Source organism: Micromonospora echinospora (assembly GCF_900091495.1).
Lineage (GTDB): Bacteria > Actinomycetota > Actinomycetes > Mycobacteriales > Micromonosporaceae > Micromonospora > Micromonospora echinospora.
The window spans coordinates 4422851-4479999 of sequence record NZ_LT607413.1 but is presented as its reverse complement, the minus strand read 5'-3'; the positions used below and the strand labels follow the sequence as shown (position 1 = coordinate 4479999).

The 57149-nt window shown below is 72.6% G+C and carries 48 protein-coding genes (2 of these 48 running past the window's edge); 21 read left to right on the top strand and 27 right to left on the bottom strand.

Annotated elements, in window-relative coordinates; translation table 11 throughout:
- The 6 genes from tpiA to rapZ all read right to left on the bottom strand — a co-directional run.
- Positions 1-263 carry the 5' portion of a triose-phosphate isomerase gene (gene tpiA, locus GA0070618_RS20185; RefSeq protein ID WP_088983033.1) on the bottom strand. The gene continues 529 nt to the left of window position 1, outside the view, so only the first 263 of its 792 coding nucleotides appear in the window; the start codon lies at positions 261-263; its stop codon lies beyond the left edge, outside the window.
- A complete protein-coding gene (locus GA0070618_RS20180; protein WP_088983032.1) occupies positions 263-1462 on the bottom strand; it encodes a phosphoglycerate kinase in 1200 nt (399 codons plus the stop codon). The genes tpiA and GA0070618_RS20180 overlap by 1 nt, the downstream gene beginning before the upstream one ends.
- A complete protein-coding gene (gap, locus tag GA0070618_RS20175) occupies positions 1459-2463 on the bottom strand; it encodes a type I glyceraldehyde-3-phosphate dehydrogenase (protein ID WP_088983031.1) in 1005 nt (334 codons plus the stop codon). Before gap ends, GA0070618_RS20180 begins: the two co-directional genes overlap by 4 nt.
- Before the next feature lie 262 nt (positions 2464-2725).
- Complete coding sequence (whiA, locus tag GA0070618_RS20170) at positions 2726-3706, bottom strand: DNA-binding protein WhiA (RefSeq protein WP_088983030.1); 981 nt, start codon at positions 3704-3706, stop codon at positions 2726-2728.
- Positions 3707-3786: 80 nt separating this feature from the next.
- On the bottom strand, positions 3787-4920 hold the full coding sequence (locus GA0070618_RS20165; protein WP_088983029.1) for a gluconeogenesis factor YvcK family protein: 1134 nt from the start codon (positions 4918-4920) through the stop codon (positions 3787-3789).
- The gene (rapZ, locus tag GA0070618_RS20160; RefSeq protein ID WP_170107846.1) at positions 4917-5819 is read right to left on the bottom strand and encodes an RNase adapter RapZ; all 903 of its coding nucleotides are present in this window, start codon (positions 5817-5819) and stop codon (positions 4917-4919) included. Before rapZ ends, GA0070618_RS20165 begins: the two co-directional genes overlap by 4 nt.
- A gap of 658 nt (positions 5820-6477) precedes the next feature.
- Here rapZ and GA0070618_RS20155 point away from each other — a divergent pair.
- The 3 genes from GA0070618_RS20155 (at position 6478) to recQ (ending at position 10219) form a co-directional block, all read left to right on the top strand.
- The gene (locus GA0070618_RS20155; protein WP_088983028.1) at positions 6478-7413 is read left to right on the top strand and encodes a trypsin-like serine peptidase; all 936 of its coding nucleotides are present in this window, start codon (positions 6478-6480) and stop codon (positions 7411-7413) included.
- A gap of 222 nt (positions 7414-7635) precedes the next feature.
- A complete protein-coding gene (locus GA0070618_RS20150; protein WP_088983027.1) occupies positions 7636-8112 on the top strand; it encodes a carboxypeptidase-like regulatory domain-containing protein in 477 nt (158 codons plus the stop codon).
- A 262-nt stretch (positions 8113-8374) separates the two neighbouring features.
- On the top strand, positions 8375-10219 hold the full coding sequence (gene recQ, locus GA0070618_RS20145; protein ID WP_088983026.1) for a DNA helicase RecQ: 1845 nt from the start codon (positions 8375-8377) through the stop codon (positions 10217-10219).
- A 15-nt stretch (positions 10220-10234) separates the two neighbouring features.
- On the opposite strand, the gene GA0070618_RS20140 is transcribed toward recQ, so the two are convergent.
- The 4 genes from GA0070618_RS20140 to GA0070618_RS20125 all read right to left on the bottom strand — a co-directional run bounded on the left by GA0070618_RS20140 (position 10235) and on the right by GA0070618_RS20125 (position 14087).
- The gene (locus GA0070618_RS20140; RefSeq protein ID WP_157748964.1) at positions 10235-10441 is read right to left on the bottom strand and encodes a hypothetical protein; all 207 of its coding nucleotides are present in this window, start codon (positions 10439-10441) and stop codon (positions 10235-10237) included.
- Between the two features lie 72 nt (positions 10442-10513).
- Entirely contained in the window at positions 10514-10987 is a 474-nt protein-coding gene (locus GA0070618_RS34755) for a hypothetical protein (RefSeq protein ID WP_088983024.1), read from the bottom strand.
- A gap of 195 nt (positions 10988-11182) precedes the next feature.
- Positions 11183-13120 (bottom strand): excinuclease ABC subunit UvrC, encoded by a 1938-nt coding sequence (uvrC, locus tag GA0070618_RS20130; protein WP_088983023.1) that lies wholly within the window; start codon positions 13118-13120, stop codon positions 11183-11185.
- Positions 13121-13172: 52 nt separating this feature from the next.
- Positions 13173-14087, bottom strand: coding sequence for an endonuclease/exonuclease/phosphatase family protein (locus GA0070618_RS20125; RefSeq protein WP_088985684.1), 915 nt, complete (start codon positions 14085-14087; stop codon positions 13173-13175).
- A gap of 221 nt (positions 14088-14308) precedes the next feature.
- Here GA0070618_RS20125 and GA0070618_RS20120 point away from each other — a divergent pair, with 221 nt between their 5' ends.
- Positions 14309-17551, top strand: coding sequence for a penicillin acylase family protein (locus tag GA0070618_RS20120; RefSeq protein ID WP_088983022.1), 3243 nt, complete (start codon positions 14309-14311; stop codon positions 17549-17551).
- Between the two features lie 69 nt (positions 17552-17620).
- Here GA0070618_RS20120 and GA0070618_RS20115 read toward each other — a convergent pair whose 3' ends face one another.
- The 3 genes from GA0070618_RS20115 to rsgA all read right to left on the bottom strand — a co-directional run bounded on the left by GA0070618_RS20115 (position 17621) and on the right by rsgA (position 22394).
- Positions 17621-18103 (bottom strand): Rieske (2Fe-2S) protein, encoded by a 483-nt coding sequence (locus tag GA0070618_RS20115; protein WP_088983021.1) that lies wholly within the window; start codon positions 18101-18103, stop codon positions 17621-17623.
- A gap of 116 nt (positions 18104-18219) precedes the next feature.
- Positions 18220-21159 (bottom strand): excinuclease ABC subunit UvrA, encoded by a 2940-nt coding sequence (gene uvrA / locus GA0070618_RS20110; RefSeq protein WP_088983020.1) that lies wholly within the window; start codon positions 21157-21159, stop codon positions 18220-18222.
- A gap of 188 nt (positions 21160-21347) precedes the next feature.
- Complete coding sequence (gene rsgA, locus GA0070618_RS20105; protein ID WP_088983019.1) at positions 21348-22394, bottom strand: ribosome small subunit-dependent GTPase A; 1047 nt, start codon at positions 22392-22394, stop codon at positions 21348-21350.
- A gap of 163 nt (positions 22395-22557) precedes the next feature.
- Between rsgA and GA0070618_RS20100 the strand changes: the two genes are divergently transcribed.
- The 3 genes from GA0070618_RS20100 (at position 22558) to GA0070618_RS33575 (ending at position 24220) form a co-directional block, all read left to right on the top strand.
- Positions 22558-23271, top strand: a complete 714-nt coding sequence (locus GA0070618_RS20100; RefSeq protein WP_088983018.1) for a maleylpyruvate isomerase family mycothiol-dependent enzyme — start codon at positions 22558-22560, stop codon at positions 23269-23271.
- Positions 23272-23278: 7 nt separating this feature from the next.
- Positions 23279-23932, top strand: a complete 654-nt coding sequence (locus GA0070618_RS20095) for an MBL fold metallo-hydrolase (protein ID WP_088983017.1) — start codon at positions 23279-23281, stop codon at positions 23930-23932.
- Positions 23933-24016: 84 nt separating this feature from the next.
- On the top strand, positions 24017-24220 hold the full coding sequence (locus GA0070618_RS33575; RefSeq protein ID WP_143740296.1) for a hypothetical protein: 204 nt from the start codon (positions 24017-24019) through the stop codon (positions 24218-24220).
- Between the two features lie 248 nt (positions 24221-24468).
- Here GA0070618_RS33575 and GA0070618_RS20090 read toward each other — a convergent pair whose 3' ends face one another.
- Both GA0070618_RS20090 and GA0070618_RS20085 read right to left on the bottom strand, forming a co-directional pair.
- Complete coding sequence (locus tag GA0070618_RS20090; protein ID WP_088983016.1) at positions 24469-25089, bottom strand: DedA family protein; 621 nt, start codon at positions 25087-25089, stop codon at positions 24469-24471.
- Positions 25090-25182: 93 nt separating this feature from the next.
- The gene (locus tag GA0070618_RS20085; RefSeq protein WP_088983015.1) at positions 25183-25890 is read right to left on the bottom strand and encodes a class I SAM-dependent methyltransferase; all 708 of its coding nucleotides are present in this window, start codon (positions 25888-25890) and stop codon (positions 25183-25185) included.
- Between the two features lie 149 nt (positions 25891-26039).
- On the opposite strand from GA0070618_RS20085, the gene GA0070618_RS20080 reads away from it, so the two are divergent.
- A complete protein-coding gene (locus tag GA0070618_RS20080; protein WP_088983014.1) occupies positions 26040-26243 on the top strand; it encodes a cold-shock protein in 204 nt (67 codons plus the stop codon).
- A gap of 48 nt (positions 26244-26291) precedes the next feature.
- Here GA0070618_RS20080 and GA0070618_RS20075 read toward each other — a convergent pair whose 3' ends face one another.
- Positions 26292-27917, bottom strand: coding sequence for a CocE/NonD family hydrolase (locus GA0070618_RS20075; RefSeq protein WP_414467527.1), 1626 nt, complete (start codon positions 27915-27917; stop codon positions 26292-26294).
- Positions 27914-28429: a MarR family winged helix-turn-helix transcriptional regulator gene (locus GA0070618_RS20070; RefSeq protein ID WP_088983012.1), complete on the bottom strand. Its 516-nt coding sequence runs from the start codon at positions 28427-28429 to the stop codon at positions 27914-27916. Before GA0070618_RS20070 ends, GA0070618_RS20075 begins: the two co-directional genes overlap by 4 nt.
- Positions 28430-28566: 137 nt before the next feature.
- Here GA0070618_RS20070 and GA0070618_RS20065 point away from each other — a divergent pair, with 137 nt between their 5' ends.
- Complete coding sequence (locus GA0070618_RS20065; protein WP_088983011.1) at positions 28567-30693, top strand: MMPL family transporter; 2127 nt, start codon at positions 28567-28569, stop codon at positions 30691-30693.
- A gap of 57 nt (positions 30694-30750) precedes the next feature.
- On the opposite strand, the gene GA0070618_RS20060 is transcribed toward GA0070618_RS20065, so the two are convergent.
- The 3 genes from GA0070618_RS20060 to GA0070618_RS20050 form a co-directional block, all read right to left on the bottom strand.
- Positions 30751-32226 (bottom strand): alkaline phosphatase PhoX, encoded by a 1476-nt coding sequence (locus GA0070618_RS20060; protein ID WP_088983010.1) that lies wholly within the window; start codon positions 32224-32226, stop codon positions 30751-30753.
- A 109-nt stretch (positions 32227-32335) separates the two neighbouring features.
- Positions 32336-33211 (bottom strand): lytic transglycosylase domain-containing protein, encoded by an 876-nt coding sequence (locus GA0070618_RS20055; protein ID WP_088983009.1) that lies wholly within the window; start codon positions 33209-33211, stop codon positions 32336-32338.
- Between the two features lie 47 nt (positions 33212-33258).
- Positions 33259-34860, bottom strand: a complete 1602-nt coding sequence (locus tag GA0070618_RS20050) for a DedA family protein (RefSeq protein WP_088983008.1) — start codon at positions 34858-34860, stop codon at positions 33259-33261.
- Positions 34861-34994: 134 nt separating this feature from the next.
- On the opposite strand from GA0070618_RS20050, the gene typA reads away from it, so the two are divergent.
- From typA to GA0070618_RS20035, 3 genes are all read left to right on the top strand, one after another.
- Positions 34995-36863, top strand: a complete 1869-nt coding sequence (typA, locus tag GA0070618_RS20045; protein ID WP_088983007.1) for a translational GTPase TypA — start codon at positions 34995-34997, stop codon at positions 36861-36863.
- Between the two features lie 64 nt (positions 36864-36927).
- Entirely contained in the window at positions 36928-37773 is an 846-nt protein-coding gene (locus GA0070618_RS20040; RefSeq protein ID WP_088983006.1) for a serine hydrolase, read from the top strand.
- Positions 37774-37838: 65 nt separating this feature from the next.
- Entirely contained in the window at positions 37839-38516 is a 678-nt protein-coding gene (locus GA0070618_RS20035; RefSeq protein WP_088983005.1) for a lysoplasmalogenase, read from the top strand.
- Here GA0070618_RS20035 and GA0070618_RS20030 read toward each other — a convergent pair.
- The gene (locus tag GA0070618_RS20030; protein ID WP_088983004.1) at positions 38485-39282 is read right to left on the bottom strand and encodes a tyrosine-protein phosphatase; all 798 of its coding nucleotides are present in this window, start codon (positions 39280-39282) and stop codon (positions 38485-38487) included. The genes GA0070618_RS20035 and GA0070618_RS20030 overlap by 32 nt on opposite strands.
- 42 nt (positions 39283-39324) lie before the next feature.
- Between GA0070618_RS20030 and GA0070618_RS20025 the strand changes: the two genes are divergently transcribed.
- Both GA0070618_RS20025 and GA0070618_RS20020 read left to right on the top strand, forming a co-directional pair.
- Positions 39325-40422 (top strand): mandelate racemase/muconate lactonizing enzyme family protein, encoded by a 1098-nt coding sequence (locus tag GA0070618_RS20025; protein ID WP_088983003.1) that lies wholly within the window; start codon positions 39325-39327, stop codon positions 40420-40422.
- Positions 40423-40482: 60 nt separating this feature from the next.
- Positions 40483-41439, top strand: coding sequence for a C40 family peptidase (locus GA0070618_RS20020; protein ID WP_088985683.1), 957 nt, complete (start codon positions 40483-40485; stop codon positions 41437-41439).
- Between the two features lie 97 nt (positions 41440-41536).
- On the opposite strand, the gene GA0070618_RS20015 is transcribed toward GA0070618_RS20020, so the two are convergent.
- On the bottom strand, positions 41537-42535 hold the full coding sequence (locus tag GA0070618_RS20015) for a TerC family protein (protein ID WP_088983002.1): 999 nt from the start codon (positions 42533-42535) through the stop codon (positions 41537-41539).
- Between the two features lie 542 nt (positions 42536-43077).
- Here GA0070618_RS20015 and GA0070618_RS20010 point away from each other — a divergent pair.
- Positions 43078-43371 (top strand): antibiotic biosynthesis monooxygenase family protein, encoded by a 294-nt coding sequence (locus GA0070618_RS20010; RefSeq protein WP_088983001.1) that lies wholly within the window; start codon positions 43078-43080, stop codon positions 43369-43371.
- A gap of 166 nt (positions 43372-43537) precedes the next feature.
- Complete coding sequence (locus GA0070618_RS20005) at positions 43538-44299, top strand: SDR family oxidoreductase (RefSeq protein ID WP_088983000.1); 762 nt, start codon at positions 43538-43540, stop codon at positions 44297-44299.
- Positions 44300-44328: 29 nt separating this feature from the next.
- Here the strand turns inward: GA0070618_RS20005 and GA0070618_RS20000 are convergent, their stop codons facing one another.
- Positions 44329-45195, bottom strand: coding sequence for a helix-turn-helix domain-containing protein (locus GA0070618_RS20000; RefSeq protein WP_088982999.1), 867 nt, complete (start codon positions 45193-45195; stop codon positions 44329-44331).
- A 216-nt stretch (positions 45196-45411) separates the two neighbouring features.
- Positions 45412-47520: an excinuclease ABC subunit UvrB gene (gene uvrB, locus GA0070618_RS19995; RefSeq protein WP_088982998.1), complete on the bottom strand. Its 2109-nt coding sequence runs from the start codon at positions 47518-47520 to the stop codon at positions 45412-45414.
- Positions 47521-47819: 299 nt separating this feature from the next.
- Between uvrB and GA0070618_RS19990 the strand changes: the two genes are divergently transcribed.
- On the top strand, positions 47820-49655 hold the full coding sequence (locus tag GA0070618_RS19990) for a hypothetical protein (RefSeq protein WP_088982997.1): 1836 nt from the start codon (positions 47820-47822) through the stop codon (positions 49653-49655).
- 38 nt (positions 49656-49693) lie between these two features.
- Here GA0070618_RS19990 and coaE read toward each other — a convergent pair whose 3' ends face one another.
- Together coaE and rpsA are read right to left on the bottom strand one after the other, a co-directional pair.
- Positions 49694-50875, bottom strand: a complete 1182-nt coding sequence (gene coaE / locus GA0070618_RS19985; RefSeq protein ID WP_088982996.1) for a dephospho-CoA kinase — start codon at positions 50873-50875, stop codon at positions 49694-49696.
- 111 nt (positions 50876-50986) lie between these two features.
- Complete coding sequence (rpsA, locus tag GA0070618_RS19980; RefSeq protein ID WP_088982995.1) at positions 50987-52477, bottom strand: 30S ribosomal protein S1; 1491 nt, start codon at positions 52475-52477, stop codon at positions 50987-50989.
- A gap of 347 nt (positions 52478-52824) precedes the next feature.
- Between rpsA and GA0070618_RS19975 the strand changes: the two genes are divergently transcribed.
- From GA0070618_RS19975 to GA0070618_RS19960, 4 genes are all read left to right on the top strand, one after another.
- Complete coding sequence (locus GA0070618_RS19975; RefSeq protein WP_088982994.1) at positions 52825-53631, top strand: class I SAM-dependent methyltransferase; 807 nt, start codon at positions 52825-52827, stop codon at positions 53629-53631.
- Between the two features lie 110 nt (positions 53632-53741).
- Positions 53742-54293, top strand: a complete 552-nt coding sequence (locus tag GA0070618_RS19970; RefSeq protein ID WP_088982993.1) for a Uma2 family endonuclease — start codon at positions 53742-53744, stop codon at positions 54291-54293.
- Between the two features lie 151 nt (positions 54294-54444).
- Positions 54445-54663 carry a hypervirulence associated TUDOR domain-containing protein gene (locus tag GA0070618_RS19965; protein WP_088982992.1) on the top strand — a complete coding sequence of 73 codons (219 nt, stop codon included), beginning with the start codon at positions 54445-54447 and terminating at the stop codon, positions 54661-54663.
- Entirely contained in the window at positions 54650-55081 is a 432-nt protein-coding gene (locus tag GA0070618_RS19960) for a DUF3140 domain-containing protein (RefSeq protein ID WP_088982991.1), read from the top strand. Before GA0070618_RS19965 ends, GA0070618_RS19960 begins: the two co-directional genes overlap by 14 nt.
- Before the next feature lie 306 nt (positions 55082-55387).
- On the opposite strand, the gene polA is transcribed toward GA0070618_RS19960, so the two are convergent.
- Positions 55388-57149 carry the 3' portion of a DNA polymerase I gene (gene polA, locus GA0070618_RS19955; RefSeq protein WP_088982990.1) on the bottom strand. Its footprint extends 938 nt past the window's final position, so 1762 of the gene's 2700 nt are visible here — the last part of the coding sequence; its start codon lies beyond the right edge, outside the window; its stop codon occupies positions 55388-55390.

Here is a 57149-nt window from a genome sequence, read left to right as displayed (position 1 = left end):
CCGGAGATCTCCCCGGTGTACGCCCCCGACTGGTGCGCGGAGAGGTCCTGGGCGCCGTAGCCGATGAGCAGCTTGTCGCCGTCGACCGCGGTCTGCACCGTCCGCAGGTCGGTGAAGGGCGGCAGCACGACGCACTCGACGTCGGTGAGCTGCTTCTCGGTGAGGCTGGCCGCCAGCTTCTGGAGCAGGAGGTTGGCCTCGAAGTGGTTCAGGTTCATCTTCCAGTTGCCGGCCATCAGGGGCCGGCGGGTGACCGCCGCCATCAGTCCTCCAGCGCCGCGATGCCGGGGAGGGTCTTGCCCTCGAGGTATTCCAGCGAGGCGCCCCCGCCGGTGGAGATGTGCCCGAACGAGGACTCGTCGAGCCCGAGCGCCCGCACCGCGGCGGCGGAGTCGCCGCCGCCGACGACGGTGAACGCGTCGGTCTTGGTGATCGCCTCGGCGACCCCCCGGGTGCCGTTGGCGAACGCCGGCATCTCGAACACGCCCATCGGGCCGTTCCAGAAGACCGTCTTCGCACCGGAGAGCGCGGCGGCGAAGCCGGCGACCGTCTCCGGGCCGATGTCCAGCCCGAGCCGGTGGCTCGGGATGCCGTCGGCACGGACGGTGTCGTGCGCGGCGTCCGGGGCGAAAGCGTCCGCCGCCACCACGTCGACCGGGAGCATGATCTTGCCCTCGGACCGCTCCAGCAGGTTGCGGCAGGTCTCGACCATCTCCTCCTCCAGCAGCGAGGTGCCCACCTCGTGGCCCTGGGCCTTGAGGAAGGTGAAGCACATCCCGCCGCCGATGAGCAGCCGGTCGACCTTCGGCAGCAGCGCCTCGATCACCGCGAGCTTGTCGGAGACCTTGGAGCCGCCGAGGACCACCACGTACGGACGCTCCGGCTCGCCGGCAAGCCGGCCGAGCACCTCGACCTCGCGGAGCACGAGGCGGCCGGCAACGTGCGGCAGCCGGGCCGGGACGTCGTACACGCTGGCGTGCTTGCGGTGCACCGCGCCGAACGCGTCGTCCACGTAGGCCTCGCCGAACGCGGCGAGCTGGTCGGCGAAAGCGCCCCGCTCGGCGTCGTCCTTGCTGGTCTCCCCCTTGTTGAAACGGAGGTTCTCCAGCAGCGCGACCTGGCCGTCGGCCAGCGCCTCCACGCATGCCCGGGCCGAGTCGCCGACGGTGTCCTCGGCGAACTGCACCGGCGCGCCGAGCAGCTCACCGAGCCGCCCGGCGACCGGGCGGAGGCTGTACTGCGGGTCCGGCGCGCCCTTCGGGCGGCCCAGGTGCGAGCAGACGACCACCTTCGCGCCGCCCTGCACCAGAGCGCCCAGCGTCGGCAGCACCGCGCGGATGCGGCCGTCGTCAGTGATCTGGCCGGTCTGCTTGTCGAGGGGCACGTTCAGGTCGGCGCGCACCAGCACGCGCCGACCTGAGACCCCCTCGGCGAGCAGGTCGTCGAGGGTACGGATGGTCACAGCGACGAACCCACCAGCTTGACCAGGTCGACCAGGCGGTTCGAGTAGCCCCACTCGTTGTCGTACCAGCCGACGACCTTGACCTGGTTGCCGATGACCTTGGTCAGCGGCGCGTCGAAGATGCAGGAGGCCGGGTCGGTGACGATGTCGGCCGACACGATCGGGTCCTCGTTGTAGACCAGGACGCCCTTGAGCGGACCCTCGGCGGCGGCCTTGATAGCGGCGTTGACCTCGTCGACGGTGGTCTCCCGGCCGACCTCGACGGTCAGGTCGGTGGCGGAGCCGGTCGGGATCGGCACCCGCAGCGCGTACCCGTCGAGCTTGCCCTTGAGGTCGGGCAGGACCAGGCCGATCGCCTTCGCGGCGCCGGTCGAGGTCGGCACGATGTTCAGTGCGGCGGCGCGGGCCCGGCGCAGGTCCGAGTGCGGCGCGTCCTGGAGGTTCTGGTCCTGGGTGTACGCGTGGATCGTGGTCATCAGGCCCTTCTGGATGCCGAAGGTGTCATGCAGGACCTTCGCCATCGGGGCCAGGCAGTTGGTGGTGCAGGAGGCGTTCGAGATGATGGTGTGCTTGGCCGGGTCGTAGTCGCCGTGGTTGACGCCCATGACGACGGTGACGTCCTCGTTCTTCGCCGGGGCGGAGATGATGACCTTCTTGGCCCCACCGTCGACGTGCGCCTTGGCCTTGGTGGCGTCGGTGAAGAAGCCGGTCGACTCGATGACCACGTCCACGCCCAGGTCGCCCCAGGGCAGCTTGCTCGGGTCGCGCTCGGCGAACGCCTTGATGGTCTTGCCGCCGACGGTGATCTCGTCGGCGGTGGCCTTGACCTCGTGCGGGAGCCGGCCGAGGATGCTGTCGTACTTGAGCAGGTGGGCGAGCGTGGCGTTGTCGGTCAGGTCGTTCACGGCGACGACCTCGACGTCCGCGCCGGACGCCAGCACTGCCCGGAAGAAGTTGCGGCCGATACGGCCGAAGCCGTTGATGCCAACCCGGATGGTCACAGGTCCCATCTCCTCGCGTTCTGGTCCGCCGGCGCCAGACTGCGGCCGGCGAGTTGATGTGCGCCGACCGTTGGAGCCGGCCGTTGACAGTTCATCTCGGCCACCCCGCCGCGGTCCTGCGGACCAGACCGCCGAGGCGGTGGGTACGGCGGGGGAAGCCGGTTGCCGGCCCCCTTGCCGTACGCTGCGACCCTATCCGAGCACGCGACGGCCCGCTGCGCCGGGGCGTGAACCCGGACGCCGCCACCGGCCCACCGTCCTATCAGACCACGAGCATGTCGGGCGTGACTGCCGCTTCGGTATCGGGGATGCCGAGGTCGCGGGCGCGTTTGTCGGCGAGCGCGAGCAGCCGGCGGATCCGACCGGCGATGGCGTCCTTCGTCAGCGGCGGGTCGGCCAGCGCGCCGAGCTCCTCCAGGGAGGCCTGCCGGTGCTCCAGGCGCAACCGGCCGGCGGAGGTGAGGTGCTCGGGAGCGTCGTCGGCGAGGATCTCCAGCGCCCGGGTCACCCGGGCGGCGGCGGCGACCGCCGCCCGCGCCGAACGGCGCAGGTTGGCGTCGTCGAAGTTCGCCAGCCGGTTGGCCGTGGCCCGGACCTCGCGCCGCACCCGGCGTTCCTCCCAGGCGAGCACACTGGAGTGGGCACCGACCCGGGTGAGCAGCGCGGCGATCGCGTCGCCGTCCTTGACCACCACCCGTTCCACCCCGCGCACCTCACGGTTCTTGGCGGTGATCCCGACCCGGCGGGCCGCGCCGACCAGGGCCATCGCCGACTCCGGACCGGGGCAGGTGATCTCCAGGGCGCTGGAGCGGCCCGGCTCGGTCAGCGAACCGTGCGCCATGAACGCGCCCCGCCACGCCGACACCGCGCAGCAGACGTTCGCGGCGACCACGTGCGGGGGCAGCCCGCGCACCGGGCGACCCCGGACGTCCAGCAGCCCGGTCTGCCGGGCCAGCGACTCGCCGTCCTTGACCACCCGGACGATGAAGTGGCTGCCCTTGCGCAGGCCACCCGAGGCGAGTACGTGGATCTCACTCGGGTAGCCGTAGACCTCGGCGATCTCGCGGCGCAGGCGACGGGCGACCGCCCCGGTGTCCAGTTCCGCCTCGACCACCACCCGACCGGAGACGATGTGCAGCCCACCGGCGAACCGCAGCAGGGCGGTCATCTCCGCCCGGCGGCAGCAGGGCTTGGGCACGTCGACCCGACTCAGCTCGTCCTTGACCGCAGCCGTCATCGCCATTGTGCGTCCCCTCACGGACCGGTTCCGGCGTTTCGCCGGTGCTTACGTAGGTGCTTAACGACCGGTGATTACGTAGGTGCTTAACGAGCGGCGCCCAGGACAGGCACCAGGGCGGCGCCCAGGGCGGCCGGATCGTGCCGGGGACTGCCGTCGGCGACGGCGACCGGGGCGAGCACGAGCCGGGCTCCCAGGGATTCTGCCGCACGGGCCAGCGACTCCGGATCGTTCACCACCCGGTCGTCGGCGAGCACGCAGTCGGCGGTGAGTTCCGGGAGGTAACGGCGCAGCGCGGCGAGGTGGCCGGCGGCGGAGAGCCCGAGGGTCTCCTTCTCGGCGGAGAGGTTCAGGGTGACCAGCCGTCGGGCCGGGCTGGCGACGACCGCGTCGGCCAGGCCGGGCACCAGCAGGTGCGGCAGGACGCTGGTGTACCAGCTTCCCGGTCCGAAGATCAGCCAGTCGGCGTCCAGGATCGCCGCCACCGCCTGCGGGCAGGCGACCGGCGCCGCCGGGGTGAGCCGCAGCGCCTCCACCCGGCCGGTGGTGACCGCCACCTGGTGCTGTCCGCGTACGGTGCGGACCTCGTCCGGTCGGGTCGGGTCCGCGCCCCGCACCTGTGCCTCGATGCCGACCGGCTCGCAGGACATCGGCAGGACCCGGCCGACCGCGCCGAGCATGGTGCCGGCGTGCTCCAACGCGACCACCGGGTCGCCGAGCAGTTCCATCAGGCCGAACAGCACCAGGTTGCCGACCGCGTGTCCGTCCAGGCCGTCCGCGCACCCGCCGTCGGGCCGGTCGCCGTTCCCGACCGGGGCGGGCCATCGGGCGGGCGGGGACGAGAACCCGCCGGCCGGAGGCCGTACCGCCGGGCCGTCGGTTGCCGACGTACCACCGGCCGCCGGGCCGCCGACACCGACCGCGACGTCGGTCGGGGTCGTGACGTCGGTGCCGGTACGGGCGAACCGGTGCTGGAACAGCCGCGCGCTGCGCCGGGTGGCCGGGTGGTCCCCGGCCAGGGCGACCAGCGCCTGACGCAGGTCGCCGGGGGGCAGTCCGCCCCGGGCGGCGCGCAGCCGACCGCTGGAACCACCGTCGTCACCCACGGTCACCACGGCGGTGATGTCGAGGTCGAGTTCGGGTGCGCACCGACGCAGCGCGCGCAGCGACGCGGAGAGACCGTGCCCGCCGCCGAAGGCCACCACCTTCGTCGCCGTCATTCGCGCCCCAGGTCCCGGTGTTGGGCGTTGGCGGCGAGACCGGACTGGCGCAGCCGCGCGGCCAGTTCCTCGGTGATCGCCACGCTGCGGTGCTTGCCCCCGGTGCAGCCCACCGCCACGGTCAGGTACCGCTTGCCCTCCCGCTCGAACCCGGCCGTGGTGGCGCTGACCAGGTCGGCGTAGGCCGACACGAACGCCTCGGCGCCCTCCTGACCGAGCACGTACTCGCTGACCGGTGTGTCCCGGCCGGTCTGCTCGCGCAGGTCCGGCACCCAGAACGGGTTCGGCAGGAACCGGGCGTCGAGCACGAAGTCGGCGTCCGGCGGGAGACCGTACTTGAAGCCGAAGGAGAGCACCGTGACCCGCAGCCGCCGGGCGTCCTCCTCGCCGAAGAGCTCCTCGATGCGCCGCCGGAGCTGGTTGACGTTGAGGTGGCTGGTGTCGACGATCACGTCGGCCTGGTCCCGGGCCTCCTCCAGCAGGCTGCGCTCGACCGCGATGCCGTCGGCCAGCCGGCCGTCGCCCTGCAACGGGTGGGAACGGCGGACGCTCTCGAACCGCCGGATGAGCACCTCGTCGTCGGCGTCGACGAAGACCACCCGCGGGGAGAAGCCCCGCTCCTTCAGCTCCCGGATCGCGCCGGCCAGGTCGGTGGAGAAGGCGCGCGAGCGCACGTCCAGCACCATCGCGGTACGCCGGGCCGCGCCGCCGGCCTTCGACGCCAACTCGGCCATGTCGAGCAGGAGCGCCTGCGGCAGGTTGTCGACCACGTAGTAGCCGACGTTCTCCAGTGCCCGGGCCACCGTGCTCCGGCCGCCGCCGGAAAGCCCGGTGACCACGACCAGGCTCGTCTCGCCCTCGGTGTACGGCTCCACCGGTGTCCCGGCGAACGACTCCACCGGTGTGGAGCCCTCCGCCACCGGAGTCTGGCCCGTCAGCGCCTCGTTCACCTGCTACCCCCCGGCGGTGGCCCTGCGGCCACCACCGACCGCGAACGTCAGGGAGCGACTCTATCCCGCGTCCGGCCCGTCGACCCCCGACCCCGTTCCCCGGCCCGCCCGGCGCGCCACGGGCCGCCGTGCCGGGTGTGTGCAGGGGTCCCCTCCTCGTCACAATGCGGTAGGAGGGGACCCCTGCAACCAGACCGCCCTCCCGACCGACCCGGGTGGCCGGCGTCGTCCGTCGAGCCGGCCAGCACGTATGGGTGGTTCCGCCATGACGGGTCGGGCACCACCGGTCAATCCGATGTAACATTTTATGGAATCCGACGGAGCCCATTTCGGCACCCCATTCGTGGGAATGGCGCGGATGATAAACGCCCCTACCCCCCGCCGGACCATTTTCCGGACTTGCCTCCCGACCCTGAACCCACCCGGGCAACCCCCCGCATGTCACCCCATCTCCATTTCCGCGATTATGTGCGCGAGCGATACCACGACTTTGCGACCGGAACCAGACCTGTGCGGATAACCGAAATAACAAATCGAGACATGCCCATTGGGAATTCGTTTCGCTAGGGTGAGGCCTGCCCGTATCCCCGCCCTGTGAGGGAGAGTCATGACGCGATTGTCAGTCCGTCGTCGGGTCCGTCTGCTCGCCGTGGCGACCGCCACGGCGGCGGCCCTGCTCGCCGCCGGCGGCGTCCCCGCCTCCGCCGAGCCCGCCACCAGCCGGGTCAGCCCGGACACCCCCACCGCCAGCGTCAACGTCCCCGCCCCCGGCCCCGGCGTCGCGGCCAAGACCACCAGTTCGCCGAGCTTCGCCGGCACCGGCACCCCGACCCGGTCCCGGGACCGCGCGGTCGACGAGGGCGCACCCGGCACCAACTCGATCATCGGCGCCGACCAGCGGTACCGGATCAACCCGACCACCGGCTTCCCCTACCGGGCGGTCGCGCTGATCACCTTCTCGGGCGGTCGCTGCACCGGCTGGTTCTACGGACCGGACGTGGTCGGCACCGCGGGCCACTGCCTGCACAGCGGCGGATCCGGCGGATCCTGGTCGACCAACGTGGTGGTCTACCCCGGGTACAACGGCTCCGGTGGCGCGCCGTACGGCTCCTGCACCGCCAAGAGCCTGCACTCGGTGGTCGGCTGGACCACCAACGCCAACCACGAGTTCGACTACGGCACTGTCAAGCTCAACTGCCGGCTCGGTGACACCGTCGGCTGGTTCGGGTACTGGTGGCAGGCGGCCAGCCTGAACGGCCTGCCCACCCGGGCCTGCGGCTACCCCGGCGACAAGCCGCTGGAGCAGTGGTGCGGGGACCTGGACGAGGGCGTCCAGGCCACCGTGGTCAACTCCACCACCGAGAAGGTCTACTACCGCAACGACACCGTCGGCGGCAACAGCGGCGGCCCGGTCCACTACAACCGGTCCGGCTGCGGCGAATGCGTCATGGCCTACCACGGCTACGGCGGCAACCCCAACTCAGGCAAGCGCATCACCGAGGGGGTCTTCGCCAACATGCAGTACTGGACGTCCCTGCCCTGATCCACCGTTCACGGGCGGCACCCGAACGGGTGCCGCCCGCTCGGCGTACGCCGTGTCCGGAACCGTTCCGTCCGCGTTCCGACCGTCCTCGCCCGGAATCCGTGATAGAAGTAACCGACGGGGCGGCAACATTTAGGTAAACAAACGCCTCCGGTTTCCGACACAATTCGACGGACGGAAACCCGACTGTCGGACCCAACACGGAAAGGGCCGGTCGGCACCATGCGAAAACGTCTCGGCATGATCGGCCTGTCGGTGGCCGTTCTCGGCGTCCTGCTCACCGGCTGCCAGGGGCAGGACGACTCCGCGGACGCCCCGCCACCGGCCACCGGCAGCCCGGACCTCCCGGTGAGCGACCGGCCGGACGAGCCGGACGACGACACCGGCGACAACACGGGCGACGACGTGGACGACGACCTCCCGCCGGGGAACCGGGGAGTGGTCAGCGGACGCGTCCGCACCCCGACCGGCGCGCCGGTCGTCAACGCGACGGTCCGGGTGCGCTCGCTCGACACTCCCCCGGTGCCGGTGCCGGAACTGGTGGTGACCACCGACGACGACGGCTACTTCCGCTGGCAGCTCGCGCCGGGGCGGTACGAGGTCAGCGTCGTGCCGGCGGACGGCGCGTCCCCGGTCGCCGCCCCCGCCGTCGAGGTACGCGCCGGCGCGCAGCGCCGCGTCGAGATCACCGTCCGCTGACCCCCCGGGCCAGCCCCGACATGCGACCCCGCGGGTTCGGCCGAGACGACCCGCCGTCGATCATGGAGTTCAGGCACCAAGAAGCCGCTTGTCAGGCGCCACAACTCCATGATCGACGAGGTGGGGCAGGGAGCGCGCCCCGGCTGTCGCCCTGCCGGCCGCACGCTGGGGGCGGGTCGGGGCGACGACGGGGCGTGGAACCACGCTGACCTGTCCCACCTGTGCCGGTTCACGTGTCACCCGGCGCTCGTACAATCCCCCGATGGACTCCCCCACCGCGCTGCGTACCGAAACCCCGTTGGACGTGTTGCGGAGGGTCTTCGGCTACGACTCGTTCCGGGGCTTCCAGCAGGAGGTCGTCGAGCACGTCACCGGCGGCGGGGACGCCCTGGTGCTGATGCCCACCGGTGGCGGCAAGTCGCTCTGCTACCAGATCCCGGCGCTGCTGCGCGACGGCGTGGCGGTGGTCGTCTCCCCGCTGATCGCGCTGATGCAGGACCAGGTCGACGCGCTGCGCGCGGTCGGGGTCCGGGCCGGCTTCCTCAACTCCACGCTCGACCCGGACACCCGCCGGCTGGTCGAGGCGGAGTTCGTGGCCGGCGAGATCGACCTGCTCTACCTGGCCCCGGAGGCGCTGGGCAGCCGGGCCACGCTGAACCTGCTCGACCGGGGCCGGATCGCCCTGTTCGCGATCGACGAGGCGCACTGCGTGGCGCAGTGGGGTCACGACTTCCGCCCCGACTACCTCGCCCTGTCGATGCTGCACGAGCGCTGGCCGGGGGTGCCGCGCATCGCGCTGACCGCCACCGCGACCTCCGCGACCCGGACGGAGATCGCCACCCGGCTCGACCTGACCGACGCCCGGCACTTCGTCGCCAGCTTCGACCGGCCGAACATCCAGTACCGGATCGTGCCGAAGCGGGAGCCGCGCAAGCAGTTGCTCGCTCTGCTCCGCGACGAGCACCCCGGCGACGCCGGCATCGTCTACTGCCTCTCCCGCGCGTCGGTCGACAAGACCGCCGAGTTCCTGGTGGCCAACGGCATCGCCGCGCTGCCGTACCACGCGGGTCTGGACGCGGCGACCCGCGCCGCCAACCAGCAGCGCTTCCTGCGCGAGGACGGCCTGGTGATGGTGGCGACCATCGCCTTCGGCATGGGCATCGACAAACCGGACGTCCGCTTCGTCGCCCACCTGGACCTGCCGAAGTCGGTGGAGGGCTACTACCAGGAGACCGGCCGCGCCGGACGGGACGGCCTGCCGTCGACCGCCTGGCTCGCGTACGGACTCCAGGACGTGGTGCAGCAGCGCAAGATGATCGACACGTCCGAGGGCGACGTCGCGCACCGGCGTAACCTCGCCGCCCACCTGGACGCGATGCTCGCCCTCTGTGAGACGGTCCGCTGCCGGCGCGGGCAACTGCTGGAGTACTTCGGTCAGCCGGCCACCGCATCCTGTGGCAACTGCGACACCTGCCTGCACCCGCCGGAGTCCTGGGACGGCACGGTCGCCGCGCAGAAGCTGCTCTCCACGGTCTACCGGTTGCACCGGGAGCGCAACCAGCGCTTCGGCGCGGGGCACTGCATCGACATCCTGCTGGGCCGCAGCAACGACAAGATCGTCCAGTACGGCCACAGTTCGCTGAGCACCTTCGGCATCGGCGACGACCTGCGGGAGGCCGAGTGGCGGGGCGTGGTGCGCCAACTCCTCGCCGAGGGGCTGCTCACGGTGGAGGGCGACTACGGCACCCTCGCGCTGACCGAGGCGAGCGCCGAGGTGCTGGGCCGACGGCGCACGGTGATGATGCGCCGCGAGCCGGAACGGCCGGCGAAGGCCGAACGGGTGGCGAAGGCAGGGCGTGGCGGGGCAGCCGCCGTGGTCGAGCTGTCGCCGGAGGCCGCGCCGGTCTTCGAGCGGCTCCGGGCCTGGCGGGGGGCGACCGCCAAGGAGCAGGGCGTGCCCGCGTACGTGATCTTCCACGACGCCACGCTGCGGCAGATCGCCAGCGATTCGCCGTCCTCGCTGACCGAGCTGTCCGGGATCAGCGGGGTGGGCGAGAACAAGCTCGCCAAGTACGGCGAGCAGATCCTCGCCGTCCTCAGGGAGTAGTCGCCCAGACCCCGATCAGTTGACACGCAGCTCGTCGGGCCGGCAACCTGCCCCACCACCGGATCCTGTCCGGCTGACCGCCACCGGGCTGTCGAAGTCGTACGGCTCGCTGGAGAACTCTTTGCCGCCGCCGTCGCGGGCGTGCCGCACGTGCGTCAGCAGTTGCGCCGCGAACTGCCGGCCACCCTCCACCACGACGAACCTGCCGGCTGACCCGGGCACGATGACGGCCCGGGAGCCAGTCCCCCGAGCCGTCACCGCCCGTCCCACGCATCGCCCGTTGGGCTGCGGTCTTTACGCGAAGCTGTACTGCGGAGCGTTACAGGCGACGCTGGCCTTGCAGATCCTCACCGCGACCACGGTTCCTTCCGGGATGTCTCCAGACATCCACGGGCTGCAGTACGGGGAGTTGTGGCCACGGGTCGTGGCGAGCCGATCGGTGATCCAGATGCTGCCGGGGTTGATGTCCATCTGTACATCGATGCCCGCACCATCGGCGTGCGTGTCGCAGGCCCTGATCGCGTCGCCCGGGACACCGTTTTCCGGATCGGCGTTGAACTCTCCCGTTCCGAGGATCCAACCTCCTTCGTAGTACTCCAGGAAGAGGTCATCGGCGCCCAGGACGCTGACGTCTCCCCGCGTCTGGACCCCGCCCCGGTCACGGGAACCCGTGTCAGCCTGAGCCTGGGTCTGGCCCATGAGGACAAGAGCGAACGCCGCCAAGGCTGCCATCAGCGTTCGGCCGGGCGAGAGGAAGGTGCGTTTCATGCCGCCTCCTGTTCGGGGGCAGGCAGAATCCTCACTACACCCATGGCCCCCGTAGTCATGAGTTAGCTCCCCGACACTCTCAGTTATCTCAGCAAAGGTCGACCCCTTGTATCGAAGTGTGTGATTACTCACTTGACCCAATAGCCGCAACCTAGTTGTAGTGCCCGCCGGCCGGGACAGCTCCGCATGTGTGGGTCAGGAGCGGGCCGTTTGCTCGCCCGCGCCGAGCGCGGCCAGGATCGCCTCGGCGGTGCGCGGGCCGATGCCGGGCACCTCGGTGATCTCGTCGACGGTGGCCGCCGCGACCCGCTTCAGCGAGCCGAAGTGCCGCAGCAGCGCCTTGCGGCGGACCTCACCGAGACCGGGCACGGTGTCCAGCGCGGACTCGGTCATCCGCTTGGATCGGCGCTGCCGGTGGAAGGTGATGGCGAACCGGTGCGCCTCGTCGCGAACCCGTTGCAGCAGGTAGAGCGCCTCGGAGGTGCGCGGCAGGATGACCGGGAACTCGTCGTCGGGGAGCCAGACCTCCTCCAGCCGCTTGGCCAGCCCGCAGAGCGCCACGTCGTCGACGCCGAGGCCGGCCAGGGCCGTCGCGGCGGCGGCCACCTGCGGCGGGCCACCGTCGACCACCACCAGCTGCGGCGGGTACGCGAACTTCCGGGGCCGGCCGGTGGTGGGGTCGATCCCCGGACGGTCGGGGTCGGTGGCCGTCTCGTCGCCGATCTCGCCGGTCTCGGCACGCGTGTCCAGGTACCGGGCGAACCGGCGGCGCAGCACCTCGGACATGGCCGACAGGTCGTCGGTCGCGCCCCGCACGATGAACCGGCGGTACTCGCTCTTGCGTGGCAGGCCGTCCTCGAAGACCACCATGCTGGCCACCACGTCGGTGCCCTGCATCTGGGAGACGTCGTAACACTCGATGCGCAGCGGGGACGTGTCCATCCCCAGCGCCTCGGCGATCTCGTCGAGAGCCTGGCTGCGGGTGGTCAGGTCACCGGCGCGGCGCAGCTTGTGCCGGGCGAGGACGTCCTTGGCGTTGCGACCGACCGTCTCCAGCAGGGCCCGCTTGTCGCCGCGCTGCGGCACCCGCAGCGTGACCCGGCTGCCCCGCCGGGTGGAGAGCCAGTCGGCGAGCGCGTCGGCGTCGCCGGGCAGTTCGGGGACGAGCAGCTCGCGGGGCACGTCGGTCTCGCCCTGCTCCCCGCCGTACACCTGGGTGCAGAAGTGGTGGACGAGGTCGCCGGTGGTGAGCTCCTCGGTCTTCTCCACCACCCAGCCGCGCTGGCCCCGGACCCGGCCGTCGCGGACGTGGAACACCTGGACGGCGGCCTCCAGGGGGTCGTCGGCGAACGCGACCACGTCGGCGTCGGTGCCGTCGCCGAGCACGACGGTCTGCTTCTCCATCGCCCGGCGCAGGGCGGCGACGTCGTCGCGCAGCCGGGCAGCCCGCTCGAACTCCAGTTGCTCGCTCGCCTCGGTCATCTCGCGTTCGAGCCGGCGGACCATGGTGTCCGTGCGGCCGGCCATGAAGTCGCAGAAGCCGTCGACGATGTCCCGGTGCTGCTCGGCGGTGACGCTGCCCACGCAGGGCGCGGAGCACTTGCCGATGTACCCGAGCAGGCAGGGCCGGCCGACCTGCCCGGCCCGCTTGAACACCCCGGCCGAGCAGGTGCGGGCCGGGAAGACCCGCAGCAGCAGGTCGAGCGTCTCGCGGATCGCCCAGGCGTGCGAGTACGGCCCGAAGTAGCGCACGCCTTTGCGCTTCGCGCCGCGCATCACCTGGAGACGGGGGTACTCCTCGTCGAGGGTGACGGCGAGGTACGGGTACGACTTGTCGTCCCGGTACCGGACGTTGAAGCGCGGGTCGTACTGCTTGATGTAGAGGAATTCGAGCTGGAGCGCCTCGACCTCGGTGGCCACCGAGGTCCACTCCACCGACTCGGCGGTGAAGACCATCTGCCGGGTACGCTGGTGCAGCCCGACCGGGTCGGCGAAGTAGGAGTTGAGGCGGCTGCGCAGGTTCTTGGCCTTGCCGACGTAGATGACCCGACCGGTGCCGTCCCGGAACCGGTAGACCCCGGGGGACTCGGGGATGGTGCCGGGGGCGGGGCGGTACGTCGACGGGTCGGCCACGCCTGCGAGCCTAGCCGTTGGGGCCGACACTCCCGGTGGCGTGCCGGTCGCCTCAGGTGTCGCTGCCCCGCAGGCCGGCGTCGACGCTCCAGGTGAACCAGGCGGCGTGCGGGTAGTGGTCGGAGAGCGGGTCGCCGGCCGGGTCCAGGAACCGCTGGTGCTCGTTGTGGTAGCGGCTCAGCTGGAGCCGGACCGTCTGGTTGCTCCGGTAGAGGATCTTGTCGACCACCTCGCAGGCGTTGGTGACGTTGGCCGGGTCGCAGGTCAGCGCCGGGCTGCCGAGGGCCGGGGGCACGCCGCCGCGTTCCTGCTGCACCCACGCGTCGGTGAGGCCGTTGGCGGCGACCAGTTCCCGGATGGTGTCGCCGGTGCGGGTGTAGCGGACGTTCAGGTCGCCCATCACCACCACCGCGTTGCCGGCGGAGTTGGCCGTGATGTACGCGGAGAGCTGGGCCAGGTTGTCCCGCCGGGCGGCCAGGTCCCGCTCGTCGCTGCCGGCGTTGGCGTGCACGTTGTAGAAGTCGACGTACGCCCCCTCGGCGAGTTGGATCCGGGAGGCGGTGAAGCCCTTCGGGGTCAGGCAGTCGGTGCCGGCGCACCGGTTCCAGGTGATCCGCTGGAAGTTCGCGTACGGCAGGTTCGACATCGTGTTCAGGCCGCTGCCGAACGGCACCGGTCCGCTGGTGCGCGTCCGGTACGGATGCCGGTCGGTGTCGTACAGGTCGGAGTGGTAGTTGAAGTCCTCCTGGACGTGCACGATGTCGTACGCGTTGACCCGTTCCCCGATCGGTCGCGTGTTGACGTCCGGGTTGCTGCCGGAGAGGGGTTCGGGCAGGCCGGCGACGTTGTAGGTGAGCACCGAGAAGGCGCCCGAGGCGGCGGGCTCGGGCGCCGCAGCGGCGGACGTCGGCGCGGAGACCAGGGCGGCGAGCAGTGCCCCCGACGCGAGCAGGCGTACGGCGATCATCCGGTGTCCCTTCTCGACGGTGGGCCGCGCCCGACCCGGCGACGGCACAGGGATCGAAGGCTATCGAGCAACTGCGTCACACTCAACACCTCGGACAGGGACCTCGGTTGATGCCTTCCCATGCCGGCCAGTCCGGCCTACCATCCGGTAACCGAATGTTCTTCACGTAACCCCCGGCACTTCCCGTCCCGCGTCATGATCCCCAGCTACCGGAGGATCACATGTCCCGTCCCGCCACCACCCGTCGCCTGCTGGCCGGCGCGACCGCCGTCGTCGGCCTCGCCGCCCTGCTCGTCTCCCCCGCCCCGCCCCCGGCGGACGCCGCACCGGCCGTCGCCGGGAAGGCCACCGGCACCACCACGTTCGCCGCCAACGACTACTGCCTGGGCGAGTGCGGCGACATCGTGCCGCCCGGCCAGAACGGCAACGCCACCCTGGTCGAGATCCTCGCCCACCAGACCCTCGGCACCATGCCCCGGCACTCCGGCGACCAGCTCGGCCGGTACGCCGACCTGGTCTACGGCTACGCCGGGCTGCGCGCGGACCAGATCGGCTCGTTCTTCACCGACGCGTCCTTCGGCGTGCCGCCCACCCAGGTCGAACGGAGCTACTCGCCGCGCGCCGACGTGCGGATCGTGCGGGACCGGGCCACCGGCGTCCCGCACATCACCGGCACCACCCGGGGCGGCACGATGTACGGCGCCGGGTACGCCGGGGCCGAGGACCGGCTCTTCACCATCGACCTGCTGCGGCACGTCGGGCGGGGCACCCTCACCCCATTCGCCGGCGGCGCGCCCGGCAACCGGGCCCTGGAGCAGAGCGTCTGGCGCAACTCGCCGTACACCGAGGCCGACCTCCAGGCCCAGGTCGACGCGCTGCGCAGCAGGGGCCCGCGCGGCGCGCAGCTCTACGCCGACGTGCAGGAGTACATCGCCGGCATCAACGCCTACGTCCAGGACTGCATGGACGACCGCAACTGCCCCGGTGAGTACGTGCTGACCGGACACCTCGACGCGATCACCAACGAGGGCGGCCCGGAGCCGTTCACCATGACCGACCTGATCGCCATCGCCGGGGTGGTCGGCGGCCTGTTCGGCGGCGGGGGCGGCACCGAGATGCAGTCCGCGCTGGTCCGGATCGCCGCCCGGGCCAAGTACGGCCCGACCGAGGGCGACCGGGTGTGGAACGCCTTCCGGGGGCAGAACGACCCGGAGACCGTCCTGACCCTGCACGACGGGCAGAGCTTCCCGTACGGCGCCGCCGACCCGAACGCGGCGAGCGTGGCGCTGCCCGACGCCGGCTCGGCCCGTCCGGAGCCCGTCTTCACCGACCCCACCGGCTCCGCCGGCAACAACACCCCCACCCCGGGCGCGGACCTGGCCGCCGCGCTCTCCGGACTGACCATCAGCCCGGCCCACCGGGGCATGTCCAACGCCGCCGTGGTCTCCGCCGCGCACTCCGCGACCGGCCACCCGATCGCCGTCTTCGGCCCGCAGACCGGCTACTTCGCGCCGCAGCTGCTGATGGTCCAGGAGTTGCAGGGGCCGGGGATCAGCGCCCGGGGCGCCGCGTTCGCCGGCCTGAACCTCTACGTGCTGCTCGGCCGGGGTCAGGACTACGCCTGGAGCGCCACCTCCGCCAACCAGGACATCACCGACACGTACGCGGTGCCGCTCTGCACCCCCGACGGCAGCGCGCCGACGCCGACCAGCGACCACTACCTGTTCCGCGGCCAGTGCCTGCCGATGGAGAAGCTGTCCCACGTCAACACGTGGAAGCCGACCCTGGCCGACGGCACGCCCGCCGGGTCGTACCGGCTGGTCGCCTGGCGGACGAAGCTGGGCCTGGTGGCCTGGCGCGGCACGGTGGGCGGCCGGCCGCACGCGTTCACCCAGTTGCGCTCCACCTACCGGCACGAGGCCGTCTCGGCGATCGGCTTCCAGATGTTCAACGACCCGGCCCTGATGGGCTCCGCCGACGCCTTCGTCACCTCGGCGAACAACGTCGAGTACGCGTTCAACTGGTTCTACGTCAACTCCACCGAGTCGGCGTACCTGACCTCCGGCCTGCACCCGCTGCGGGCCGCCGGGTCCAACCCGAACCTGCCGATGCGGGCCGAACCGGCGTACGAGTGGCAGGGCTACGACCCGGCGACCAACACCGCCCGGTACGCCCCGCTGGCCACCCATCCGCAGTCGAAGAACCAGGACTACTACATCAGCTGGAACAACAAGCAGGCCAAGGACTTCGGCGCGGCCGACGGCAACTTCAGCTTCGGCGCGGTGCACCGGGGTGACCTGCTCGACAAGCCGATCAAGGCGGCCATCGCGGCCGGCCAGAAGTTCGACCGGGCCTCGCTCACCGCGCTGGTGCAACGCGCCGGCCTGACCGACCTGCGCGGCGTCGAGGTGCTCGACGAGCTGATCCGGGTGCTGGAGAGCCAGCCGGTCACCGACGCCACCCTGGCCGCCGAGATCAGCCGGCTCAAGGCCTGGCGGCAGGACGGCGCGTTGCGGGTGGAGACCGCGAAGGGCTCGAAGGTCTACCGGCACGCCGAGGCGATCCGCACCTTCGACGCCTGGTGGCCGCTGCTGGTCCGGGGCATGTTCGCCGAGCCGCTCGGCGCGGACCTGTACCAGGCGCTGGTGAACACCCTGTCGATCAACGAGTCCCCCTCCGGTCACCAGTCCGGCGACAAGTCGACCCTGCCCGGCTCGGCGAGCACGACCCAGCTGCACAAGGGTTCGGCGTTCCAGTACGGCTGGTGGGGCTGGGTCGACAAGGACCTGCGCGCGGTGCTCGGCGTCCCGGTCTCCGGTGGCCTCGGCCGTACCCACTGCGGGAACGGCAGCCTCGCCGGATGTCGACAGATCCTGCTCGACACGCTCGGCACGGCGGCGGCGACCCCGGCCACCCAGACCTACCCGGGGGACAGCACCTGCGCGGCCGGCGACCAGTGGTGCGCCGACGCGATCGTCCAGTCACCGCTGGGCGGGATCACCCACGCCCCGATCGCCTGGCAGAACCGGCCCACCTACCAGCAGGTCGTCTCCTTCCCGGCGAAGCGTGGGGACGACCTGACCAACCTGGCCACGCAGCGGACGGTGACCGCGTCGAGCAGCCAACTCGGCTACCCCGCCGGGCGGGCGGTGGACGGGGACCTGGGCACCCGGTGGGCCAGCTCCCGGGCCGACGACCAGTGGCTCACCGTCGACCTGGGCTCGGCCCGACCCGTCGGCCGGGTGGTGCTGGCCTGGGAGGAGGCGTACGCGCGGTCGTACCGGATCGAGGTCTCCGCCGACGGGAGCACCTGGCGGACCGCCTGGTCCACCACGACCGCCGACGGCGGCACCGACGTGGTCACCTTCCCCACCGAGACGGCCCGGTACGTGCGGATGCGCGGCCTGACCCGGGCCACCACCTACGGCTTCTCGCTCTGGGAGATGGCGGTGTACGCCCACTGACCCGCCCCGGACGGACGTGAAACGGCGTGGCCGGCACGGGAGACCGTGCCGGCCACGCCGGTGTCATGGTCAGGCCAGGCGGATCTGGTCGCCGTCGACGACGATCTCCTTCGCCGGCAGCGGCTGCTTGGCCGGGCCGCCCTTCACCGAGCCGTCCTCGATGGAGAACCTGCTGTTGTGGCAGGTGCAGATGATCGTGCCGCCGTCGATCTTCGACACCGGGCACTTCTGGTGGGTGCAGATCGGGCTGAACCCCTTGAACACCCCGGCGCTGGGCTGGGTCACCACCACACCCTTGTTGGCGAAGATGACCCCGCCACCGACCGGGACGTCGGCGGTGCCGACGATGGCGTCGGCCGCACCCCGGTCGCCGCCCGCGTCCGCGCTGGGCGACACGCCCGGACCGCCGCTGGTCGGGGCGGCGGAGCCGGAACCCGTCGGCTCGTCGTCCCCACCGCACGCGGTCAGGACGACCGCCGCGCCGACCGCGCCGGCCCCGGCGAGCAGGGTGCGGCGGGTGGCCGGCCCGGTCAGCCCGTTGTCGTCACTCATGCCCAACCTCTCTCTCGCACTCCGTGCCGCCTTCCATGATCCGCGGTCACACCAGGAAGACACGAACCACTGTGCCGGACGGTTCAACCACCGCCCGGGGCGACACCCCGCTCACGTCAGCGGGACCGGGCCGGCGCCTTCCGGGTGGGGCGGCGGGTGGCGTTGGCCTTCGCCGCCCGGCCGGTGGCCGCCGTCGCGCCCCGGGCCTCGCCGTCGAGGCCGAGCACCGGTCGCAGGAACTGGCCGGTGTGGCTCTCGGGCACCTCGGCGACCTCCTCCGGGGTGCCGGTGGCGAGCACGGTGCCGCCCCGGTGGCCACCCTCCGGGCCCATGTCGATCAGCCAGTCGGCGCTCTTGATCACGTCGAGGTTGTGCTCGATCGTGATCACCGTGTTGCCCTTGTCGACCAGCCCCTCCAGGACCATCAGCAGCTTGCGGATGTCCTCGAAGTGCAGGCCGGTGGTGGGCTCGTCGAGCACGTAGACCGTCCGGCCGGTGGAGCGCTTCTGGAGCTCGGAGGCGAGCTTGACCCGCTGCGCCTCACCACCGGAGAGGGTCGGGGCGGGCTGGCCGAGACGGACGTACCCGAGACCGACGTCGACCAGGGTCCTCAGGTGCCGGTGGATCGCCGGGATCGCGGAGAAGAACTCGGCCGCCTCCTCGATCGGCATGTCCAGCACGTCGGCCACCGTCTTGCCCTTGTAGTGCACCTCCAGGGTCTCCCGGTTGTACCGGGCGCCCTTGCAGACCTCGCAGGGGACGTACACGTCGGGCAGGAAGTTCATCTCGATCTTGAGGGTGCCGTCGCCGGAGCACGCCTCGCACCGGCCGCCCTTGACGTTGAACGAGAACCGGCCCGGACCGTACCCCCGGACCTTCGCCTCGGTGGTCTCGGCGAAGAGCTTGCGGACGTGGTCCCAGACCCCGGTGTAGGTAGCCGGGTTCGACCGGGGCGTACGGCCGATCGGCGACTGGTCGACGCCGACGACCTTGTCGACGTGCTCCAGGCCGGTGATCCGGGTGTGCCGGCCGGGCACCAGCCGGGCCCCGTTGATCTGGTTGGCCAGCACCGCGTAGAGGATGTCGTTGACCAGGGTCGACTTGCCCGAGCCGCTGACCCCGGTGACCGCGATGAGCTGCCCGAGCGGGAACGCCACGGTCAGGTTGCGCAGGTTGTGCTCACGCGCGCCGTGCACGACCAGCTCCCGGCCGGGGGTCTGCGGGCGGCGCTGCGGCGGCGTCGGGATCGACTTCCGCCCGGCGAGGTACGCCCCGGTGACCGACTCCGCGTTCTCCAGCAGGGCGGGCACCGAGCCGGAGTGCACGATCCGGCCGCCGTGCTCGCCCGCGCCCGGCCCGATGTCGACGATCCAGTCGGCGACCCGGATGGTGTCCTCGTCGTGCTCGACGACGATCAGCGTGTTGCCCAGGCCGCGCAGCCGCAGCAGGGTCTCGATCAGGCGGTGGTTGTCCCGCTGGTGCAGGCCGATGGACGGCTCGTCGAGCACGTAGAGCACGCCGACCAGGCCGGACCCGATCTGGGTGGCGAGCCGGATCCGCTGCGCCTCGCCGCCGGAGAGGGTGCCCGCGGGACGGTCGAGGGAGAGGTAGTCCAGACCGACGTCGAGCAGGAACCGCAGCCGGGCGTTGATCTCCTTGAGCACCCGCTCGGCGATCATCTTCTGCCGGTCGGTCAGCTCGATGCCGGCGAGCAGCTCCGCGCACTCCCCCACCGACAGGTTGCACACCTCGGCGATGCTCTTGCCGGCCAGGGTGACCGCGAGCACCTCCGGCTTGAGCCGGGCCCCGCCGCAGGCCGCGCAGGGCACGTCCCGCATGTACCCCTCGTACTTCTCCCGCGACCACTCCGACTCGGTGTCGGAGTGCCGGCGCTCGATCCACTGCACCACGCCCTCAAAGCCGGTGTAGTAGGAGCGCTCGCGGCCGTACTTGTTGCGGTAGCGCACGTGCACCTGGTCACCCGAGCCGTGCAGGATGGTCTTCTGCGCCCGCGCGGGCAGCGCCCGCCACGGGGTGTCCAGGTCGAAGTGCTCGCTCTCGCCGAGCGCCTCCAACAGGCGGAGGAAGTACTCCAGGTTGTGCCCGGTGCCCCAGGGCTGGATCGCGCCCTCGCGCAGGGTGCGCTCCGGGTCGGGGATGATCAGCTCCGGGTCGACCTCCTTCTTGGTGCCCAGGCCGGTGCACTCCGGGCACGCGCCGTACGGGGCGTTGAAGGAGAACACCCGGGGTTCCAGGTCCTCGATGGCGAGCGGGTGGTCGTTCGGGCAGGCCAGGTGCTCGGAGTAGCGGCGTTCCCGCTCCGGGTCGTCCTCGGGCAGGTCGACGAAGTCGAGCAGGACCAGCCCGCCGGAGAGCCCGAGCGCGGCCTCGACCGAGTCGGTCAGCCGCTGCTTGGCGCTGGGCTTGACGGTGAGCCGGTCGATCACCACCTCGATGGTGTGCTTCTCCTGCTTCTTGAGCTTCGGCGGCTCGGTCAGCGGGTGCACCACACCGTCGACCCGGGCGCGGGCGTAGCCCTTGGCCTGGAGTTCGGCGAAGAGGTCGACGTACTCGCCCTTGCGCCCGCGCACCACCGGCGCGAGCACCATGAACCGGGTGCCCTCGGTCATGGCGAGCACCCGGTCGACGATCTGCTGCGGGCTCTGCTTGGAGATCCGCTCACCGCAGACCGGGCAGTGCGGTTCGCCGACGCGGGCGAAGAGCAGCCGGAGGTAGTCGTAGACCTCGGTGATGGTGCCGACGGTGGAACGCGGGTTGCGCGAGGTCGACTTCTGGTCGATCGAGACGGCGGGGCTGAGCCCCTCGATGAAGTCGACGTCGGGCTTGTCCATCTGCCCGAGGAACTGCCGGGCGTACGAGGACAGCGACTCGACGTAGCGCCGCTGCCCCTCGGCGAAGATCGTGTCGAAGGCCAGGCTCGACTTGCCCGACCCGGAGAGCCCGGTGAAGACGATCAGCGCGTCCCGGGGCAGGTCGAGACTGACGTCACGCAGGTTGTGCTCGCGCGCGCCACGGATTATCAGGCGGTCGGCCACTGTCCGAGTACTCCAGGCTTGAGGAAGATGAGGCGATCTGTACCGCTCTGATAGTGATCCGAGCGGTTGGTCGGCGCAGGAAGAGCGCCCCGGCAACTCTAGCCCCGGGGTACGACAGTTTCCCGCGCCGACGCATTCCCCCAGCTCAGCCGGCCTGTACCCGGCCGGGCGACCGCCCGGGGCCGCGCTCAGGGCCGGGCGCTGTGCCGCCGCCCGCGCCGCCAGCCGCCCCGCCGCTCGGCGGCCAGCCGGGCCTCCCGACGCCGGCTCTCGACGGTCAACTCCCGTTGGAGCTTGCGCCAACTCTCCCAGCGCCGCGCGGTCAGCTCACCGCTCTCCAGCGCCGCCCGGACCGCGCACCCCGGCTCGACCGCGTGCCCACAGTCGGTGAACCGGCACGTCGAGGCGAGCGCCGTGACGTCGGCGAACGCCCGGTCCAGGCCGTCGGCACCGTCCAGCAACCCGACCGCCCGCACGCCCGGGGTGTCCAGGACCGCGCCGCCACCGGGGATCGGCACCAGCGCCCGCCAGGTGGTGGTGTGCCGCCCCTTCCCGTCGACCCGCCGGATCGCCTGGGTCGGCATCACCACCGCCCCGGCCAGCGCGTTGACCAGGCTCGACTTGCCCGCGCCGGAGATCCCGAGCAGTCCGAGCGTCCGTCCCGGGACGACCTCGGCGCGCAGGGGGTCCAGCCCCGCCCCGCCCTCCGCGCTGACCGGCAGCACCGGCACACCCGGGGCGACCCGGGCCAGTTGGCGGGCCACCGCCGCCGCGTCCGCCGCGAGGTCGGCCTTGCTCAGCACGACCAGCGGCCGGGCACCGGAGGCGTGCACCAGGGAGAGCAGTCGCTCCATCCGGGCGACGTCCGGCTCGGGGTGCACCGGCTCGACCACCGCCACGGCGTCCAGGTTCGCCGCCAGCACCTGCCCGCTGGCGTCCCGGCCGGCGGTGCGCCGGACGAGCGCCGTCCGGCGGGGCAACACCTTCTCCACCGTGACCGGGCCGTCCGGCCAGGTGCCCAGCAGCACCCAGTCGCCGGCACAGGGCAGGCTGGTCAGGTCACGTGCCGCCGCGGCCAGGACCGCACCGCCCAGACTCGCCCGGACCGGCCCCTCGGCGCACAGCACCGTGCAGACCCCCCGGTCGACCCGGGCCACCCGGCCGGGACGCTGCCCGCGCCGGACGGCCGCCGCACGGGCGGCGTCCCAGCCAAGGGCGGTGAGATCGATCGTCATGGCATTCCCATCGGTTGCAAGCGAGTGATCGACGGGCACGCGGCCAGCGAAAACACCCCCGTCCAAGCCGTTGCCCGCGTCGACGTCGACGGTAGGTGGCCCACCGACACGCCGAAACCGATTTCCGCCGGCACGCCGCCACCACCCGGGATAGGGTCGCCAGGTGACCGATCCGCTTCTGCTCTCCGGCGAGGTGGACGCCGCCACGGACCGCCTGCTCCGCACCGCCGCGCGCTTCGACGCCGCCGATCTCGCCGCGGCGTCGCTGCTGCCCGGCTGGACGCGGGGTCACGTCCTGGCCCACCTGGCCCGCAACGCCGACGGGCTGGTCAACCTGCTCACCGCCGCCCGCACCGGCGAGCACGTCCCGATGTACGCCAGCGCGACCGCCCGGGAGACGGACATCGCCACCGGCGCGACCCGCCCGCCCGAGGCGCACCTGGACGACCTGCGCCGCTGCGCCGACCGGTTCGCCGGGGCGGTCGCCGCCATGCCGGTCGAGGCGTGGGCCGCCACCGTACGGGGGCGACGCGGCCCGCTGCCGGCGGCCACCCTCGTCTGGGGTCGGCTGCGGGAGATCGAGGTGCACCACGTCGACCTCGCCGCCGACTACCGTCCCGCCGACTGGTCGGAACCCTTCGCCCACCGGCTGCTGCACGAGGTGACCGCCGGGCTGGCCGACCGGCCCGACGCGCCGGCCATGGTGCTGCGCTTCGACGGCGCCCGACACCAGCTGACGGTCGGCGCCCCCGAGCACGCCCCGACGATCACCGGCCCCGCTGCCGAGCTGGCCGCCTGGCTCACCGGCCGCTCCGAGGGTCGGACGCTCACCGTCGTCCCCGACGGCGCCCTCCCGCAACCACCCGAATGGATGTAGAAGACCGATGACCTACCGCGGAGACGTCACCCCCGGCGGCCCCCCTGCCGTGCGCGAACTCGACCGGCTCACCATCACCAAGCTGTCGGTGGGACCGATGGACAACAACGCCTACCTGCTGCGGTGCCGGGCCACCGGCGAACAGGTGCTCGTCGACGCCGCCAACGAGGCGCCCCGCCTGCTCGACCTGGTCGGCGACGCCGGCCTGACCGCCGTGGTCACCACCCACCGGCACATGGACCACTGGGTGGCCCTGGAGGAGGTGGTCGCGGCCACCGGCGCCCGGTCGCTGGTGCACGCGGACGACGCCGAGGGGCTGCCGATCCCGTCGGAGACGCTGACCGACGGCGACACCGTCCCGGTCGGCGACTGCGCGCTGGAGGTGATCCACATCGTCGGACACACCCCCGGCTCGATCGCCCTGCTCTACCGGGACCCAGCCGGCACCCCGCACCTCCTCACCGGGGACTCGTTGTTCCCCGGCGGGGTCGGGAACACGGACAAGGACCCGGATCGGTTCGCCTCGCTCATCGACGACGTCGAGCACAAACTGTTCGACCGGCTGCCCGACGACACCTGGTTCTACCCGGGTCACGGCAAGGACTCCACGCTCGGCGCGGAGCGCCCGGCGGTGCCGCAGTGGCGGGCGCGCGGCTGGTAGACCGCCCTTCGTGGCGAGGAGGCCCGGGGGTCGGCCGTCGTCGACTCCCGGGCTCCCGCACATCGCACAGGAGACCACCGCCCCATGATCGAACCACTACTGCCCGATCCACCGCCCGTCCGATGCCGCCGCTGCCGACACCCGGTGGCCAAGGGCCGCCTGTACGACGGCTACGGCGAGAGTTGCGCCCGGCAACTCGGACTCCTCCCACCGCACATCCCCATGCCCCGGTCGGAACAGCCCGACGGGCCGACCCTGCTCGACCTGCTGGACACCACCGAGGAGTAGGTCGGTGGCGGGAAACTGCCGCTCACCGTGCGTGCCTGGTGCGTCCAGGGGTGCAGAGCAAAGGATGGACGGAGGTGGGGCGGGCGCCAGCCTGCGGTCACGCCGGGTGAGGAACTGGTCCGGTCCACCAGCCGACGGGGCGGGGACGGCGTACAGGCGACGGGCGACCGTCGCCGCGAGCTGCCGGAACGCCAGGACGGTGGTGCGACGGTCGTGCCCCCGGATCGGCGCCGCCCGGTTCCGTTCCGCTACGACGCGTCGGCGGCCACGGCCGCGGCGCGCAGCCGGCGCCGGCTGGCCAGCAGGACCACCATGCCGAAGAGCATGCCGAACCCCAGGGTGCCCCAGGTGGCGGACTCTCCCGGCAGCAGGCCGCCGAGCGACCGCGCCAGCGAGCCCAGCACGACGTAGAGGCCCGCCCAGAGCACCGCCCCGGAGGCGGCGCAGGCCACGAAGCGCCGGTACGGCATGCGCAGCCCGCCGGCCGCCAGCGGCAGCAGCGCGTTGAACACCGGCAGGAACGGCGCGACCAGCACCATCCGCCCGCCGCCCCGGTGCAGGATGCCCTCGGCGGCCGCCCAGCGGTCCTCCCCGATCCAGTCCCCGACCCGGCTGGCGCGCAGCCGACCGCCGTAGTGGCGGCCGACCAGGAAGCTCGCCGACCAGCCGGCCAGGCAGCCCCCGACGACGGCGGCGAAGGAGGCGAACGTCGCGGCCGGCTGACCCACCCCGACCGCCGCGAGCACCGCCACGTCCCCGGGGACGAGCACGCCGAGCAGCGGGATGGCGTCGAAGAGCATGACCATCCCGAGCACCCCCATCAGCAGCAGGGTGGGGAGCTCTCCGATCTGGGTCAGCCATTCCGTCATGCCGATGAGGCTATGCCGGGGCGGCCACCGTACACATGGGGCTTTGGCCCCGGCTTTTCCCTGAGAACGACCCGGAGCCCCCGGGGTCGGGGGTCATCCGGGACGGCGGCGCGGACGCATGATGCGTACCTGGCGCACCGACGACTCGACGGCCGGTTCGGTGCTGGGCACCCGGTAGACGGCGACCGGCTCCAGCCGTTCCTCCGGCAGGTACCCCCGCCCCGGGTCGCCGACCAGCACGTCCACGCCCCGGCCGGCGACCCGTTCCAGGAAGGGCAGCACCCGGTCGGCCATCGGCCGGTCGTAGAACACGTCCCCGGCAAGCAGCAGGTCGACGTCACCGCCGTCGGTGTCGAGCAGGTCGGTGGCGGTGGCGTCGACGGCGACCCGGTTGGCGTCGGCGTTGAGGCCGACGGCGGCCACCGCGTACGGGTCGATGTCGCTGGCCTGTACCCGTGCCGCTCCGGTCAGGGCGGCGGCGATGGCCACCAGCCCCGAGCCGGTCGCGAGGTCGAGCACCCGGCGTCCGGCCGCGACCCGGGGATGGTCCAGCAGGTAGCGGGCCAGCGCCTGGCCTCCCGCCCAGGCCGAGGCCCAGTAGGGGGCGGGCAGCCGGTGCCCGGCGTCGGCCTCCATCCGGGCCCACCAGAGGATGGCGTCCTCGGCGACGTGCAGTCGCACCTCGGGCACCAGCGGGGTCGGCAGCAACCGCAGCCGGTCGGGGCCGCCACCGGGCGCGCCGATCTCCCGCCGCAGTGCGGCGGCGGCGTCGCGCGTCGGGCCGTCCATTTCGGCAAGCATGCCGTCATCCTGACGACCCCGGGGGGCTTTCGCCTCGCCGACACGGCACTTCGGCCAGCGGACGATGGCCCGGCCGGTTACTGTCGGGGTGGTACAGGGCGATCATCGGCCGAACGCCGGTGGTCTCCCATGGCAACAGGGAGAGATGCATGGCAACCGGCACGGTCAAGTGGTTCAACTCGGAAAAGGGCTTCGGCTTCATCGAGCAGGACGGCGGAGGCCCGGACGTCTTCGTCCACTACTCGGCGATCGCGACGAGTGGCTATCGGGAGTTGAACGAGGGACAGAAGGTCGAGTTCGAGGTGACCCAGGGTCAGAAGGGTCCGCAGGCGGACAACGTCCGCCCGCTGTAGACCGTGCCGGTGGCGGCGCACCCCTCGGGGGCGCCGCCACCGCGTGCGTCACGGCACGGGCAGGTGCACCGCCGACGGGTACGCCGGGTCGTGCAGCACCTCCCGCCACCCGGCCCGCAGCTCGACGGCCACGCCGAGCGGCTCGCCGGTGCCGGGATTACGGGCGTAGCGGGGGTGCGCGCCGCCGGTGACCTGCACCCGCAGCCGGTGTCCGGGGGCGAAGCGGTGCGCCACGGGCCAGAGCGGCACCGGTACCCGGACCGCGCCGGTGTCGTCGGTCGGGAAGCGGCCCGGCCAGAGCCGCACCAGTCCGTCGCAGACGTTCCAGGACCGCCCGCGCGGGTCCACGTCGCACAGGCGGACGAAGACGTCGAGGTACGCCAGTTCGCTGCGGACGTACATCTCGGCGTACACCGGGCCGACGACCTCCAGCGGGGCGGTCAATGGCGCGCTGGTGTACGTGAGCACGTCGGAACGGGCCTCGACCGGACGGTTGTCCACCGGTCCGGCCCGTTGCGCGACCAGCAGCGGCCCGCCCAGCGACGGGGTCGGATCGGCCGGGTCGTACCGGAACCGGTCGGGCGCGGACTCCGCCGGCGGCTCCGGCCGCAGCGCCGCGTCGGGGTGCAGGTGCCAACTGCTCCGCCCGACCGGCGGCGGCCAGTCCGGCAGGTCCCGCCAGCCGCCACCGTCCCCACCGACGTGCACCCGGACCGGCGGGACGTCGGTGGCGGGGCGACGGCCGGCGAGGTGGGTGTCCAGCCAGTCCAGTCCCTCCCGCAGCGCGGCGAGCAGCAGTCCGGGGCTGCCGTGGGTCCACGGACCGATGGTCAGCCGGCAGGGGGTGCCGGCGGCGCGCAGGACCGCGTGGTCGGCGAGCTGGGCGGGCAGGAAGATGTCGTGCCAGCCACTGACCATCAGCACCGGGGCGCGCACCTCGGCGAGCCGGTCGTCGAAGACCCGCTCCCGCCAGTACGCCGCCTCGGGGGTGTGGTGGCGCAGCCACTCCTGGAAGAACGGGACGGTCGCGCCGGTGGCGATCCGGTCCGCCTCGGCCAGCGGCAGGTGGGCCAGGGCGGCGGCGAGGCGGGGCTGACCGCGTTTGAGTTCCCACTGCCTCGCCAGCCAGGGCACGGTCTGCGCCTGGAGCAGCTCCGCCCAGGTCAGCACGGTGTCCAGGGAGAACGACTCCCCCGCGTAGGTGGAGTCGCGGGTGGTGGAGGCGGTGACCACGGCGACCATGGCGCGCAGTTCGTCGCCGGCCTCGGCGGCCAACGCCCACTGCACGAAGCCCTGGTAGCTGGCGCCGAACATGCCGAACGCGCCGGTGTACCAGGGTCGCCGGCGTAACCAGTCGAGGGTGTCGAGGCCGTCGGCGCGCTCGTGCACGAGGGGTTCGAAGGTGCCCCCGGAGCCGTACGTGCCCCGGCAGGACTGGATCACCACGTGGTAGCCGTGGGCGGCGACGAGCCGGCCGAGCAGCCGCATCGGCCCGCTGCGCCCGTACGGGGTGCGGATCAGCACGGTGGGGACGGCGGGCGGGTGCGGCGCGTAGTGGTCGGTGCGCAGGATCACCCCGTCACGTGCCCGCACCGGCAGGTCCCGGGTGAGGGTGACCCGGGCCCGGGCGGGTGGTAGCCGCAGCAGGCCGGTGGCGAGCCGGGTGAGCATCATTCCGCCCGGCGTCGGGGCGGATCGGGACGGGCGGCGCGGACGTCGTCGCGGTGCTGCCGCAGCGAGGCGGTCATGCCCACCATGAACCGGTGCACGACCTCCAGCTCGGCGTCGGTGAAGTCGGCCATCACCTCGTCGGTACGGGCACCGAGCGGCCGGAAGAACTCCTTCGCGACGGCGGCGCCCCGTTCGGCGTAGTGCAGCAGGACCCGGCGGCGGTCCGAGGGATCCCGGTCCCGCCGGAGGTGCCCGGCCCGTTCCAGCCGGTCCACCAGGGCGGTGATCGAGCCGGAGGAGAGGTCGAGGTGCTCGCCGAGGCGGCCGGGGGTCATCGGGTCCCCGCGCAGCTCGGCGTCCATCACGGCGATCAGCGCCTGGAGGTCGGTGCCGCCGAGGCCGTGCAGGCCGGCGAAGGCGTGGGCGACGTGCTGGGCGTCCACCGCGTACCGCCGGAGGTCGTTGATGATCTCGGCGACCATGTGTTCGCGTCGGGTGTCGCGTCGCCGGTACATGCCGTGACCTGCCACGTTGCGCCGCGTCTCCCCTTGTCGTTGTCCCGGTTGCAGCATAACTCACCAGTCGATAATCTCGGTCATCAAGATACTTGTCTGGCGAGAATTTACCCTTTCAGAGACCGTGAGGCATCCCGATGTCCGTCTTCACCCACGTCGCCCGCAGCCGTCTGGCCGCGTGGCTCACCGTGGCGGCCGCGATCGTGATCGCGGGGGCCGTCTTCGGCCTCCCACGGCCCGACAACCCCGCCCCCGTCTCCAACACGGGCCTCTCCGTGGAGTGGGAGTCCACCCAGGTCGAGCGCCTCCAGGAGCAGTTGCCGTCCCGCGACGTCCAGGCCGCGATCGTCGTGGTCAGCCGCGACGACGACGGCCCCCTCACCGCCTCCGACCGGGACAGCGTCACCGCGGTCACCGGCGACCTGGGCCGGTTCGCCGTCGGCGGCCGGATCCCGCCGCCGCAGGTCTCCCCGGACGGCGCGGTGGCCCTGCTCGTGGTGCCGATGTCCACCGCCGACGGACAGGAGGCCGTCGCCGAGCGCGTCGGGGAGCTGCGGGACAGCCTCGGCGGTCTCCCCGGCCCGCTGCGGGCGGAGGTCACCGGCGCGCCCGCGTTCGCCGCCGACCTCGGCGAGGTCTTCGAGGGCGCGGACGTCACGCTGCTCGCGGTCACCGCCGGTGTGGTGGCGGTGCTGCTGCTCATCACCTACCGCAGCCCGTTCCTGTGGCTGGTGCCGCTGGCCGTGGTGGCCGCCACCGAACAGACCACCCTGCGGGCCATCGAGACCATCGTCCCGGCGGTCGGCATCAACCTGAACAGCGGCGAGGTCACCGGCATCGCCAGCGTGCTGGTGTTCGGCGCGGCCACCAACTACGCGCTGCTGCTCATCGCCCGCTACCGGGAGGAACTGCGCCGGGAGGAGGACCGGTTCGTCGCGATGCGGGCCGCGCTGCGCCGTACCGCCGAGCCGATCCTGGCCAGCGGCAGCACCGTCGTGCTCGGGGTGCTCACCCTGCTGCTGTCCGAGCAGGAGACCAACCGGGCGCTCGCCGTGGCCTGCGCCACCGGTGTGGTGTTCGCCATGCTCTCCGCGCTGCTCGTGCTCCCCGCCGCGCTGCTGATCTTCGGCCGGGGACTCTTCTGGCCGTTCGTGCCCCGGGTGGGCGGCGAGGCCCGCGAGGGACGGCTGTGGGGCCGGCTCGGCAAGGGCGTGCTGCGTCGACCGCTGCCGGTCACCGCGCTGGCCACCCTGCTGCTCGCCGGACTCGCGCTCGGTGGGCTCGGCATCCGCACCGGGCTGGCCGAGACCGAGCAGTTCCGGGTGGAACCGGAGGCGGTCGCCGGGGCGAAGACCCTCGCCGAGGCCTTCCCGGCCGGCGCCACCCAGCCCGTCGCCGTGCTCACCTCACCCACCGCGGTGCCGGCGGTCACCGCGGCCGCCGCGGCCGTACCGGGGGTCTCCTCCGCCCGCCCGTCCGACGCCGGGCAGAACGTCGCCCAGGTCGACGTGGTGCTGGAGGCCGAACCCGGCACCGCCGCCTCCGACCGCGCCATCGAGGCGCTGCGGGACGCGGTCGCCGCCGTGCCCGGTTCCGCCCCGCCCGCCCTCGACGGGGTCGGGGAGTTCTCCGGCGCGCTGGTCGGCGGCACCGTCGCGGCCACCTACGACTCCGACCAGGCCGACAGCCGGGACCAACGGCTCATCCTGCCGATCATCCTGCTGCTGGTCCTCGGGGTCCTGGTGGCGCTGCTCCGTGGCCTGCTCGCTCCGGTGCTGCTGGTGCTGACCGTGGTGGCGTCGTTCTTCGCCAGCCTCGGCGCGGCGTGGCTGCTCTTCGACCACGTGCTCGGTTTCCCGGCGCTGGACAGCGGGGTCCTGCTGCTCGCGTTCGTGTTCCTGGTCGCCCTCGGGGTGGACTACAACATCTTCCTGGTCACCCGGGCCCGGGAGGACGCCCGCCGGATGGGCACCCGGGACGGGATGCTCTCCGCCCTGCGGGTCACCGGCGGCGTCATCACCAGCGCGGGCGTGCTGCTCGCCGCGGTCTTCGCCGTCCTGGGCGTGCTGCCGCTGATCCTGCTCACCCAGATCGGCATCATCGTCTGCATCGGTGTCCTGCTCGACACCCTGCTGGTCCGTACGGTCCTGGTGCCGGCGCTGGCGTTTCTGCTCGGCGACCGGTTCTGGTGGCCGGGCCGGATCCACCCCGAACCGGCCGCCGACAGCGCCGACGCGCGGGAGGCGGTGACCGCCCGGGACTGACCCGGGATCCTCGACCACGGCGGTGGCCGGCTGCCCGCCGGCCACCGCCGTGGCGCGTCAGACCCCGATCCGAGCCCAGTCACCCCAGATCGCGAAGGTCATCCCCCGGCTGGCCTGGATGTTGACGAACAGGGTGTGCCCGTCCGGACTGAACGTCGACCCGGCGAACTCATCGTTGGAACGGTCCGCGCCGGTGCTGCTGGTCAGCCGGTTCAGCGCGATGTCGAACAGTTCCCCGCGCGGGGTCAGCCCCCGGATGAAGTTGTCCGACGTGTTGTCCTCGCACACCACCAGCGTGCCGCGCGGGCTGGTGGTCACGTTGTCCGGGAAGTCCAGCACGTCCGGGCCGGGCGACTCGTACACCAGGCGCAGCACCTGCGCCCGGCAGTCGTACGCCCACACCTGGCCGTGCCCGTTGCCGTAGCCGTCGGCGACCGGCCCGACGGAAGTCTCCGCCGGCCCGCCGCCCTGGGTGGCGGTGAAGTAGACGATCCCGTCGTCGTACACCGCCCCCTCCAGCCGGGAGAAGTACGCCGCGCCCTGCGCCCAGCCCTGCCGCGCGACATGGGTCAGCGCGGTGTCGTTGCTGGTCGGGGCGGGCTGCCCCGGCGTGTACGGGAACGACGGCGCCGGGTCGTCGACGTCGACCCACTCCACCGGGTAGGTCGCGTGCCGCCGCTGCGCGGCGGCCAGGTTCCGGTTGGGTCGCCCGCGCACCGCCAGCATCTGCAACCGGCCCCCGTCGGCCAGCCGGCCGATCCGCATCGGGTCCTTCGGCGGGGTGTACCGGTAGAAGCCGGACGCGTAGCCGAAGTTGTCCTCGGTCAGGTAGAGGTGCCCGCCGCGCGGGTCGTACGCCACCGACTCGTGGCAGAACCGGCCGGCGGCGGTGACCGGCTGCCGGTCGCCCCGCCCGTCGGCGGGAACCTCGAAGACGAACCCGTGCCGCTTGGTCAGCGACACGTTCGGCGCGCCCGTGTAGTCGGGACCGACGTCCGGCCCGTTGACGGTCTCCTCGCAGGTGATCCAGCTGCCCCACGGCATCCGCCCGCCGGAGCAGTTCATCATGGTGCCGTTCAGGCTGGTCCAGGAGCGGCGGACCTCACCGAACCGGGTCACCTCGACGGTGGTGGTGCCGCCCGGGGCCATCGGGTCGTACGCCTCGGCGGGGTCACCGAAGGCCGGGACGGGTCCACCGATCTCGTGGTTGCGGACCAGCCGCACGGTGCCGCCGGGCCCCGGGAAGGCGCCCATGCCGTCGTGCCGGCCGGGCAGGGCGGTGCCGTCGTCGAGGGTCACCGGGAACTCGGTGTCGTGGAAGGACCGGTACCGGAACCCGTCGGGCAGCCAGAGACGCACCTTGCCGTCCCGCAGGTCCGGCACCGGTTCCAGGGCCGGCCGGGGGCGGGGCCGGCGGCCGGCCGCACCGGCGGCGTCACGGGCCGCGAAACCGAGGAACGGACCACCGAGGACCGCGCCGCCGGCCACTGCGGCCGCACCGCGTAGCAGGCCACGCCGGTTCACGTCGGACATGAGGGGACTCCTTCGTCGCCGGGCCGGCCACAGGCGTGACCGCCCCCGTGATCCTCGCCATGCCGATCGATGTTGGCAACCTCCCGGACACCGGGGGTTCACCCGGCGTTCAGTAGTCCAGGCAGACGCACTCGGTCATCAGGGCCCGCACGTTGCGCACGTACCGGGGGTTGGGCACGGTCAGCGGCTCCCCCTCCCGGGCGACCGCGTGGTGGCCGTAGTTGTACGCGGCGATGACCGCGTTGAGCAGGCAGGAGTCCAGCTCGGCGGTGCACAGGTCGGCGTCCAGCCGGTAGTCGGCGTCGAAATACATGTCACCGATGTACTTCGTCAACCAGGCCAGGTACGTGCCGCCCAGGTAGGCGTTGTCCCGGTGGTCGCGCACGTCGTACGACTGACCGAAGCGCTGGTTCATCCAAGCTGCGGTGTCCGGCATGACCTGCATCAGCCCGATTCCGCCGTCGCAGGCGACGATGTTCGACTGCCAGCCGCTCTCCTGCCAGGCGGTCGCCTTCAGCAGGTTCGCCGGGATCCGGATGTCCGGCGCCGACGTCGGCCAGTACGTCCGCGCCGCCGCGTCGGTCAGCGCCGCCTTGACCTGCGCCCGGCTGGCCTGGCTGCCCGAGTAGGACGGCTGGCAGCCGCTCGCGGCGGGCTTCGGCGGTGGGGGCGGCACCTTCGTCTCGGTCGGCGGCTTCGGCGTGGCCCGTGGCCCGGCGGTGCGTTTCGGGGTGGGTTTCGCCGTCGGCGACGGCGTCCCGGAGCGGCTCGGCGTGGCCGACGGGACCCGCCCCATCGACTCGACGGCCGACGGCGACGCGTCCGGTGTGGACGACTCGGCGACGGGCGGGTCCACCGGCACCTCGGCGGTGCCGGCAGCCGACCCGGTGGCGGCGTCGGGCTGGCCACCGCAGCCGGTCAGCGGGGTGGCCAGGAGCACCCCGACGAGCACCGCCGCACCGATCCGCCCCGTGAGCACGCGCATGCCCCGCACCTCCCCCGTGTCGAGGCCGCACCCTAGCAGGGATCAGGTCACCCGGACGTCCCGTACGCGAGCGGCCCGCTCTCGTCGGTGGGCGGGGACGCGACGGCACAGTCCTCGCCGGGTGGCGCTTCCGCTGCCCGGGTGGTTGCAGGGGACCCCTGCTCGTCGGAAATCGACTGCAGGGGTCCCCTGCTACCACCCGAGACGCCCGCACCACCCGAGACACCCGCACCACCCGGCGCGCTGCCACCGCCCGGCGCGCCGGCGCCGTCCGCGGCGAGCGGCTCGGGCGGGCGGGGGGCGGGCGGCAGCGCCTCGGCGCGCTGGGCACGGTCGTGGGTGGCCCAGGCGACCACGAAGACCACCGTCCAGAGCACCCCGAGCAGGGCCGAGCTGACCGCCCCGCTGGCCGAACTCAGCCCCAGGTACAGCCGGGCCAACCCGATACCGGCGACACCGACCGCCGCGCCCGTCCACCAGGCCACCGCCACCGGCCACCGGGCACCCCGGGCCAGCAGCCAGGCCAGGGTGCAGAACCCGGCCGAGGCCACCGCGATCTGGGTGGGGAACAGCAACGTCTCCGACGGTGCGGTGACATCGGCCACCACCGCCAGCACCACCGGCGGCACGAACGCGCCCACCGTCCCGAGCAGGCCGAGCAGGTCCGCCCGGTAGGTGTGTCGCCGCCAGGCCAACACCCCGGCGACCAGGGCCACCACCACGATCAGCACCGGACCACGGAACGCCGACACCACCGCCAGGGTGACGTCCACCGCCCCCGGGGTACGCCGGGACGCGAACCACTGCGCGATCGCCGCGTCCACCGAGGCCAGGCCGCTGTGCCGGACCACCGCGCCGAGCAGCCAGGCGATCACCAGGCCGGCGCCGAACAGCAGCGCCAGCCCGGCCGTCACGTTCAGCAGCAGCGCCCAGGTCGCGCCGATCCGGGTGCCGAGCAGGAACAGCAGAATGCCGTACCGGCGGGTCACCCAGCTCAGCGGCGGCACCGCCAGCGCCCGGTCGAACAGCGCCCGCGCCGGGTCCGGGTTCCGCCCCAGCCACCGGCCGGCCAGCACGATCACCAGCACGCACCCGGCCAGCACCAGCACCGCCCCGGTGGCCCGGCCCAGGTACGCCGAGACCGTCTCGTACGACTCGCCGGCCAGGTAGCCGACCAGCACCGAGCCCCCCACCCAGGTGACCACGCCGCCGACGTTCCACGGCAGGAACCGGCGGTACGGCAGCCCCGCCGCGCCCGCCAGGCGGGGCACCAGGGTGCGGGCGAACGCCACCCAGCGGGCCGCGAACACCCCCCGACCGCCCAGCCGCTCCAGCATCGCGTCGGCGCGCCCCCACCGCTGCGGCCCGACCCGGGCCCCCCAGCGGGAGGCGCGCAGCCTCGGACCGTACCGGCGACCCGAGCGGTAGGCGAGGGAGTCACCCAGCACCGCCGCAATGATCATGACCAGCATCGCCGGACCCAGGCGCAGCGTGCCGGTGAACGAGAGGAAGCCCACCAGCAGCAGCGTCGCCTCGCCCGGCGCGACCAGACCGATCAGCAGCGCTGTCTCCCCCGCGACGATCAACGCCGCGACCAGGTAGATCAGCTCGGCCGGCAGGTGTTCCAGCAGGTTCACCAGATCGTGCACTCAAGCCCCCGACACACGTCGGTCAGCATGCCAGCATCAGCACCCAGTGTGACAGGAGTTTCACCGGAGATCCGGGCCTGCTCCGGGGTGACCCCGACGCCGCCCCTGATCCCGGCGGACGGGAGGATGGAGGAATGCAGCTTCGCACCGACCTCCGCAACGTCGCCATCATCGCCCACGTCGACCACGGCAAGACCACGCTGGTCGACGCCATGTTGCGGCAGGCCGGCGCCTACGGCGCCCGCGGCGAGACGACCGAGCGGGTGATGGACTCGATGGACCTGGAACGGGAAAAGGGCATCACCATCCTCGCCAAAAACACCGGCGTGCGCTACCTCCCGGCGGACGGCTCCGACCCGGTCACCATCAACATCATCGACACCCCCGGCCACGCCGACTTCGGGGGCGAGGTGGAACGCGGACTGACCATGGTCGACGGGGTGGTCCTGCTCGTCGACGCCAGCGAGGGTCCCCTGCCGCAGACCCGCTTCGTGCTGCGCAAGGCGCTGAAGGCCCGGATGCCCATCATCCTGGTGATCAACAAGGTGGACCGCCCGGACGCCCGGATCAAGGACGTCGTGGACGACACCTACGAACTCTTCCTCGACCTCGACGCCGACGAGGAGCAGATCGACTTCCCGATCGTCTACGCCTGCGCCCGCGACGGCATCGCCTCGCTGACCCAGCCCGCCGACGGGGCCGTCCCCGAGGACAGCACCAGCCTCGAACCGCTGTTCCGCACCCTGCTCGACACCATCCCGCCGCCCGCCTACGACGAGGACGCCCCGCTGCAGGCCCACGTCACCAACCTCGACGCGTCCCCGTTCCTCGGCCGGCTCGCGCTGTGCCGGGTCCGGCAGGGCACCATCGGCAAGGGCCAGACCGTCTCCTGGTGCCGTACCGACGGCACCATCGCCAAGGTCCGCATCTCCGAGCTGCTGATGACCGAGGGCCTGGAGCGCAAGCCCGCCGACAGCGCCGGGCCCGGCGACATCATCGCGGTCGCCGGCATCCCCGAGATCATGATCGGCGAGACCCTCGCCGATGCCGAGGACCCCCGCCCGCTGCCGCTGATCACCGTCGACGAGCCGGCCATCTCGATGACCATCGGCACCAACACCTCCCCGCTGGTGGGGCGGGTCAAGGGCGCCAAGGTCACCGCCCGGATGGTCAAGGACCGCCTCGACAAGGAACTCGTCGGCAACGTGTCGCTGCGGGTGCTGCCCACCGAGCGCCCCGACGCCTGGGAGGTGCAGGGCCGGGGCGAACTCGCCCTGGCCATCCTGGTCGAGCAGATGCGCCGGGAGAACTACGAACTCACCGTCGGCAAGCCGCAGGTGGTCACCCGGGAGATCGACGGAAAGACCTGCGAGCCGGTCGAACGGCTCACCATCGACGCCCCCGACGAGTACCTCGGCGCGATCACCCAGCTCCTGGCCACCCGCAAGGGCCGGATGGAGCAGCTGGTCAACCACGGCACCGGCTGGATCCGGATGGAGTGGCTCGTGCCCGCCCGGGGCCTGATCGGCTTCCGCACCGAGTTCCTCACCGAGACCCGCGGCACCGGCATCCTGCACCACGTCTTCGAGTCCTACGAGCCGTGGTTCGGCGAGCTGCGCACCCGCAACAACGGCTCCCTGGTCGCCGACCGCGCCGGTTCGGTCACCGCGTTCGCCATGACCAACCTCCAGGAACGCGGCCAGCTCTTCGTCGAGCCGGGCACCGAGGTGTACGAAGGCATGATCGTCGGCGAGAACTCCCGCTCCGACGACATGGACGTCAACATCACCAAAGAGAAGAAGCTCACCAACATGCGCTCGTCGACCGCCGACGAGACCGAGAAGCTCATCCCGCCGCGCAAGCTCTCCCTGGAGCAGGCCCTGGAGTTCTGCCGCGAGGACGAGTGCGTCGAGGTCACCCCGGCCGCCGTCCGGATCCGCAAGGTCGTCCTCGACCAGACCCAGCGCGCCCGCGCCGCCGCCCGCCGCAAGCACGCCGGCTGAACCACCGGTCGCGGGGGCCGGCACCGGCCCCCGCGCACCCCGGCGATCGGCTACGGTCACCGCCATGACCTGGGACGACCTCGACGCCCGTCTGGCCGGTGTGCCCGGCACCGTCTCGGTGTACGCCGGCCGCCTCGACGCCGCCCCCACCTGGACCCACGCCGAACACACCCCGCACTACGCGGCCAGCACCATGAAGGTCGCCGTGCTCGCCGCCCTCTACCGGGCCGCCGAAGCCGGCGCCCTCGACCCGGACACCCCGGTGCCGGTGCACAACGACTTCCCGTCCGCCCACCCCGACGGGCCGCGGTTCTCCCTGACCCCCCACTACGACAACGACAACGCCGTCTGGGACCGCCTCGACCGCACCGCCACGCTGCGCTGGCTCGCCGAACGCATGATCGTCCGCTCCAGCAACCTCGCCACCAACATCCTCCTCGGCCACGTCGGCCTCCCCGCCGTCGCCGAGGTCTGGGCCCTCGCCGGGGCCCGGCACAGCGTCACCGGGCGGGGCATCGAGGACTACACCGCCCGCGCCGCCGGCATCACCAACCTGGTCACCGCCGCCGACCTCGCCGCCCTGCTCGGCGCGCTCGCCACCGGCGCCACCCGCCCCGGCCCCATCGCCACCCCGGCCAACTGCGCCACCATGCTCGACGTGCTCCGCGCCCAGGAGTTCCGCGAGGACCTTCCCGCCGGGCTCCCCGCCGGGGTGCCCATCGCCCACAAGAACGGCTGGGTCACCGGCGTCCGGCACGGCGTCGGCGTGGTCCTCCCCCACGACGCGCCCCCGTACGTGCTCGCCGTCTGCACCACCACCGACCTCACCGACCCCGACGCGTGCCGGCTCCTCGCCGACGTCTCCGTCCGGGTCTGGGCCGCCCGCCACGACCTGCGCCCCGCCCCCTGACCCGGAGGCCGGCGTCACCCCCGGCGGCCACCCGCCCACGCTCCCCACCCCCACCAGGAGCCCCCATGCGCCACCACCGGCTGCCGCTGCTCGTCTTCGCCGTTCTGACGGCGGCGAACCTCACCGCCGTCGCCACCGACCACCGCCTCGGCGTCCTGCTCACCAAACCACTGCTGATCCCGGCGCTCGCCGCGTACCTCTGGCTGGTCGCCGCCGCCCACGGCCGGCGACCGGACCGGCTGCTCCTCGCCGCGCTCGCCTTCTCCACCGGCGGCGACATCGCGCTGCTCGTCGACAGCACCACCGCGTTCCTCACCGGCATGGCGCTCTTCCTCGGCGCGCACCTCTGCTACATCACCGCGTTCACCCGCCACGGCGCCGCCCGGGCCCTGCGCCGCCCACCGCTGGTCGCCGTCGGAATCGGGTACGCCGTCGCCACCACCGCCGCCCTGGCCTGGATGTGGCCCGGCCTCACCGACGCCGGACTGGCCCTGCCCATCGCCGGCTACGCCGTCGCGCTGGCCACCATGGCCACCACCGCCGCCGCACACGGCCCCCGCGTCGCCCTCGGCGGCGCGCTCTTCCTCCTGTCCGACCTGATCATCGCCACCGGCCTGGCCGACGTCGGCCACCTGCCCGGCCACGGGGTGTGGGTGATGAGCACCTACTGCCTCGGTCAGGCGCTCATCGTCACCGGCCTCGTCGCCCGGCTCACTCCAGCAGGTTCGCCCGCACCGCGCTGACCAGCTCGTCGGTCGCCCCCAGGCCGTCGCGGAGATACACCCCGAACGACCCGTGCACCCGCGTCACCTCGTCGTAGGCGGCGTCCAGGTACTCCGGGCGCACCTCCAGCACCGGGCGTACCGCGTCGGCGTCCAGCCCCGGCCGACGCCGCCGCATCGCCTCCAGCAGCACCTCCCGCAGGCTCACCGTCAACTCGTTGTGCCGCAGGTAGTCCTCCCGGATCGCCGCCTCGTCCACCCCCAGCACGGTCAACAGCACCACCGCCAACCAGCCCGTCCGGTCCTTGCCCGCCGAGCAGTGGAACACCAGGGGCAGGTTCGCCGGGTCGGCCGCCAGCCGCAGCGCCGCCGCGAACCCACGCCGTGCCGACTCCCCCGTCACGAACCACCGGTAGATCGCCGCCATCGCCGCCGGGGTGCCCTGCTCCGCCAACCCCCCGTACGCGTCCAGGTCGTGCCCGAGCAACAACGCCGAGACGTAGGTGAAGACCGGGTGCGCCGGGTCGTGCACCGGCAGGTGCGCCACCCTCGGCTCACCGGGCAGCCGGTCCGGCGGGGCCTCCGCGATCTCCGCGGCGTACCGCAGGTCGACCACACACGCCGGGGCGAGCTTCGCCAGCACCGGCAGGTCCTCGTCGGTCAGCCGTCCCAACGCCGGGGTACGGATCAGCTGACCCGCCCGCACCCGCCGCCCGTCCGCGCCCACCAGGCCACCCAGGTCCCGCGCGTTCGGCGCGCCCACCAGTTCCCAGTCCCGCACCCTCATCCGGCCTCCCCTGCCGCGCGTCCGTCTGTATAGGGTGCCGCAATGACGATCGCCGCGGTACGCACCCACCGGCTTTCCGCCCCCTTACACACCCCCTTCGTCACCGCCCTGCGCCGCACCACCACCGTCGAGACCCTCGTGGTCGAGATCGTCGACGACGAGGGGCGCTCCGGGTTCGGCGAGGCCCCGCAGGTGTGGCAGGTCACCGGCGCCTCCATCGACGGCTCCCGCGCCTGCGTCCACGAGATTCTCGGACCCCTGATCGCCGGGCGGGACGCCGACGACCTCAACGCCCGCTGCGCCGAGATCCAACGCGCCGTCGCCGGCAACGAGGCGGCCAAGGCCGCCGTCGACACCGCCCTGCACGACCTCGCCGCCCGCCGCCTCGGCGTACCCCTGGTGCGGTTGCTCGGCGGCACCAGCCGGCGCGTGCCCACCGACGTCACGGTCTCCGCCGGGGACGCGGTCGACCTGGCCGCCACCGCCCGGCAGCGCACGGCCGACGGCTTCACCGTGCTCAAGCTCAAGGTGGGCACCGACGCTGCCGGCGACCTGGACCGGGTCCGCGCCGTCCGCGCGGCGGTGGGTCCCGGGGTGCGGATCCGCCTCGACGCCAACCAGGGCTGGACCCCCCGGGAGGCGGTCCGGGTCATCCGCGGCATCGAGGACGCCGGCCTCGACGTCGAACTGGTCGAACAGCCCGTCGCCGGATGGGACCTGGACGGACTGGCCTGGGTCAGCGACCGGGTGGACGTGCCGATCCTCGCCGACGAGTCCGTCTTCGGGCCCCGCGACCTGGTCGAGGTGATCCGCCGCCGCGCCGCCGACCTGGTCAACGTCAAACTCGCCAAGGCCGGCGGGCTCCGGCCGGCCCGTACCCTGCTCGAGCTGGCCGCCGCGCACGGTGTGGGCACCCTCGTCGGGTCGATGATGGAGAGCCAGATCGGCGTCGGCGCCGCCGCCAGCCTGGTCGCCGCGTACGGCACCACCGTCGTGGCCGACCTCGACGCCGCCTGGTGGCTGGCCTGGTCGCCGGTGCGTGGCGGTCTGCGGTACGACGGCGCCACCGTGGTGCTCCCCGACGCCCCCGGCCTCGGCGTGAAAGCCATCGATGAAGCAAAGATTCAGCAGCATGGTTGATGGCTGTCGGAATCTTTCATAAGGTCACCGCAGACGACCGCCCGACGCCTGGGAGTGCACGTGGAACTGCGAGCCGGCCAGCGGGCCGTCGTCCAGGTCGCCGTGGCGACCCTCTGGAGCTGCCCCGAGGCGGTCCGCCCGATCGACGCCCCCGCGCTCGGGACACACGTCGACACCGGCGCCTGGATCGCCGGCATGGACACCGACCAGCAGGTCGGCGACTGCGTCCTGAGCCAACTCCTGCTCGGCGAGGAGGTGCTGGTTACCGAGGTGGGCCCGCCCGGCTGGGTGCGGGTCGTCGCCGTCGAACAGGCTGCCGCCGACCTCGACCCACGCGGCTACCCCGGTTGGCTGCCCACGAGCCAGCTCACCGCCGCGCCCAGCGTTCCACCGGTCCCCACCGGCCCGCCGGTCGTCGGGCCACCGGCCCCCACCGGCGCGCTGGTCGTCGACGCCACCGTCACCGCCCTGTACGCCACCCCCCACGGCGACGTCCGCATCCCCGGCGTCGCCCTCGGCACCCGGCTGACCCCCGCCGGGCCGGCCGTCGACGGCTGGCGACCGGTACACGCCCCCGGCCACCGCGAACCGCTCTGGCTCCCCGACCGGCACACCGTGCCCCTGCCGACCCGCCCCCCGGCCCCCGACGAGGCGCTCGCCGTCGCCGAACGGCTCCTCGACGTCGTCTACATCTGGGGCGGCACGTCCCCCGCCGGGATCGACTGCTCCGGCCTGGTACACCTTGCCTGGCGACGCTTCGGCGTGTGGCTGCCCCGCGACGCCGGGGACCAGGCCGCCGCGACCACCCCCGTGGAACTCGGCACCGAACGCCCCGGCGACCTGTACTTCTTCGCCCGGCCCGGCCGCGGCATCCACCACGTCGGCATCGTCAGCGCCCTCCCGCGCCCCGGCGACGACCGCCGCATGCTGCACGCCTGCTACCAGCGCCGCCGGGTGCTGGAGGAACGCCTTCCCGACGACCGCACCGCCACCCTGGTCGGCGTCCACCGCGTCTGACATCCGCCCCGCGCTCCCCGCGCCCTCCACCCTCACGCACCGCACCGCACCGCAGGGCGCGTGTGCGGTTGAGTTAAGGGGTGGGTCGCGCCGCCGGTCAGTGCTTGACGGCGAGCAGCTCGCGGCGGCGGTCCCGGGAGGACTTGACCAGGCTGGCGACGGTGGCCACGGCGAGCGTGCCGAGGATGACCGTCAGCGAGAGCCAGATCGGGATGTGCGGGGCCCAACCGACGTGCTCGCCACCGTTGAGGAACGGCAGGTTGTTCTCGGCGAGAGCCTCGAGCATCAACTTGACGCCGATGAAGCCGAGCACCACGGCCAGGCCGGTGCTCAGGTAGATCAGGCGGTTGAGCAGGCCACCGAGGAGGAAGTAGAGCTGCCGGAGCCCCATCAACGCGAAGACGTTCGCGGTGAAGACGAGGTACGGCTCCTGGGTTATGCCGAAGATGGCCGGAATCGAGTCCAGCGCGAAGATCAGGTCGGTGGTGCCGATCGCGATCATGACGATCAGCATCGGAGTGAAGAGCCGCTTGCCGTACTCCCGCGTGGTCATCTTCGCGCCGTCGTAGCCCTGGGAGATGGGCAGCGCTCGCCGGCTCCACCGGATCAGCACGTTCTCGGTGAACTCGTCCTCGTCGGGCTCACCCTGTCGGGCGAGGTTGATCGCGGTGTAGATGAGGAACGCGCCGAAGATGTAGAAGACCCAGGTGAACTGCGAGATCAACGCCGCGCCGGCCGCGATGAACGCGCCTCGCATGATCAGTGCCAGCACGATGCCGATCAACAGCACCTTCTGCTGGTACTGCCGGGGCACCGCGAACCGGGCCATGATGATCACGAAGACGAAGAGATTGTCCACCGAGAGGCTGTACTCGGTGAGCCAGCCGGTGTAGAACTCGCCGGCGACCTTGCCGCCGCCGAAGAACCACAGACCGACGCCGAAGAGCAGGGCCAAGCCGACGTAGAATCCCACCCAGAGGCTGGACTCGCGGACACTGGGTTCATGGGGGCGACGGCCGATAACCAAGAGGTCGAAGACCAGGATCGCGGTCAACGCGATCAGGGTCACGGCCCAGACCAGTCCGGACACGTTCACAGCTTATCCTCCGGCAGGCACACAGCGACCGGCACACCGCAACCCTGTGGAACAGGAACAGCCCAAGGCTCGGTGTGCCGGCGACGCTGACTCTGGTGACTGTCGGAGGTCTCTCCCGCCACCGCTCCGCGAACGCAGCGATGACCGATGGCGCCGGGTCGACCGTCCGGGGGACGTTCGACCGTGCTGACGACACCATCGTGAGGGATACTCCCCTCCTCGGCGGTCATTGTTCACCATCCACGCCTCCCCGCGCACCTCCCGAGGCGACGAATGCCGACCACGTCACGTTCCCTTGCCTGTCACCGGATCGTCACTCCCGAACCGCAGTGGACAGTGTTCCGGCTGTTCGTTGTGGTTGGCCGGGCGCAAGGAAGGGGCGGCACACCGCGCAGCGCATCCTAGGAGGCTAGGTGTTACTGGCGGACGCCGGTGCCGTCCGACCCGACGGAAGCCGAGCGCACACCGGCCGACCCCCGCCGGCGTGGGACGGGACCCCACCCCCGCCCGACGTCGACCACCGACATGGCAGGCTGCGGGACATGGTGCTTGAGGTCGCGCTCATCGACGTACTGCCCGGACACGAGGACGCGTTCGCCGCCGCGTACGCCCAGGGTCACCCGATCCTCGCCGGCACCCCCGGCTGCCGTTCGGTGCGGATGACCCGGGGGATCGAGTCCCCGTCACGGTTCGTGCTGCTCGTCGAGTGGGACTCCGTCGAGGCCCACGAACGCGAGTTCCGGGGCACCGAGCGGTTCGAGCGGTGGCGGGCCCTGATCGGGCCGCACTTCGCCGGCCCGCCCCGGGTCGAGCACTTCGTCGACGTGCCGGCTTGACGACGACGTCGGGCCGTCGGGGCACCGGCCGGGGGCATGCCCCCTCGTTGCCGGGCTTCTCCGACACTGACGACGACGTCGGGCCGTCGGGGCGCCGGCCGGGGCGGACGGGCCCGGGGTGAAACCCGATCGCGTCCGTCCGGCGGCCTGTGCTTGGCTGGCGGACATGACTGATCGGGTGGCCCTGGTGACCGGGGTCAGCCGGGGCGTCGGCATCGGCGCGGCGGTCGCCCGGACCCTCGCGGCGGCCGGTCACCGGCTGCTGCTCACCGGCCTGCCCCGCTACGACGACGCCCAGCCGTACGGCGGCGACCCGCAGGGCGTACCGGCCCTCCTCAGCGACCTGGACGGGCGCGCCCGGTACGTCACCGCCGACCTGCTCGATCCGGCCGCGCCGGCCGATCTGGTGGCCGAGGCGGTCCGACGGTACGGCCGACTGGACGCGGTGGTGGCGGTGCACGCCTACTCCACCCGCACCCCGCTCGGCACCCTGGCGGCGGACGAGATCGACCGGCACCTGCTGGTCAACGTCCGGGCCACCCTGCTGTTGGCCGAGGCCTTCGCCGCCGCGTTCACCGCGGGCGAGGGCGGTCGGCTGCTGCTCTTCTCCAGCGGGCAGCGGCTCGGTCCGATGCCGGACGAGTTGGCGTACGCGGCGAGCAAGGCCGCGGTGGAGAACCTGACCACCCAGCTCGCACCGCTGCTGATGCCCCGGGGCATCACCGTCAACTGCGTGAACCCCGGCCCCACCGACACCGGCTACGCGCCACCCGAGGTGCACGCCGCCGTGGCCCGCCACTTCCCCGGCGGGCGCTGGGGCACCCCCGACGACGCGGCGCGGCTGGTGGCCTTCCTCTGCTCACCCGAGGCCCGCTGGATCACCGGTCAGGTCATCGACTCGGAGGGCGGCTTCCACCGGTACGCCTGACCGGCGGCGGGACGGCCCACCGGGCCGGCTCACTCCTCGGTGACGTGCCCGGCGAGCAGCTCGATCGTGTCGGCAGCGGAGAGGGCCGCGTCGAGCAGCCAGCCGGCGAGCTGCTCGTAGCGGCGGACGTCCGGCTCGGCGGTCAACCGCAGGTCGGTGGTGAGCGCCTCCAGCACCACCGTGCGGGGATCGGCCGGGTCCGGGAACGCGTAGCAGGAGAACGGCGTGAGCGGGTGCATCACGCTCCCGGCCACCGGGACCCCCCGGGGCAGGACCCGGATCGTCACGTTAGCCCGTCGTGCCGTCGTCACCAGATGCCGCACCTGGTCCCGCCACACCGGGGCCGGGACACCAGCCCCGTTGAGCACGGCCTCGTCGAGGACAGCGGTGTACCGGGGCGCGTCCGCCCGGTGCAGCACGTCCTGCCGGGCCGACCGCGCCCGGGTGTCCGCCTCCACGTCGATCCCCGGATCGAGGAGCCGGCCGGCGGTCACCCGCAGCCGCGCGTACGCCCGGGTCTGGAGCAGACCCGGCACCACGGCGGGCTGGTACTCGAAGATGGTGGCCGCGCCCGCTTCCAGCTCGGCGTAGGTGCGTTGCCGGTCCCCCATCTCGCCGAGGGCCTTCCACCAGCTCCGGTTGGTCGCGGCGTCCCGGGCGATGACGATCAGCGCCTCCCGCTGCGCCACCGGGACCTCGTAGACGTCGAGCAGGTCGAAGACGTCGGCCAGGTCGGGACGGCTCTGCCCCAGCTCGATGCGGGACAGTTTGGAGGTGGAGGCCCAGCCGAGCCGTTCGCAGACCTGGTCGAGCGTGAGGGCCGCCTGACGACGGAGCTGGCGCAGCTCCGCGCCCAGGCGCGCCCGGCGGATTACGGGACTCGTTGGCAGCGGCATCCGGCCTCCCACCGTCGGAGACTACGGGGGGTCACCACCCGACGCAATACCCTGCTCACAGAGAGCAACAACGGGTGGTGGAGGCACGTCGCCCCCGGTCAGGGGCGGCAGGTGTCGACGGGCCACACCGTGCCGGCCGGGTCCGGTGCGGTGTGGCCCCGCGATCCGTGGTCGGTGTCGGAGATGGCGAACCAGCGCGTGCCCGTCAGCGGGACGTCACTTCACCCCGGCCGCGTCCATCCCCCGCAGCTCCTTTTTTAGCTCGGCGACCTCGTCACGGATGCGGGCGGCCAGCTCGAACTGCAACTCCCGGGCGGCGGCGAGCATCTGGTCGTTGAGTTCCTGGATGAGCTGGGCCAGGTCGGCGCGGGCCATGCCCTCCCGGGAGGGGCCGGCGGTCGTCCGGGCCCGGCTCCGGGTCTCCTTGACCGGGGCCTTGCCCCGGGAGAGCTGCCGCACCGCGCCACCGACCCGGTTGTCGGTCTCGGTGTCCTCCGCCTCACGGTAGATGTCGTCCAGGATGTCGTGGATCTTCTTGCGCAGCGGCTCGGGGCTGATCCCGTGGGCCTCGTTGTGCGCGATCTGCTTGGCCCGCCGCCGGTTGGTCTCGTCGATCGCCTCGGCCATCGAGGGGGTGATCTTGTCGGCGTACATGTGCACCTGGCCGGAGACGTTCCGGGCCGCCCGGCCGATGGTCTGGATCAGCGACCGGCCGCTGCGCAGGAAGCCCTCCTTGTCGGCGTCGAGGATCGCCACCAGGGACACCTCGGGCAGGTCGAGGCCCTCCCGGAGCAGGTTGATGCCGACCAGGACGTCGTACTCGCCCTTGCGCAGCTCGCGCAGCAGCTCCACCCGGCGCAGCGTGTCGACCTCGGAGTGCAGGTAGCGCACCCGGATGCCGTTCTCCAGGAGGTAGTCGGAGAGGTCCTCGGCCATCTTCTTGGTCAACGTGGTGACCAGCACCCGCTCGTCGCGTTCGGTCCGCAGCCGGATCTCGTGCATCAGGTCGTCGATCTGCCCCTTGGTGGGCTTGACCACGACCTCCGGGTCGACCAGGCCGGTCGGGCGGATCACCTGCTCGACGTACTCGCCCTGCGCCTGCTCCATCTCCCAGGGGCCCGGGGTGGCGGAGAGGAACACCATCTGGCCCACCCGCTCCAGGAACTCGTCGAAGCGCAGCGGCCGGTTGTCGGCCGCGCTGGGCAGCCGGAAGCCGTGGTCGATCAGCATCCGCTTGCGCGAGGCGTCGCCCTCGTACATGCCGCCGATCTGCGGGATCGTCACGTGCGACTCGTCGACGACGGTGAGGAAGTCGTCGGGGAAGTAGTCGAGCAGGCAGTGCGGCGGGCTCCCCGGCAGCCGGCCGTCGATGTGCATGGAGTAGTTCTCGATGCCGGAGCAGAAGCCGACCTGCCGCATCATCTCGATGTCGTAGGTGGTGCGCATCCGCAGCCGCTGCGCCTCCAGCAGCTTGCCCTGCCGGTCCAGCTCGGCGAGACGCTCGGCCAGCTCCGCCTCGATGTCGCCGATGGCCCGCTCCATCCGCTCCGCGCCGGCGGCGTAGTGCGAGGCCGGGAAGATCAGGAACTGGGGTACCTCACGCACCACGTCGCCGGTGACCGGGTTGAGGTAGTAGAGCTTCTCCACCTCGTCGCCGAAGAGCTCGATCCGCAGCGCCATCTCCTCGTACGCCGGGATGATCTCCAGCGTGTCGCCCCGGACCCGGAACGTGCCCCGCTGGAAGGCCATGTCGTTGCGGGTGTACTGGATCTCGACCAGATGCCGCAGGAGCCGGTCACGGTCGACCTCCTGCCCCACGGTGACCCGGACGGCCTGGTCGAGGTACTCCTCCGGGGTGCCCAGGCCGTAGATCGCCGAGACCGTGGCCACCACGATCACGTCCCGACGGGTGAGCAGGGACATCGTCGCCGAGTGGCGCAGCCGCTCGACCTCCTCGTTGATCGAGGAGTCCTTCTCGATGTAGGTGTCGGTCTGCGGGATGTACGCCTCGGGCTGGTAGTAGTCGTAGTAGGAGACGAAGTACTCGACCGCGTTGTGCGGGAGCAGCTCGCTGAACTCCTTGGCCAGCTGGGCACAGAGGGTCTTGTTGGGGGCGAGGACCAGGGTCGGCCGTTGCAGCCGCTCGACCAGCCAGGCGGTGGTGGCGCTCTTGCCGGTGCCGGTCGCGCCGAGCAGCACGGTGTTCCGGTCGCCCCGGCGGACGCGCCGCTCCAGGTCGTCGATGGCGGCGGGCTGGTCGCCGGCCGGCTGGAACTCGCTGACGACCTGGAAACGTCCGTCGAGACGGGGGATGTCGAGCGCCATGACCCCCACGGTACGCCGCCGGTCTGACACTCCGACCCGTACCACGGGAGGTGCCCTGACCAGCTTCGATATTCTGATTGTGGGCTACATCTCACCACGCTAAGGTGTGCACCGTAGGCCGCTCGCGGCGGCCGACCGGGCCGGGGCCCGGCCCTCGTCGGCCGACCCGCCCGGCGCAGGGGTCGCGGCACCCGGGTCGACCGGCGTGCGCCCCCGGACGCGGTCGCGCCGAGCGCGCAGACCGGCCGCCGCGAGCGCCCTGCTCGTCACCCCAGCCCGGTCGAGGCGTTCAACCACTCGTGGAGACATCGCCCGCCCCGGGATCCGGGCCCGCGCCCGCCCCGGGCGACGCGGATCCGAACGTCCCCGGCGACGCGGGTCCGGACGTTCCGGGCGAGGCGGATCCGGACGCTCCCGGCGAGGCGGATCCGGACGCTCCCGGCGAGGCGGATCCGGACGCTCCCGGCGAGGCGAAACGGACCGACGACACGGGTCCGGACGACCCCGGCGACGTCGATCCCGACGCTCCCGGCGACCGGGACGGCCCCGCCCGGACGGATCTCGCCGGGCCGGCCGGCGGCGACCGGGCACCCCGGCGGCGCACCCTCCTGGTCGGGCTCGGCGCGGTGGCCCTCGTCACCGCCGCAGCCCTGGTCGCCGGGCTGCTCAGCTGGCGACCCGACCCGCCGGACCCGGCCCGTGCGCTCACCGTCACCGAGGCCGAGCGGCTGGCCGCCGTCCGGGTCACCAACTACCGGGACGGACGGGCCCGGCTGCGGGCCACCGTCGGCCAGGGCGGCGACCGCGTCGAGGCGGTCGGCTGGGTCGACTGGACCCGGCCGTTGGTCTACCTCGACGTCGGTGGCCCGGGAGCGGGTCCGCTGCGCGGTCTGGTGCAGGCCACCCCCGGCGTCGTGGCGGTCCGCCCCGATCCGGCAGCGGTGCTCACCCCGGCTGTCCCGCCGCTGCTGCCCCCGGCCGACAACTGGCGGATCCGCGACCTGCCGGACCGGCCCGCACTGGCCGCCCTCCTCGACCTGCTGTTCGCGCTGTCGGCCGACCGGCCCGACCCGGTGGCCCGGCTCGGGGGCGCCCGCTGGGTGGCCCGGGACACCGTCGGCCGCACCCCGGTGGACGTGTTCCGCATGGCCACGACCCCGGCCCCGACCGCCAACACTGCCGGCGGCACGGTTCCCACGACCCCGACCGCCACCGCCACCCCTGCCGGCGGCACCGTCGCCACGGCCCCGACCGCCACCCCTGCCGGCGGCACCGTCGCCACGATCCCGGCCCCGACCGCCACCCCCGCCGGCGGCACTTCCACCCCGCTACCCGCCGCCGGCACCCCCCGCCCCTTGGCCGACGACGGGTGGCGCTACTGGGTGGACCGGGACGCCCGACTGCACCGGCTGGCCGCCCGGCTGCCCGGCGCCGTACCGGTGGAGTTGGACCTGGACCGGTCGCACCGCCCGCCGCTGCACCCGGTGGCCGCCCTCGGCGGCGCCCCCGGGCTGCCCCGGGACCTGACCCGGGAGGAGGCGGAGCGGCTGGCCCGGATGCCCGCCCGGAACCGGGCCCTCGGTGGTACCGCGCTCGTCCTGGCCGTTCCCACCGACACCGGCGCGAACCTGCGCGGCGGCGGCTGGCTGGACTGGCGCGGGCAGGTCGCCTACCTCGCCACGACCGACCTCGACGCGCCGGAACAGCGGACCGTGGCCCGCCACGACCGGTCGGGCGTGACCCGGACGCGGCTGCCGGTCGGGGACGAGGCCCCCGACGCCCGGCCACCGCTGCCACCGCCGGACGACGCGCGCTGGGAGCGGGTCCGGGCCGGCCCGGGTGAGCTGGACCGGCTGGTCGGATCGGCGCTGCGGGCCGGCCGGGAGCCACCAGGCCCGGACCGGGCCACCTGGCTACGCCGGGACAGCACCGGCAAGCGGCCGGTGGACGTCGTCGAGGTGCGCACCGCAGGACACGCGCTGCGGTACTGGCTCGACCGGTCCGGTGTGCTGCGCCGGCTGGAACTGCGGACCGGAGCGGGCGCGTGGGCCCAACTCGACCTGGTGCAGGCGCCGGTGCCCCGGCTGCCCTCGATCCCGGTCCCGAAGCCGGCGCCCCGGCCGTCGGCCCGCTGATCCTTCCCTCCCGCCGGCACGACGCCGGCCGTCGGGCGTCAGGGACGCCAGCCGGTGCGGGCGGCCCACTCCTCGGCGCGGACCTGCTCCTCGTCGAACCACGGTTCCTTGGCCAACGCGTACCCGACGCTGTCCGGGGTCGCCGCCGCCACGGCGCGCTTCATCGCCAGGTACGCGGCCCGCTGTTCCGGGTCCGCGCGGAGGTGGTCACGCATCAGCAGCGCGTACCGCCAGCCCGGTGAGTCGGTCTCCCGGACGTGCAGGTGGACCGGCCGACCGGGATCGGCGCTACCGTGCAACCGTTTCGGCCAGGACTCTCCGCCCGGAGTGCGGGGGCTGTCCCACCACTGACCGGGGAAGCGCGGAAACCCGGCGGCAGCGAGCCGCTCGGCGAGCACCCCGTCCGCCTCGTCGAGCGAGGGCACGGCGAGTTGGACGTCGATGACGTCCTTGGCGGGCAGACCCGGGATCGAGGTCGAGCCGATGTGGTCGACCCGTACGTCCACGGGGGCCAGCGCGTGCCGGATCCGGGCGGCGAGGCGCTCGTACTGCTGCGGCCAGGTCGCATCCGGCTCGGCGAGCCGGACCTGCCGGGTCCGTACCACCCGCTGTTCGCGCAGGTTCTCCTCGTACGGCAGGAGTCGCTCGTGCCAGAGCGCGTCGACTGCGGCGTGCAGGTCGTCGAGGGTGGCGTCGTTGGCGAGCACCACGTCGGCGGCGGCCCGGCGGCGCACGTCGTCGGTCTGCGCGGCGATCCGCCGCTCGGCCTCGGCGCGGCTCATCCCCCGGTCCCGGGACAGCCGGGCCAGCCGGATCTCCGGTGCCGTCTGCACCACCACCACGAGGTGGTACGTCGGGGCGAGCCCGACCTCCACCAGCAGCGGTACGTCGTTGACCACGACCGCGTCCGGCGGCGCGGCGGCGGCCAGTTCGGCGGAACGGGCCCGGACCCGGGGGTGGGTGATCGCCTCCAGCCGACGGCGTGCCGCCTCGTCGCCGAAGACCAGTGCCCCGAGGGCCGGTCGGTCGAGGGATCCGTCGGGGGCGAGCACCCCCGCGCCGAAGGTGGTGACGATCTCGGCGAGCCCCTCGCTTCCGGGGGCGACCACCTCGCGGGCGATCCGGTCCGAGTCGACGACCACCGCGCCGAGTTGCGCGAGACGCGCCGCCACCGCGCTCTTACCGGAACCGATGCCTCCGGTCAGGCCCACCCTCAACACCGCACCAGTGAACCCGATCGCCCCCGCCCTGCCAACCGGAGGGTCCGTACAGGGGAAGGCCCCGTCCGCCGTGGGGAGCCGGGGACGGGGCCTTCGGGTGGTGCCTGTGGATCACTTGCCGCCGGCGAGCTTCTCCCGCAGTGCGGCGAGCGCCTCGTCGGTGGCCAGGGTGCCGGACGGCTCCTCGGTCTGCCGGCTCGGGGCCGGGCTGGTCGAGGAGGTGGTGCCGCCGGTGACCGGGGGGGCCGGGTTGGCAGCGGCCTCGGCGTCGGCGGCGCGGGAGTTCTGCACCTGCTTGGTGTGCGCCTCCCAGCGCTGACGGGCCTCGGCGTACTGGTTCTCCCAGGTCTCGCGCTGCTTGTCGTACCCCTCGAGCCACTCGCCCGTCTCCGGGTCGAAGCCCTCCGGGTAGATGTAGTTGCCCTCGGCGTCGTAGGTCGCGGCCATGCCGTAGAGGGTCGGGTCGAAGTGCTCCTCGCCCTCGACGAAGCCCTCGTTGGCCTGCTTGAGCGAGAGCGAGATCCGCCGCCGCTCGAGGTCGATGTCGATGACCTTGACCATGACCTCGGAGCCGACCTGGACGACCTGCTCCGGGATCTCGACGTGGCGCTCGGCCAGCTCGGAGATGTGGACCAGACCCTCGATGCCGTCGTCCACCCGGACGAACGCACCGAACGGCACCAGCTTGGTGACCTTACCCGGCACGATCTGCTGGATCGCGTGGGTGCGGGCGAACTGACGCCACGGGTCCTCCTGGGTCGCCTTCAGCGACAGCGAGACCCGCTCGCGGTCCAGGTCGACGTCCAGAACCTCGACCTCGACCTCCTGGCCCACCTCGACGACCTCGGACGGGTGGTCGATGTGCTTCCAGGACAGCTCGGAGACGTGCACCAGACCGTCCACGCCGCCGAGGTCGACGAACGCGCCGAAGTTGACGATCGAGGAGACGACGCCCTTGCGGACCTGCCCCTTCTGGAGCTTGTTGAGGAACTCGGTACGCACCTCGGACTGGGTCTGCTCGAGCCAGGCCCGGCGGGACAGGACCACGTTGTTGCGGTTCTTGTCCAGCTCGATGATCTTGGCCTCGAGCTCCCGGCCGACGTACGGCTGGAGGTCGCGCACCCGACGCATCTCGACCAGGGAGGCGGGCAGGAAGCCACGCAGCCCGATGTCGAGGATGAGGCCGCCCTTGACCACCTCGATGACCGAGCCGCGGACGACACCGTCCTCGTCCTTGATCTTCTCGATCGTGCCCCAGGCCCGCTCGTACTGCGCCCGCTTCTTCGAGAGGATCAGACGCCCCTCCTTGTCCTCCTTCTGGAGGACGAGGGCCTCGATGTGGTCACCAACCGACACCACCTCGGCCGGGTCCACGTCGTGCTTGATCGACAACTCCCGAGAGGGGATGACACCCTCGGTCTTGTAGCCGATGTCGAGCAGGACCTCGTCCCGATCGACCTTGACGACGGTGCCTTCGACAATGTCGCCGTCGTTGAAGTACTTGATGGTCTCGTCGATCGCGGCGAGGAAAGCCTCCTCGGAACCGAGATCGTCGTGGGTGACCCGGGTGGCGCTCGAGGGGGCCTCGATGCTGCTCGTCATGTGGGCGGTTGCTCCGGTCGGATGGTTTGTCACAGCAGGCTTGTGTCGCAGTGACCTGTTCGCGCCAGCGGATCCGCCTCCGGGCACACCGAACGATCGCCAAATGAGATCATGATGTGGCTCCGTTGACCGCGCGCCTGCTCCCTGCCGAGACACACGATCCGCGAGCGCATCCTCTAGCCTACCGGGTGCATTACCACAGCGTGCAAGCCCTCCCGCCCTCTGCGGGGCGCGTCAGCTGCGAAAGCCGAAGAATCGCCCGCAATCCACCACTTGTGTAACACGCGTCACAGCCGTCCCCGCACACCGCCGCCGCCGACCCACCGGACGGGGCCTAGCGTGATGGCGTGAACGACGACAACCGGGTGCTGCGCCGCCGGGTCGGCGACGCCGAGGCGCGCCGGGCCAACCGCCGCTGGTGGGACGCCGACGCCGACGACTACCAGGCCGAACACGGCCACTTCCTCGGCGAGGTGGACTTCGTCTGGTGCCCGGAGGGACTGCGCGAGGCCGACGCCCGCCTGCTCGGCGACCTCGCCGGTCGGCGGATCCTGGAACTCGGCAGCGGAGCCGCGGCCGCCGCCCGGTGGCTGGCCGCCCAGGGGGCCACGCCGGTCGCCCTGGACCTCTCCGCCGGCATGCTGCGGCACGCCGCCCGGGCCGCCGACCGCACCGGGGTACGCGTCCCGCTGGTGCAGGCCGACGCGCTCGCCCTCCCCTTCGCCGACGCGGCCTTCGACACGGTCTGCACGGCGTTCGGCGCGGTCCCCTTCGTGGCCGACTCGGCGGCGGTGATGCGCGAGGTCGCCCGGGTGCTGCGGCCCGGCGGCCGGTGGGTCTTCTCGGTCACCCATCCGATGCGCTGGATCTTCTACGACGACCCCGGGGAGGGCGGGCTGACCGCCGTCCACTCCTACTTCGACCGCTCCCCCTACGTGGAGCAGGACGAGCACGGCGTCGCCACCTACGTCGAGCAGCACCGCACCCTCGGCGACCGGATCCGGGAGCTGGTCGGTGCCGGGTTCCGCCTGCTCGACCTCGTCGAACCGGAGTGGCCGGAGGGACACGAGGGGATCTGGGGCCAGTGGAGCCCGCTGCGCGGCCGGCTCTTCCCCGGCACCGCCATCTTCGTCGCCGAGAAGCCCACCACCTGACGTCGCCGTCGCACCCGCTGTCCGGCCCGCACCGCCCCAGCCAGGGTTACGCTCACCCGGTGAGCGCCGAGCCCGTCCCGACATCACCTGGCCCTTGGTGTCCGGATCCGATGCGGCAGCAGCGTGCCGACTACACGCTGGCGGACCTCCTCGCCCTGCCGGACGACGCCCCCCGCGTCGAACTCGTCGACGGAGTCATCCAGGTGACACCCTCCCCCACCCTGGACCACCAGAGCATCTCGTTCCTGCTCTGCCGCTGGCTGGCCGACCACGCACCAGAACACCTACGGGCCACCCTGGCGGTCGGGGTGGCACTGAACGCCAACACCAGCCGTCAGCCGGACGTTCTGCTGCACCGGGCCGGCATCGCCGCCGACCAGTCCCTGCTACGTCCTGAGGACGTCGTCCTCGCCGTCGAAGTGGTCTCCCCGGGCACCCGCCGCGTCGACCGGTTCGCCAAGCCGGGCGAGTACGCCGCCGCCGGCATCCCGTACTACTGGCGCATCGAACAGGACCCGGTGCACCTGTACGCGTACCGGATCGGCGACCGGATCGGGCCGGGCGGTGAACGCCAGTACGAGCTGGTCGCCGAGAGCGCGGACCTGGTCGAGCTGGCCGAGCCGTTCGACATCAAGCTGCCGGTCGCCGAGATCACCCGCTGACGTCGCACCCGCTGTCCGTCCGGGTCACCCCGTCCGGGGTCACGCTCCCCCGGTCAGCGGCGAGCCCGTCCCGACATCACCTGGCCCCCGCTGTCCGGATCCGATGCGGCAGCGCCCGGTTTCCGGGCACCGCCGGCGGGTACCCGCGGGCATGGCCGACAGGGAGTTCCGCGAGGGCGACCACGTCTCCTGGGCCAGCCACAGCGGCCGGGCTCACGGCGTGGTCAAGGAGAAACTGACCGACCGGACGCACGTGCGGGGACACGCGGTGAACGCGTCCCCGGAGCACCCGCAGTACCGCATCCGCAACGACGACTCGGGCCGGGACGTCGCGCACAAGCCGGAGGCGTTGCGCCATGAAGAACGATGAACAGGACCGGGACACCTACCGGGAGTTCACCGACGCGGTGAACATGAAACCCGGCGAGCTGTCGAAGTGGCTGGAGACGGAGGAGTCCCAGCACGTCGGCTGGCGCAGGAAGGGCAAGCAGAGCGGCGAGTCGGTGGGGCACGAGTCCGGCCGGAAGATCGTCGACCTGCTGCGCCGCAAGCGCGCGGAACTCTCCGCCGCCGACTTCAAGCACATGCGCAAGGTCGTCGGGTACGTCCACCGGCACATGGCCCAGCGCCCGTCCGGCGACGTCCGCGACACGAAGTGGCGGTACTCGTTGATGAACTGGGGCCACGACCCGCTCAAGGCGCCGCTGCCGCCGCCCGGCGGCCCCTCCCGCCGTGCCCTGGAGCGCCACGGCGCCCCGCCCCCATCCCGCCGCGGCCCGTCCCGCTAGCCACGACCAGGACCGGGTCAGGTAGCCACGACCAGAACCGGGTCAGAGTGCGGGCCGCCCGGCTACTGGTCACCCACCCGGACCACGTCAGGGGTTCCGGGCAGCCCGGCCCGCGCAGGGACCAAGCCTGACCGCCCGGAGCGGGCCGGGCTGCCCGGAACCCCACCCACCCACCCACGCTCGCGACACCCATACCCCGTCGATCATGGAGTCATGGTGCCCGGTCGGTGGCGATGACGGCGTTTTGTGCGGCACTCGAACTCCATGATCGACGCACGGTCGAGGTGCGCGGGACCAGGACCGCGGTCAGTGGCCGGCGCTGTTCCAGTCCCGCCCGTCGCCCACGGACACCTCCAACGGCACCGAGAGCGGGTACGCCCCGCCCATCTCGCGCCGGACCAGCGCCTCCAGCGCCTCCCGCTCCCCCGGGGCCACCTCGAAGACCAGTTCGTCGTGCACCTGCAACAGCATCCGCGAGCGCAGTCCGGCGTCGCGCAGCGCCGTGTCGACGTGCAGCATGGCGAGCTTGATGATGTCGGCCGCGGAACCCTGGATCGGGGCGTTGAGCGCCATCCGCTCGGCCATCTCCCGGCGCTGCCGGTTGTCGCTGACCAGGTCGGGCAGGTAGCGGCGACGACCGAGGACGGTGGAGGTGTAGCCGTCCTGGCGGGCCTTGTCGACCACCGTGCGCAGGTAGTCGCGCACCCCGCCGAACCCGGCGAAGTAGTCCTCCATCAGGCTCCGGGCCTCCTCGGCGCTGATGCCGAGCTGCTGGGCGAGGCCGAATGCGCTGAGCCCGTACGCCAGGCCGTAGTTCATCGCCTTGATCTTGCGCCGCTGGTCGGCGGTGACCTCCCCGACCGGCACGCCGAACACGGACGAGGCGGTGACGGCGTGGAAGTCGGCCCCGGAGTTGAACGCGTCGATCAGCTTCTCGTCCGAGGACAGATGCGCCATGATCCGCATCTCGATCTGGCTGTAGTCGGCGGTGAGCAGGCAGTCGTACCCCTCGCCGACGACGAACGCCCGGCGGATCCGCCGTCCTTCCTCGGTGCGGATCGGGATGTTCTGGAGGTTGGGCTCGGTGGAGGAGAGCCGGCCGGTCGCGGCCACCGTCTGGTTGAAGGTGGTGTGGATACGCCCGTCGTCGGAGACCGCCTTGAGCAGGCCGTCGACGGTCACCTTGAGCTTGGCGACGTCCCGGTGCCGCAGCAGGTGGGCCAGGACCGGGTGCTGGGTCTGCGCGAAGAGCCACCCGAGGGCGTCCGCGTCGGTGGTGTACCCGGTCTTGATCTTCTTGGTCTTGGGCAGGCCCAGCTCACCGAAGAGGATCTCCTGGAGCTGCTTCGGCGACCCGAGGTTGAACTCCCGCCCGATCTCGGCGTACGCGGCCTGCGCGGCGCCCTTCACCTCACCGGCGAAGTGCGCCTCCAGCTCGTGCAGGTAGTCGGTGTCGGCGGCGATGCCGATCCGTTCCATCGCGGCCAGCACCCGCATCAGCGGCAACTCCACCCCGGCCATCAGCCGGGCGGACTGCTCGCCGTCGCGGGACAGCTCGGCGTCGATCGCCTCGGCCAGGTCCAGGGTGGCCCGGGCGTGGAGCATGAGGTTCTGTTCGGCCTGACCGTCGTCGCCGAACCCCTCCAGGGTGAGCTGGCCGGACTCCGGGGCGTCCACCCGCAGTTCCCGGTGTAGGTAGCGCAGCGCCAGGTCGGTCAGGTCGTACGAACGCTGGTCGGGGCGGGCCAGGTAGGCGGCGATCTGGGTGTCCCGGTGGATGCCGGCCAGGGTCCAGCCGTGCGCGGCGAGGGCCAGCACGGCGGGCTTGCTGTCGTGCAGCACCTTCGGCCGCTCGGCGTCGGTCAGCCAGGCCGCCAGCGCCGACTCGTCCTCGGTGCCCAGCTTCGCCGGGTCGCACCAGGCCGCCGCGCCCGTCCCGGTGGCCAGGGCCAGCCCGAGGACGGAGGCGGTGTGCCGGCGGTTCGGACCGGTGTCGAGCTTGACCGCCAACCCGACCGGCGTGTCGGTCGACGCGTGGTCGGCCAGCCACCGCGCCAGGGCACCCGGC

What these genes read in the sequence shown, in the direction of transcription:
- typA (WP_088983007.1), top strand. Translation starts at nt 34,995, where the DNA reads ATGCAGCTTCGCACCGACCTCCGCAACGTCGCCATCATCGCCCACGTC.
- GA0070618_RS20085 (WP_088983015.1), bottom strand. Translation starts at nt 25,890, where the DNA reads ATGCTTGCCGAAATGGACGGCCCGACGCGCGACGCCGCCGCCGCACTG.
- GA0070618_RS20060 (WP_088983010.1), bottom strand. Translation starts at nt 32,226, where the DNA reads ATGTCCGACGTGAACCGGCGTGGCCTGCTACGCGGTGCGGCCGCAGTG.
- GA0070618_RS20035 (WP_088983005.1), top strand. Translation starts at nt 37,839, where the DNA reads ATGCGCCACCACCGGCTGCCGCTGCTCGTCTTCGCCGTTCTGACGGCG.
- whiA (WP_088983030.1), bottom strand. Translation starts at nt 3,706, where the DNA reads ATGGCGATGACGGCTGCGGTCAAGGACGAGCTGAGTCGGGTCGACGTG.
- GA0070618_RS20125 (WP_088985684.1), bottom strand. Translation starts at nt 14,087, where the DNA reads ATGATCGCCGTACGCCTGCTCGCGTCGGGGGCACTGCTCGCCGCCCTG.
- GA0070618_RS34755 (WP_088983024.1), bottom strand. Translation starts at nt 10,987, where the DNA reads ATGAAACGCACCTTCCTCTCGCCCGGCCGAACGCTGATGGCAGCCTTG.
- rpsA (WP_088982995.1), bottom strand. Translation starts at nt 52,477, where the DNA reads ATGACGAGCAGCATCGAGGCCCCCTCGAGCGCCACCCGGGTCACCCAC.
- GA0070618_RS20155 (WP_088983028.1), top strand. Translation starts at nt 6,478, where the DNA reads ATGACGCGATTGTCAGTCCGTCGTCGGGTCCGTCTGCTCGCCGTGGCG.
- GA0070618_RS20065 (WP_088983011.1), top strand. Translation starts at nt 28,567, where the DNA reads ATGTCCGTCTTCACCCACGTCGCCCGCAGCCGTCTGGCCGCGTGGCTC.
- GA0070618_RS19970 (WP_088982993.1), top strand. Translation starts at nt 53,742, where the DNA reads ATGCGGCAGCAGCGTGCCGACTACACGCTGGCGGACCTCCTCGCCCTG.
- GA0070618_RS20165 (WP_088983029.1), bottom strand. Translation starts at nt 4,920, where the DNA reads ATGACGGCGACGAAGGTGGTGGCCTTCGGCGGCGGGCACGGTCTCTCC.
- GA0070618_RS20000 (WP_088982999.1), bottom strand. Translation starts at nt 45,195, where the DNA reads ATGCCGCTGCCAACGAGTCCCGTAATCCGCCGGGCGCGCCTGGGCGCG.
- GA0070618_RS20080 (WP_088983014.1), top strand. Translation starts at nt 26,040, where the DNA reads ATGGCAACCGGCACGGTCAAGTGGTTCAACTCGGAAAAGGGCTTCGGC.
- GA0070618_RS19965 (WP_088982992.1), top strand. Translation starts at nt 54,445, where the DNA reads ATGGCCGACAGGGAGTTCCGCGAGGGCGACCACGTCTCCTGGGCCAGC.
- GA0070618_RS20095 (WP_088983017.1), top strand. Translation starts at nt 23,279, where the DNA reads ATGACCTACCGCGGAGACGTCACCCCCGGCGGCCCCCCTGCCGTGCGC.
- GA0070618_RS20115 (WP_088983021.1), bottom strand. Translation starts at nt 18,103, where the DNA reads ATGAGTGACGACAACGGGCTGACCGGGCCGGCCACCCGCCGCACCCTG.
- rsgA (WP_088983019.1), bottom strand. Translation starts at nt 22,394, where the DNA reads ATGACGATCGATCTCACCGCCCTTGGCTGGGACGCCGCCCGTGCGGCG.
- uvrB (WP_088982998.1), bottom strand. Translation starts at nt 47,520, where the DNA reads ATGGCGCTCGACATCCCCCGTCTCGACGGACGTTTCCAGGTCGTCAGC.
- GA0070618_RS20005 (WP_088983000.1), top strand. Translation starts at nt 43,538, where the DNA reads ATGACTGATCGGGTGGCCCTGGTGACCGGGGTCAGCCGGGGCGTCGGC.
- GA0070618_RS20075 (WP_414467527.1), bottom strand. Translation starts at nt 27,917, where the DNA reads ATGATGCTCACCCGGCTCGCCACCGGCCTGCTGCGGCTACCACCCGCC.
- GA0070618_RS20055 (WP_088983009.1), bottom strand. Translation starts at nt 33,211, where the DNA reads ATGCGCGTGCTCACGGGGCGGATCGGTGCGGCGGTGCTCGTCGGGGTG.
- GA0070618_RS20070 (WP_088983012.1), bottom strand. Translation starts at nt 28,429, where the DNA reads ATGTACCGGCGACGCGACACCCGACGCGAACACATGGTCGCCGAGATC.
- GA0070618_RS20040 (WP_088983006.1), top strand. Translation starts at nt 36,928, where the DNA reads ATGACCTGGGACGACCTCGACGCCCGTCTGGCCGGTGTGCCCGGCACC.
- GA0070618_RS20030 (WP_088983004.1), bottom strand. Translation starts at nt 39,282, where the DNA reads ATGAGGGTGCGGGACTGGGAACTGGTGGGCGCGCCGAACGCGCGGGAC.
- GA0070618_RS33575 (WP_143740296.1), top strand. Translation starts at nt 24,017, where the DNA reads ATGATCGAACCACTACTGCCCGATCCACCGCCCGTCCGATGCCGCCGC.
- GA0070618_RS20150 (WP_088983027.1), top strand. Translation starts at nt 7,636, where the DNA reads ATGCGAAAACGTCTCGGCATGATCGGCCTGTCGGTGGCCGTTCTCGGC.
- GA0070618_RS20120 (WP_088983022.1), top strand. Translation starts at nt 14,309, where the DNA reads ATGTCCCGTCCCGCCACCACCCGTCGCCTGCTGGCCGGCGCGACCGCC.
- GA0070618_RS20010 (WP_088983001.1), top strand. Translation starts at nt 43,078, where the DNA reads ATGGTGCTTGAGGTCGCGCTCATCGACGTACTGCCCGGACACGAGGAC.
- GA0070618_RS19960 (WP_088982991.1), top strand. Translation starts at nt 54,650, where the DNA reads ATGAAGAACGATGAACAGGACCGGGACACCTACCGGGAGTTCACCGAC.
- recQ (WP_088983026.1), top strand. Translation starts at nt 8,375, where the DNA reads ATGGACTCCCCCACCGCGCTGCGTACCGAAACCCCGTTGGACGTGTTG.
- GA0070618_RS20090 (WP_088983016.1), bottom strand. Translation starts at nt 25,089, where the DNA reads ATGACGGAATGGCTGACCCAGATCGGAGAGCTCCCCACCCTGCTGCTG.
- GA0070618_RS20025 (WP_088983003.1), top strand. Translation starts at nt 39,325, where the DNA reads ATGACGATCGCCGCGGTACGCACCCACCGGCTTTCCGCCCCCTTACAC.